Source organism: Aeromonas sp. HMWF017 (assembly GCF_003061465.1).
Classification (GTDB): Bacteria; Pseudomonadota; Gammaproteobacteria; order Enterobacterales; family Aeromonadaceae; genus Aeromonas; species Aeromonas veronii.
The window spans coordinates 55,377-104,723 of record NZ_QAJD01000136.1 but is presented as its reverse complement, the minus strand read 5'-3'; the positions used below and the strand labels follow the sequence as shown (position 1 = coordinate 104,723).

Below are 49,347 nucleotides of genomic sequence, written 5' to 3'. Positions count from 1 at the left end.
GTTCCACCCGACCTTGGCCGGTCAGGACAGCGAACACATGATCACCGCCGATGCGAGCGGCACCTATCGCCTCCATTTCGACAAGCCGCTGGTCGGCAAGTGGCACATTCGGGTCGATGCCTTTGATCATGAGTGGCGATTGCAAGAGACCGTCCAGCTGCCCACCCTGGCCCCTGTCGAACTCGACCCGAAAGGACGCTAAGCCATGACCGGCTGTTCTCACTGTGGCGAGCCGGTTCTCGCCAGCTCCTCTGCTGCTTGCATTCTGCATTCAGGGGGGCATCAATCATGACCCCCTGCTTTCACTGTGGCGAGCCGGTACCCACCAATAGTGGCTATTCCCTCGAGATAAAGGGGATTGTTCGCCCCATGTGCTGCCCCGGTTGTCAGGCTGTGGCAGAGACCATCATGGAGTGCGGCCTCGCCAGTTACTACGATCACCGCACCGCTCCCGGCACCAAGGGCGATCTGGTGCCCGAGGAGCTGGCCGCCCTCACCCACTACGATCTGGCAGAAGTGCAACAGGAGTTTGTCACCGACAGCGGTACCCTTCGCGAAATCCAGCTGACAGTAGAAGGGCTCACCTGCGCCGCCTGTGCCTGGCTTATCGAACGCCACCTGATGACACTGACGGGCCTGCGCTACATCAACGTCAACACCACCACCCACCGGGCTCGCATCAAGTGGGATCCGGACCAGCTATCCCTGAGTGACATTCTCAAGGGATTCGCCCAGATCGGCTATCGTGCCTACCCGTTCCAGACCCATCAACAGGAGGCGCTCTACGCCAAAGAGGTGCGCAGCTATATGTTCCGGCTGGCACTGGCAGGGCTGGGCTCAATGCAGGTGATGATGTGCGCCGTGGCCCTCTACATGGATCTCTTCATCAGCGTTGAAGATGAGTTCATGGTCTACTTCAAGTGGATAAGCCTGTTACTTTCCACCCCCATCATGATCTATTCGGCCCAGCCCTTTTACGTGGGCGCCTGGCGCAGCCTGAAACAGGGTCACCTGTCGATGGATGTGTCGGTGTCGCTGGCGCTGATCGGGGCTTTTATCGCCTCCATGTGGGCCACTGTGTTCAATACCGGTGAGGTCTATTACGACTCCATCACCATGTTCGTCTTCTTCCTGCTGCTGGGGCGCTTTCTCGAGTTGCGGGCCCGGCGCAAGGCGTCGGAATCAAGCTCCAATCTGGCGCGACTGGTGCCCATCATGGCGACCCGCATCGATGAGGAAGGGGAACATGAGGTAGCGGCCAAGACCTTGCAGGTCGGCGATCGGGTACGGGTGCTTGCTGGCGCCACCTTGCCGGCGGACGGCATCATTGTCGAAGGGCAAGCCAGCCTCAACGAATCCATGCTGACCGGTGAACAGCTGCCCCTGCTCAAACAGCTAGGCGATCAGGTCTATGCCGGCACCATCAACACGGATGCCCCGCTGCAGATCCGGGTCAGCCACCGTATCGAAGAGTCTCGGATCGCCCAGATCATGCGGCTGCAGGATCACGCCCTCGACGACAAACCGGCCATCGCCCAGATGGCGGATCAGCTGTCGCGCCACTTTATTCTGGTGCTGCTGATCATTGCCGCCGCGGTCTGGACCTTCTGGCACTTCCATCAACCGGATCAGGCGTTCTGGGTCACCCTCGCCGTGCTGGTTGCCACTTGCCCCTGTGCCCTGTCGCTGGCCACCCCGACGGCGCTAACCTCGGCCACCGCCAATCTGACCCGCAACGGCATTCTGCTGCGCCGTGGTCATGTGCTGGACGTGCTGACCAAGGCCAACCGGATCGTGATGGACAAGACTGGCACCCTGACCACAGGTGAGATCAGTCTGACCGGCACCACCACCTTGGCAGAGATGGACGAGACGCAATGCCTCGCCATCGCCCGGGCCATGGAGGCGCAATCCGAACACCCCATAGCTCGCGCCTTCCGGCTGCCCGCCGGCAGCATCGCCGTACTGCCATCCGCCCGCGAGATCACCCCGGTCATCGGTCACGGCATCACAGCTCTGGTGAATGGCGTACGCTACCGCATCGGCAGTGCCCGCTGGCTTGGGCTGGATCCGGCGCAAGAATGCGGCCGCGGTCTGGCTATCTATCTGGCCGACGAGCAGCAGGTCTTGGCCCGCTTCAATCTGGAAGATACCCTGCGCCCCGATGCCAGGGCGCTGATCGCGGCATTCAAGGCGGCCGGTCTGCAAACTACCGTGCTGACTGGCGACAGCTCTTTGCAGGCAGACGAGATTGCCCGCGAGCTGGGCGTGGATGAGCTGGTCAAGGGGGTCTCACCCGATGGCAAGCTGGCCTACCTCAAGGCACGGGAAGCCCAAGGAGATATCAGCATCATGGTGGGCGATGGCATCAACGACGCCCCGGTACTGGCCGGGGCGCACGCCTCGTTCGCCATGGCTGGTGGCACCGATCTGGCGAAAAACAGCGCCGATGCCATCCTGCTGGCCGATGACCTGAGCCGACTGCTCGAGGCCAGAGTGCTGGCAATGCGTACCCGCAAGATCATCATCGAGAACTTCGCCTGGTCCATCGGTTACAACCTGCTGGTGCTGCCGCTGGCGGCCTGCGGCTGGCTGCCCCCCTATCTGGCGGCGGCGGGCATGTCGCTCAGCTCACTCATCGTGGTAACCAACTCCATGCGCCTCAACCGATGAGGCTGGTGGCGGAAAATAGCTGAAAATGTGGCCTGCCTCCGATGCAGGCCACATTTCTCACTGATAGCGGCTGGCCCCCTGCCCGAACAGGGTTACCATAGGGGACGCTTGCCAAGGATGAACGCCAAGGTACCTCCCATGAACATAATTTTTGTCCTGATCCCCATCGCTATTCTGTTTGTGATCATCGCCGGGGTCGTCTTCTTCTGGGCCATTCGCTCCGAGCAGTTCGAGGATCTCGACCGGCAGGGTTCCAACATCCTGTTTGACGAAGAGCAACCTGCCCACAAACCCGTAAAGCCTGCTGACCATGACCCACAACCTTGATCTGGCCGGCGCCCTGCTGGTCGGACTGGCAGGCTCTGCCCACTGTATCGGCATGTGCGGGGGCGTCTCCGCCGCGCTCTCCATGGCGATCCCCGCCAACAAGCAGCATTTTTGGGGGCGACTCGCCTATCTGCTCAACTACAACCTCGGCCGGATCCTGGGCTATGTCATTGCAGGTGCACTGGTGGGCGGCCTGCTCGCCACCACCAGCGAGCTGGGCGCAGGCAAACACGCTATTGCCGGCTTACGCCTGGTGGCGGCATTATTGATGATTGCGCTTGGTCTCTATCTGGCGGGCTGGTGGCAAGGGATCTTGCTGCTGGAGCGGCTCGGCGCCAGACTTTGGCCCCGTATCAAACCGCTGGCGGGCAAATTTATCCCCTTCACTTCACCTGTGCAGGCACTGCCCTTTGGCATGGTGTGGGGCTGGCTCCCCTGCGGGCTGGTCTACTCCATGCTGACCTGGAGCGCAGCGGCCGGTTCGGCCAGTGGCGGGGCGCTCATCATGCTCTTTTTTGGTCTCGGCACCCTGCCCACCCTGTTTGCGTTGGGGGGGCTTGCCGATCGCCTGAGATACTGGCTAACCCTGCGCAGTTTGCGCCTTGGCGGTGCCCTGCTGCTCATTTTGTTCGGGGTGCATACCTTCTGGATTGGCATTGCTTCCTTTTGAAACCCTATCCAAAACGGATGAGTTGATGGTAAACTTGTTTGATATAAATCAATTATTCGTATGAGCCTATGATCCCGGAAAAGAAACCTGGCAGACGTATCCAGAGCGGTGGCTGTGCAATTCATTGCCAGGATTGCAGCATCAGTCAGCTCTGTATTCCCTTCACTCTGAACGACAACGAGCTTGATCAGCTGGACAGCATCATCGAGCGCAAGAAGCCGATCCAGAAGGGTGAAGAGCTGTTCAAGGCTGGCGATGAGTTCAAATCGCTCTATGCCATCCGTTCCGGGACCATTAAGTCTTACACCATCACCGAGCAAGGGGATGAGCAGATCACTGCATTCCACTTGGCTGGCGATCTGGTCGGTTTTGATGCCATCAACAAGCAGGCCCACCCCTCCTTCGCCCAGGCGCTGGAAACGGCCATGGTGTGCGAGATCCCCTTTGAAGTGCTGGATGATCTCTCCGGCAAGATGCCCAAACTGCGCCAGCAGATCATGCGTCTGATGAGCAGCGAAATCATGGGCGATCAGGAGATGATCCTGCTGCTCTCCAAGAAGAATGCCGAAGAGCGCCTCGCCGCCTTCCTGCACAATTTGTCGGTACGCTTCTCCGAGCGCGGTTTCTCCGCCAAGGAGTTCCGTCTCTCCATGACCCGTGGTGACATTGGCAACTATCTGGGACTGACCGTCGAGACCATCAGTCGTCTGCTTGGCCGCTTCCAGAAGTCCGGTCTCATCAGCGTCAAAGGCAAATACATTACCGTGCTGGATCAAGTCGCCCTTGGCATGATGGCCGGTGCCACTCGCCCACCCTGCGGCTGATTTTTCCGCTTACCCTCTCACTTTTCTCCTGCTTTCCCTGCCGGATCCTTTCCTCTGGAATGTGATCCGGTACGTTCCCCATACCCTCCTCCTGCGCTAAGCTGTAATGGCTAAGATTCTGCTGTCATTGGACTTTTCCAAGGAGGAGAAGATGGTCAAATATCAGAATATTCTGGTGGTTATCAATCCAGAAGAGGAGCGTCAAATCGCCCTCGAACGGGCAGTCAAAGTCGCCGAGCTGGACGAAAACGCCCATCTGACCCTGCTGCTCACCATCTATGACTTCTCGTATGAAATGACCGCCATGCTCTCGGTGGACGAGCGGCAAGAGATGCGCGACGGCGTCATTTCACAGCGACGTGAGTGGCTGGACGAGATCCTGACCCCCTATCGGGCACAGGGGATCGAATGCGAGGTGAAAGTAGTCTGGCACAATCGCCCCTTCGAGTGCGTCATTCAGGAAGTGCTGGAGCAGCGCCACGATCTGGTGGTCAAAGCCACTCATCATCACAGCTTCCTGCAAACCTTCATCTTTACCCCCACCGACTGGCACCTGCTGCGCAAATGCCCCTGTCCGGTGCTGCTGGTCAAAGAGGGTCACTGGCAACGGGGCGGCAACATCATCGCCGCCATCAACTGCTCAAGCGACGATCCGGATCAGAAACTGCTCAACGAACGGATCACCCAGGAGGGAAGCGACATCGCCGAGCTGCTGGGCTCCAACCTCTATCTGGTCAACACCTACCCGGGCACCCCGGTCAACGTGGCCATCGAGCTGCCGGAGTTTGATCCCAACGCCTACAACGAAGCTATCCGCAAACACCACGAAAGCCTGCTGCTGAGCCATGCCGACAAGTTCGGGATCGGTCATCTCTGGACCCGGGTTGCTGAAGGACTACCGGAAGAGGTGTTGCCGGATATGGCCGAAGAGCTCAAGGCGACCCTGATGATCATGGGCTGCGTCGGCCGTACCGGGCTTTCTGCTGCTCTGCTCGGCAATACTGCCGAACATGTGATTGACCGTCTCTCCTGCGACATCCTGATCCTCAAACCGGCCGACTACAGCTGCCCGGTCGACAGTCGTCGCAATCAATCATAAGGTGCCTGGCACCTTGCCCTCCCCCGGGACATGGCTATAATAACGCGCTTATTTGTGTCCCGGGTTTTACGAGCATGCTAGAAGAGCTGAACGCCAAAGAAAAATACAGTTTTAACAAACTGCAGAAGCGCCTGCGGCGCAACGTGGGTCAGGCCATTGCCGACTTCAACATGATTGAAGAGGGCGACAAGGTCATGGTCTGCCTCTCCGGCGGCAAGGACAGCTTCGGTATGCTCGACATACTGATGAGCCTCAAAGCCAGCGCCCCCATCCATTTCGATCTGGTTGCCGTCAACCTGGATCAGAAGCAGCCCGGTTTCCCCGAACATGTGCTGCCCGAGTATCTGGATTCCCTCGGCATCGAGTACAAGATTGTCGAAGAGGATACCTACTCCATCGTCAAGGAGAAGGTACCGGAAGGCAAAACTACCTGCTCTCTCTGCTCACGGCTGCGCCGCGGTATTCTCTACCGCACCGCCCAGGAGCTGGGTTGCACCAAGATTGCCCTTGGCCACCACCGCGATGACATCCTCGAGACCCTGTTCCTCAACATGTTCTACGGTGGCAAGCTCAAGTCCATGCCGCCCAAGCTGGTGAGCGACGATGGCAAGAACGTGGTGATCCGCCCGCTGGCCTACTGCAAAGAGAAGGATCTGATCCGCTACGCCGATGTCAAAGCCTTCCCCATCATTCCGTGCAACCTGTGCGGCTCACAGGAGAACCTGCAGCGTCAGGCCATCAAGCAGATGATGCAGGATTGGGATCGCCGCTTCCCCGGTCGTATCGAGACCATGTTCACCGCTATTCAGGACGTGATCCCGAGCCACCTGCTCGACCACAAGCTGTTTGACTTCAAGAGCATCAACCGCGACTCCGGCATCATAGATGGCGGCGACAAGGCGTTTGATCCGCCCGAGATGCCAAAGGCGCCGCTGCTGGATATCGACGAGATGGACATGCTGGATGTGATTGAAGTGCGCTAAGCCGCGCTCACAAGGCAAACGCCACGCAATAAAAAAGGAGCGATCATCGCTCCTTTTTGCTTTCTGGATTGGCCTGTCACTGCGGTGACAGCGCGACCGATCTCACCCTTTATGCAACCAGGGGGTCAGTCGCAGCACCTCACCCTGCAGGCGCAGTTGCCCGGTGGCGAACGCGGCCAGTTGCTCATTGCTCAGCAGCAGATGGCCTTCCTGCCAGGGCAGCGCCTCCTGACGGGCGCCATCAATCAGATAAGCTGTTCCGCTCTGCTGCACCAGGGTAATGCGTACCCCTTCCATCTTCGGCAGGAAGTGCTTGCCGACCATGCCCGCCATCTTGTCGAGCAGCAACTGCATCTGCTGCTGACGGGCCGCCAGCTCGGCCAGCGGCAGCTCGGGACCGTTCGGCGCATCGGCCATCACCTGTACCGTCATATCGCAAGTGGCGTGCTCTTCTTTCAGGCCGACGGTCACGATCCCCTTGTCGAGGTTGAGATCCTCATCAAAAGGCAGGCGCAGTTCGCTATCAACCGTTACCTCGCCCGCCAACTCCTTGCTGTCGGTTGCAACCCGGGCAAAGGTGAGGCCGCAGCGCTGACCATTTTGCGGATCGGTCAGATAAAAACCCAGTCTGGCGTGACCAAACTCCCCTTTGGCAAAGGTCTTCATCTGGCTGTAGAAGGTGCTGTATTGCAGATCCAGCACCGGCTCAGCCAGCGCCAGCCCAGGCAGCAAGAGCGTGGCCAGCAGGCTCTGGCGCACAGCCTTGGTCACTCCATATCGACGGGTCATTCAACGTCCTTTTGCATCATGCATTGAAATGGTTGGGGCCTTCTGTCACCTCGTTAACCTCTACCCCCACCCCACAGAGATCCCGATAGAGGATCCCCTTGCAGTTGAAATAGAGCGGTGCCACCCAGATAAGCCCCAACCCCATAGGGATCAGAGCCAGGAAGAAGAGCGCGGTCATCACGCCGTGAAACAGCACAATGCTGGGCCAGCCGCGCGCAAAGAGCTTGAGAGAGACCAGAATGGCCTGGGGCGGCGTCAGGCCGCGCTCCAGCACCAGAGGTACGGTAAAGAGCAGCCCCATGCCGATCAGGGCCGAGGGAATGAAAGAGAGCACGGCGGGCAAACCCAGCAGATCGAACAGCGGGCCAAACAGGCTGGTGAGCAGACTGCCAAGCAGGCTCAACATGCCGAGGCGTACAAAGTGGCGGAAGAAGTCGAACACCTGGTTGGCACGGGCACGCACCCCGACCGACTGTTGCAACCCCAGCATATCGAGGGAGCTGGTCATGGGGGCCATCACCACCGTCATCAGCAGGCTCAGCACCATGGCCACATTCATCTGGTTGTCATCCCCCAGATAGGGCAACAGCAGCACATTGCTAAGCAGAATCCAGATCGCCGTCACCCCGACAATCGCCAGCAGCAGGCCAAATCCGGTACGGCGGGTCTGTTGCCATCCCTCCTGGATGACCCCTTTCAGATCAAGGCGGTAGCCCTGGTTCAGAGACTGCTCAAGGGAGCCGCCAATACGCATTTTATTACTCAATTGACTATCCAATATCGAAAACGACCAAATCAGGTGGCACATTATAGCGATTTGGTCCGCTATTCGTAGCCGTTTTTCCTGCGCACTTGCGGCTAATTCGGGCCAAAAAACCTTTAATTTCATGTGTCGGCTGCATAGAATGCGGCCCTCTTTCAACACGATGGCCACTGGCTGGGGTGAGACTGGCGGATGATGAACAATCCACAGGTAATTGTCGCGCTGAACAAGATCAGCAAAAAATACGATGGCAAGGTGATCCTGAGTGACCTTGACCTTGAAATCTATGACGGTGAATTTCTTACCCTGCTGGGCCCCTCCGGCTGTGGCAAGACCACCCTGCTGCGCCTGCTGGCCGGGCTCGAATCGGTCGATGGTGGCACCATCCATCTGGCCGGTGACGAGATCACCCATATCCCCGCCGAACACAGGCACATCAACACCGTGTTCCAGAGCTATGCGCTCTTCCCCCATATGACGGTGTTTGAAAACGTCGCCTTTGGCCTCGAGATGCAGAAAGTACCGGCCAGCGAGATCCGCCAGCGGGTCGAGGAGACCCTCGCCATGGTGCAGCTCACCGAGCTGGCAAATCGCCGCCCGGATCAGCTCTCCGGCGGTCAGCAGCAACGGGTCGCCATCGCCCGCGCGGTAGTCAACAAGCCCCGCCTGCTGCTGCTCGACGAATCCCTCTCGGCACTCGACTACAAGCTGCGCAAGCAGATGCAGAGCGAGCTCAAGGCGCTGCAGCGTCGCCTGGGCATCACCTTTGTCTTCGTTACCCATGATCAGGAAGAGGCACTCACCATGTCTGATCGCATCCTGGTGATGGAGGGCGGCAAGATCATCCAGCGCGGCACCCCGCGCGATATCTACGAATCGCCAGCCAATCTGTTCGTGGCCCGCTTTATCGGCGAGATCAACGTGATGGATGGCAAGCTGATCAGTCAGCGCGAGCCCGGTATCTGGCAGGCCGAGGTAGAGGGGCGCGAATGCCTGCTTCATACCTCCTTGCCATTCCAGCCAGACGACAAAGTACTGGTGCTGCTGCGCCCGGAAGATCTGCGCATTCTCGATCAGGATGACGATCAGAGCGGCGCGCTGCGGGGCAATATCCGCGAGCGAAACTACAAGGGGGCGACGCTGGATTCGGTGATCGAGCTCGAAAGTGGCAAACAGCTGCTTATCTCCGAGTTCTTCGACGAGGATGACCCCGACTTTGACTACCGCCTGGGTCAGGAGGTGGCGATCCACTGGGTCGACAGCTGGGAGGTGGTGCTGCCCTATGAGCCTCACTAATCTGCGGGTACCGCACAGCTTTGCCCACAACGGCTTTCGCAACGGAGCCATTGCGCTGATCCTGGGCTGGCTGACGCTGTTTGTCTTCCTGCCCAACCTGATGATCATCGGCGTCAGCTTCCTGACCCGTGACGAGTCCGAGCTTATCGCGCCGTTCTTTACCCTGAGCAACTATGGCCGCCTGCTGGACCCCCTCTATTTCGAGGTGCTGCTCCACTCCCTCTGGCTGGCGCTGCTCGCCACCACCATCTGCCTGCTGGTGGGCTACCCCTTTGCCTGGCTGCTGGCCCATCTGCCAGCGCGTATCCGCCCGCTGCTGCTGTTTCTGGTGGTGGTGCCGTTCTGGACCAACTCTCTCATTCGCACCTATGCGCTGAAGGTGCTGCTCGGCACCCGGGGACTGATCAATGGCTGGCTGCTTGATCTGGGGCTTATCGAGCGGCCGCTGCAGATGATGTATACCGAGGTGGCTGTCATCATCGGGCTGGTCTACGTGCTGCTCCCCTTTATGGTGCTGCCGCTCTACTCCAGCATCGAAAAGCTGGATGGCCGTTTGCTGGAGGCGGCGCGAGATCTTGGCGCCAACGGCTGGCAGCGGCTGGTGCGGATCATTTTGCCCCTCACCCTGCCCGGCATCATCGCCGGTTGTCTGCTGGTGTTCCTGCCCGCCATGGGGATGTTCTACGTCTCCGACTTGCTGGGGGGCGCCAAGCACCTGCTGATCGGCAACCTGATCAAGACCCAGTTCCTCAACAGCCGTGACTGGCCCTTTGGCGCCGCCATCAGCGCGATGCTGACGGTGCTGATGGCGCTCTTGGTCTACTGCTACTGGCGGGCGGGCAAGCTGCTCAGCAAGAAGGGGGAGCTGGCATGATGCGCGCACTGAAGGCTCTGTTCCTGCTGCTGGTGTTTGGCTATCTCTATGTGCCCATCGGGGTGCTGATCGCCAACTCCTTCAACCTGTCGAAATATGGTATCGACTGGCGCGGCTTTACTCTGGGCTGGTATGAGAAGCTGTTTGCCAGCGCCAGCCTGATGCAGGCGGCCCAGCACTCCCTGACCATCGCCGCCCTCACCGCCACCGCCGCCACCCTGATCGGCACCCTCACCGCCGTGGCGCTGTTTCGCTACCGCTTTCGCGGCAAGCAGTACGTCAGCGGCATGCTGTTCGTGGTGATGATGTCCCCCGATATCGTGATGGCTATTTCGCTCCTGACCCTGTTTGTGGTGACCGGCATTGCGCTGGGCTTCTGGTCGCTGCTGATCGCCCACATCACCTTCTGCCTGCCGTTCGTGGTGATCACCGTCTACTCGCGGCTGTGCGGCTTCGATGTGCGGATGCTGGAGGCAGCGCGAGATCTGGGGGCTGGCGAGTGGATCATCCTGCGCCGCATCATACTGCCGCTGGCCCTGCCGGCGGTGATGGCGGGCTGGCTGCTCTCCTTTACCCTGTCGCTGGACGACGTGGTGGTGAGCTCCTTTGTGACCGGCCCGGCCTACGAGATCCTGCCGCTCAAGATCTACTCCATGGTCAAGGTGGGGGTCTCCCCCGAGGTCAACGCCCTGGCCACCCTGATGCTGGTCGCCTCCCTCGGGATGGTGCTGCTGGCGCAACTGTTACTGCGTAAACGGCAGGGTTGACCCTGCCCGTTTCGTCCCCGCCATCTTTGGCGAACTCTGTCACGGTGGGCCGCAAGGCCCCATAACCCCAAGGAGTTGTTGATGACAATCCAACACAAGGCCGGCGCCCTGCTGGCAGCCGCCCTCACCCTCACCACCCCGCTGCTGAGCCAGAGCGCTCACGCGGCCGACGACAAGGTGGTCTACTTCTACAACTGGTCGGAATATGTGCCGGACGGCCTGCTGGAGCAGTTCCAGCAAGAGACCGGCATCAAGGTGATCTACTCCACCTACGAATCCAACGAGACCCTCTACGCCAAGCTGAAAACCCATGGCGACGGCTATGACGTGGTGGTGCCCAGCACCTATTTCATCTCGAAAATGGCCAAAGAGGGGATGCTGCAGCCGCTGGATCGCGCCCAGCTGCCCAACTTCAAGCACCTCGACCCTACCCTGCTCAACCATGAGTACGACCCGGACAACCGCTACTCCATCCCCTATATCTGGGGCGCAACCGGCATCGGCACCAACACCGACATCATCGAGCAGCCGGTCACCAGCTGGAAACAGCTCTGGGCACCGGAGTGGAAAGAGAGCCTGCTGCTGATGGACGATGCCCGCGAGGTGTTCCATATCGCGCTGGTGCAGCTGGGTTACAGCCCCAACACTCAAGACAAGGCGCAAATTTCTGAAGCCTTCGAATACCTGAAAAAGCTGATGCCCAACGTCAAGGCGTTCAACTCCGACAACCCGGCCGACCCCTTTATCGCCGGTGAGGTCAATATCGGCATGCTGTGGAACGGCTCGGCCTACGGCGCCCAGCGCGAATATCCCTCCATCCAGATGACCTACCCCGAAGAAGGCGCCGTGCTCTGGATGGACAACCTCGCCATCCCGGCCAAAGCCAAACATGTGAAAGAGGCCCACGCCCTGATCAACTTCCTGATGCGCCCCGATGTGGCCGCCAAGGTGGCCGAGGCGATTGGCTACCCCACTCCGGTCAAGGATGCCATTCCCCTGCTCACCCCGGCGTTTCGCAATAACCCCATGGTCTTCCCGAGTGACGAGATCAAGCGCAAGGGGGAGTTCCAGTCCGATGTGGGGGATGCCTCCCGCCTCTACGAGCAGTACTTCCTGCAGTTGAAAGCCATGGTGGCCAAGGCCGGTTAAGTCGGCGGTTAATCGACCCTGACGGGCTTAATGGATTAAGGGAGCAATCGCTCCCTTTTTCATCTTCACCTCTTCGATGCCTAAACACGACAGCACACCGATCGACATATGGCGCGCCTAGTGTCTGGCCTCCATCAAGCTGGCCCATCGGCTCGAAAATCAACCCAATGTACCAGCCAGGACCACACCAGATAGTGGCTGACCACTGAGTGTTTTTTGCGTGACCTCAAGGAAGAAGATTAACGCCCAAGAATGAACATATATGTGCACATATGTATAAATGTGTACATGTGTGCGCATTTCTTCTACACTAAACTCAAGTTAACATTTCACGCGCCAGACAGCCGTCTGGCGCTGACTATAGTAAGGAGGACATATGGCCAACACTGCACAAAAAGCCCTGAAAAATGGCGCCATTGACCCCAGTAAGGCACTGCCTGTGGTATTCCGTATCCTGGATAAGTGGCACTGCAATACAGATGAACAGCTGAAACTTCTTGGCATTTCATCCCGTTCAACATTGAACAAATACAAAGAGTCAAACGGCGGGATCCGTCTGACCGTGGATATGCAAGAACGGATGAGCTACATCCTCAATATCCATAAGTGTCTGAGGATGCTGTTCAGTGCCGACGACAGCATCTACGGCTGGGTGCGCAAACCCAACAGCCATCCCTTCTTTGCCGGGCGCAGCGCGATGGACATTATGAACGCTGGCCGCGTGGCTGATTTGTATGAAGTGGCCACCCGTCTGCATGCCTGGCGCGGGGGGATGGCCTGATGCAAGAGCCGCCACTGATTGAACTCAAGGGGGAGCGAGCCTATCGGATCATTCCAAGCCGCTACCCCACCATCGATCTCTATGAAGACGTAGCTAATGCGGACGAACTGGAGGCCGTCTGGGCCATAGAGTCACTGACCAATGATCGGTTGAATGAAGCGGCGGGTGTTCTGTCGTTGGTACCGAAAGAGGATTGGTTGGTCGGGCTAAATGGCAGCAGCTATGTGATGGCAGCCTTCACCCATATCAACCCGGAAGGAGCCCGATTCACCACTGGCGATTTCGGCGGTTACTACTGCGCCCCCCTGCTCGATACTGCCATCAAAGAGACTGTGTATCACCAAGAGCGCATGTTCGGCTACACCAACGAACCCGCTCAGAAAGTACAGATGCGGGTGCTCTATACCGAGTTCAACGCCAATCTGGTCGATATCACCAGCGCGGAATTTCTCTCCACCCCGCTTTATCACGCAACCAACTATGGTCAATCCCAAGCTTTCGCCCAAGAACAGAAAACCAAGGGGATAGACGGTATCCACTACCGTTCTGTGCGCCACAGCGGTCATAACTGCCATGTGCTCTATCGCCCCCGTCTGGTCACCAAGATTCACCAAGCCCAGCATCTGGAATACCACTGGAATGGCAGTGCCATCGCCAATGTGTTGGAAATTAAGCTATATGGGGAATAAGGTTCTGTCTTATTGATAATAATTGCGGTGCTCCCCTTCAAGTCTGAAAGGATCATCGCAAAAAGGATCTGTATTCCCGCACACGGGCATCAGTCTTCCACCTGCATGATTTCTCACAGATAGAGTGCATCGCGAGGCGGGAGCGCTATTGCCCCCCCAGTCCTTTCAGTACCAACTTGCCACCCCTCAGTCGTCAGCGATGCCATCAAGCTCAGCAACATCTGGTTCGAGGTTTTGGCCAAGGGGTTTAGGGTGTGGGCAAACAGCAAAGCGGCCAAAGTCGATTAATTCTGCACTTTTTCATCACCCCTCAGGGGTGTAGATTGGTTGGGGGGCAAGCGTTGCCCCCTCTCTTTTTTCATGACCCTCCGTGGTGTTACGCGAAACAATCTTTCGCCGATATTGCGGGTGGCCTGAGCCAATCAGGAGTATTCATGTCCGATCTGACCCTCTATTTCGCTCCCGGCACCTGTGCCATGGCCGTGCAGATTGCCCTGCTGGAAGCGAATGCCCCGTTCCAACCCCGTCTCGTCAACCTCGCCGCAGGGGAGCAACGTGACCCAGCGTATCTTGCCATCAACCCCAAAGGGCGGGTGCCTGCCCTGATCACCGAGCAGGGCACCCTGACCGAGACCCCGGCCCTGCTGCTCTATGTGGCGCAGCGCTTCCCCGATGCCAAACTGGCGCCGCTGGACAACCCGTTCTTGCTGGCCCGCATGCAGGAGGTCAACAGCTTCTTCGCCTCCACTGTGCATGTCTCCCACGCCCATGGTCGCCGTGGCAGCCGCTGGGCCGATGACGAGCAGGCCATTGCCGCCATGCAGCAGAAAGTCGCCAGCAATATGCGCGATGGCTTTGCCCAGATTGAGCAGCACTATCTGGCAGGCCCCTGGGTACTTGGCGAGCAGTTCAGCGTGGCGGACATCTATCTGTTCGTGGTCGCGGGCTGGCTGAAAAGCGATGGGGTCGAGATCAGTGAATTCCCCAAAGTTGCCGAGCATTATCAGCGCATGCTGAGCCGTCCGGCGGTCGCCAAGGCACTGGCCAACTAACTATAAAATCAATAGCTCGATAAATAACAAGGGGGTCAGGGCTCTGCTGACACCCTTCCTGCCTCCTCCCTTGCACTTCTTCTCCCGCCTTTGAGATCGTTTTCACATTTCCGTGGTTTTGCCGTGGCCCTTCCACCCTAAAAAGCCTATCTTTGCGCCATAACGCAACCGGTTGCGTAACCGGTTGCCTGAGAAGAAACTGCGATGGCGAAAGCCTGATGAGGTGCTGTATGAAACGAGGCGTACTGCTCAATGCTCCCCTGAGTGCTCTGGTGGCACAGATGGGTCACACCGACGAGATCACCGTCTGCGATGCGGGCTTGCCCATTCCGGCAGGGCCGGAGCGGATCGATCTGGCGTTGATGGCGGGGACGCCCAGCCTCGAAACCGTGCTGAGCGCCCTGCTCACCGATCTGGTGGTGGAGAAAGTGATCATGGCAAGCGAGATCAAGCAGATCAGCCCCGCCGCCCATCAGGCGCTGGTCGATCAGCTTGAAGCGCACGCAGCTGCCCAGGGCAAGCCCATCGCCATCGAATACTGCCTGCATGAGGAGTTCAAAACCCGCTCCCGCCAGAGCAAGGCCATCGTGCGCAGCGGCGAGGTGACTCCCTACGCCAACCTGATCCTCTGCGCCGGTGTGGCGTTCTGACCTTCTTCAAAGAAGGCCTCTTCAAGGAAGCTGCAAATGAGCACAACCTCCCCCCTCTCACCCATTCTGGAGCTGACCGGGATCGTCAAGACCTTCCCCGGTGTGCGCGCCCTCGACGAAGCGGGTCTGCGGGTCTATCCGGGCCAGGTGATGGCCTTGCTCGGTGAAAATGGCGCCGGCAAATCCACCCTGATGAAGGTGCTGACCGGCATCTATCAGGCCGATGCGGGCAGTGTCAGCTACCGCGGTCAACCGGTTCACTTCAAGGGGCCGCGCGATTCTCAGGATCAGGGGATCAGCATCATCCACCAGGAGCTGAACCTGCTGCCGGAGTTGTCGATTGCCGCCAACATCTTCCTCGGGCGCGAACCGCGTACCCGTTTTGGCAGCATCGACCACAAACAGCTGCGCGAGCGGGCAAGCACCCTCCTGGCGCGACTTGGCGTCAAACACGGGCCGGATACCCGACTCGGGGATCTCTCCATCGGCGAACAGCAGATGGTGGAGATCGCCAAGGCGCTGTCGTTCGATGCCAGCGTCATCATCATGGATGAACCCACCGATGCGCTGACCGATACCGAGACTGAGCAACTGTTCAAGGTTATCCGCGAGCTGCGTGAGCAAGGTTGCGGCATCGTCTATATCTCCCACCGCCTCAAGGAGATCTTCGAGATCTGCGATCGGGTCACCGTGCTGCGCGATGGCAAGTGGATCGGCGAGAAGGCGGTGAGCGATCTGGATGAAGACAAGATCATCGAGATGATGGTGGGTCGGCGGCTGGAAGAGCAGTACCCGCGCCTTGAGCGCGAGCTCGGCCCCGTCAGCCTGCAGGTGAAGGATCTGGCTGGTCCCGGCGTGCGCGGGGTGAGCTTCTCCCTGCGTCAGGGGGAAATTCTGGGCTTTAGCGGCCTGATGGGCTCCGGCCGTACCGAGCTGATGAAGCTTATCTATGGCGCCAGCCCCATCAGCACCGGTGAAGTGCAAGTTGACGGTCATGCTCTGGTGCCCAAAAGCCCGGCGGATGGTCTGGCCGCAGGCATCGCCTATATCTCTGAAGATCGCAAGGGTGATGGGCTGGTATTGGAGCTATCGGTGCGCGAAAACATGAGTCTGTGCGCCCTCGACGAGTTCATCAGCAACGGCAAGATTGACGGCAAGGCCGAGCGGCAGGCGGTGAGCGACTATGTGCGCCTGTTCAACATCAAGACCCCGAGTCAGGATCAGCTGATCAAGCTGCTCTCCGGAGGCAACCAGCAGAAGGTGGCCATCGCCAAGGGGCTGCTGACCCGGCCCAAGGTGCTGATCCTCGACGAGCCGACCCGCGGCGTCGACGTGGGGGCGAAGAAGGAGATCTATCAGCTGATCAACCAGTTCAAGAAGGAGGGGATGAGCATCATTCTGGTCTCCTCCGAGATGCCGGAAGTGCTCGGCATGAGTGATCGCATCATGGTGATGCACGAAGGGCGCATCAGCGCAGAGTTCAACACCCGCGATGCCAATCAGGAGAAGCTGATGGCGGCGGCAGTCGGTAAACAGTGGCAAGCAGAGCAAGAGGCATCCCAATGACAACCCAAACCCTTTCCCGCCGTGGCGTTATGAGCAAGGCGTGGTGGATCGAGAATAAATCCCTGGTCGCGCTGCTGGTCCTGATTGGTGTGGTCTCCTTTCTGAGCCCCAACTTCTTCACCGCCGACAACCTGCTCAATATCCTGCGCCAAACCTCGGTCAACGCCATCATGGCGGTCGGTATGACGCTGGTTATCCTTACCGCCGGTATCGATCTGTCGGTCGGCTCTGTGCTTGCCCTGTGCGGCGCGCTGGCCGCCACCATGGTCGCCATGGAGCTGCCGATCTGGCTGGTGGTGCCCCTCACTCTGGGTGCCGGTGCCCTGCTGGGCGGCGTCAGCGGCCTCATCATTGCCAAGGGCAAGGTACAGGCATTTATCGCCACCCTGGTCACCATGACCGCTCTGCGCGGCATCACCATGGTCTATACCGAGGGTCGCCCCATCTCCACCGGTTTCAGTGACGGCGCCGATCACTTCGCCTGGCTCGGTACCGGTTACCTGTTCGGTCTGCCGGTGCCCATCTGGCTGATGGCCATCGTCTTCCTGCTCGCCTGGTTCATGCTCAACCACACCCGTCTCGGTCGCTACATCTACGCGCTGGGCGGTAACGAGTCTGCCACCCGCCTCTCCGGTATCAATGTGGATCGGGTGAAGCTGGCAGTGTATGGTCTGTGCGGCGCGCTCTCGGCACTGGCAGGGCTTATCGTTACCTCTCGCCTCTCCTCTGCCCAGCCGACGGCGGGCATGGGTTACGAGCTGGATGCCATCGCCGCCGTGGTGCTGGGTGGTACCAGCCTGATGGGCGGCAAGGGCCGCATCATGGGGACCCTGATCGGTGCCTTGATCATCGGCTTCCTGAACAACGCCCTCAACCTGCTCGACGTATCCTCCTATTACCAGATGATCGCCAAGGCCAGCGTGATCTTGCTTGCCGTGATGATCGATAACAAAAGCAATCGTTGATAAGACAAGCCACACACAAGGAATGAAATGATGAAAAAGCTCAATACCCTGCTCGCTGCCGCCATCATGTCCGTGCTGGGCACCGCCCATGCCGCCGATCAAACCCTGGCCATGGTGGTCTCCACCCTCAACAACCCCTTCTTTGTCACCATGAAAGAGGGTGCCGAAGCCAAAGCCAAAGAGCTTGGCTACGAGCTGGTGGTACTGGACTCCCAGAATGACCCGGCCAAAGAGCTCTCCAACATGGAAGATCTCACCGTACGCAAGGTCGGCGCCATCCTGATCAACCCCACCGACTCCGAAGCGGTGGGCAACGCCATCCGTCTGGCCAACCGCGCCAACATCCCGGTACTGACTCTGGACCGTGGTGCTGCGCAGGGTGAGGTCAAGGCCCATATCGCCTCCGACAACGTGGCAGGCGGCAAGCTGGCCGGTGACTTCATCACCGAAAAACTGGGTACCGGCGCCAAGGTCATTCAGCTGGAAGGGATTGCCGGTACATCCGCCGCCCGCGACCGTGGTGAAGGTTTTGCCCTGGCCGTAGCGGCCAACAAGCTGCAGGTGCTGGCTTCCCAGCCCGCCGACTTTGACCGCACCAAGGGTCTGAACGTCATGGAAAACCTGCTGGCTGCCCACCCGACCGTACAGGCGGTGTTCGCCCAGAACGACGAAATGGCGCTGGGTGCCATCCGCGCCGTGCAGGCTGCCGGTAAAGAGGTGATGATCGTTGGCTTCGACGGCACTGACGATGGCAAAGCCGCCGTAGCCAAGGGTAAACTGGCCGCCACCGTAGCCCAGCAGCCTGCCCTGATCGGTGCCATCGGCGTCGAGACTGCCGACAAGGTGCTGAAAGGTCAGCTGGTTGAGAAATCCATTCCGGTCCCGCTGCAAGTGGTCAGCAAGTAAGTGCTCGAGGGGAGGTTCGCCTCCCCTTTTCCCTCTCGTTCAGGTGCCTCCCGGCTTGGGCTCACTCCATCACAGTGTTCAAGCCAAGATGCATCAGGAGTAGTCAACATGAATCGTCTCGTCGTTCTGGGCAGTGTCAATGCAGACCACGTGCTGCGCGTTCCCCACTTTCCTCGCCCGGGTGAAACCCTGACCGGTCACAGCTATCAGGTGGTGCCCGGTGGCAAGGGGGCTAATCAGGCTGTCGCAGCTGCCCGCCTCGGCGCCCCCGTCTCCTTTATCGCCCGCATCGGTGATGACGCCATCGGCCACCAGATGAAAGCCGGCTTTGCCAAAGATGGCATCGACGTCAGTGCCGTCGAGCTCGATCCCAAGCTCCCGACCGGTATCGCCATCATCTATGTGAGCGATGAGGGGGAGAACAGTATCGGTATCTCCGCCGAAGCCAACGGGGCCATCACCCCTGCCGTGGTGAAAAACCACGAAGCCATGCTCGCCGACGCCCACACCTTGCTGTTGCAGCTGGAAGTGCCGCTGGAGAGCGTTCATGAAGCTGCACGCCTAGCCCGCGCCCACGGCACCCGGGTGGTGCTCAACCCCGCCCCTGCCCGTCCGCTCTCAAGCGAGCTGCTGGCACTGGTGGACCTTATCACCCCCAACCAGACCGAGGCCGAGCTGTTGACCGGCGTCAAAGTCACCGACGAAGCGAGCGCGCGCGAGGCGGCAGCCCGCTTCCACCAGATGGGTATTGCGGATGTGATGATCACCCTGGGGTCGCAGGGGGTCTATTGCAGCAACGCACAGCAGCAGCAGCTGATCCCGGGCTTTCGTGTCAAGGCGGTGGATACCACTGCCGCGGGCGATACCTTCAACGGCGCCCTGCTGGCGGCGGAACTGGCCGGAGCCGATTTCCACAGCGCGGTGCGCTTTGCCCACGGGGCGGCGGCGCTCTCCGTCACCCGGTTCGGTGCCCAGAGCTCCATCCCGAGCAAGCAGGAGGCCGACACCTTCCTGCTTGAGCAGACTGCGCAGGGGCACTGATGGCCAATATCAAGGAGGTGGCGGCGCTGGCGGGGGTCTCCACCACCACCGTATCCCACGTCATCAACGAGACCCGTTTCGTGGCCGAGGAGACCCGTGAGCGGGTCTTTGCGGCCATGCGCGAGCTCAACTATGCCCCGAGTCTGGTGGCTCGCAGCCTCAAGGTGAAGGAGACCAACAGTATCGGCATGCTGGTCACTACCTCCAGCAACCCCTTCTTTGCCGAAGTGGTGCGCGGGGTGGAGCGTTACTGCTTCGAGCAGGGCTACAACCTGATGCTGGGCAACACCGAGGGTCAGGCCGAGACCGCCCTCTCCTACCTCAAGATGATGCTGCGCAAGCGGGTCGATGGCCTGCTCATCATGTGTAGCGAAGGCCAACAAGAGGTGTTCAATCAGCTCGACTGGCTCAAGAGCCTGCCGGTGGTGGTGATGGATTGGGGGCTGGTCAGCGAGGATGTGGATCTTATCGCCGACAACTCCTTCCACGGTGGTTATCTCGCGACGCGCCATCTGATTGAGCTGGGCCATACCGCCATCGGCTGCATCACAGGCCCCCACAGCCGCGCCCCCGCCAACCAGCGCCAAGCTGGCTTTGAACAGGCGTTGCAGGAGGCGGGTCTCACGATCAATCAAGAGTGGATCCAGGAGGGTGATTTTGACTGCGCCAGCGGCCATCAGGCGATGACCCGTCTACTGGCATTGCCCGAGCGTCCCACCGCCCTCTTTGTCTGCAACGACATGATGGCGATGGGGGCCATCAGTGCCGCCCATCAGGCCGGGCTGGTGATCCCGCGGGATATCTCCATCGTTGGCTATGACAATGTGGCACTGGCAGAATTTATGTCGCCGCCGCTCACCACCGTCAACCAGCCCAAAGAGGAGCTGGGGCGCCTCGCCGTCACCCGCCTGCTGGCCCGCATCAACGGCGAAGCGGTGGAGAACCACCTGATCACCGTCGACCCGGACCTGGTGATCAGGCAATCCTGCGCCCCTCGCCCCTGATTTTCAGGGGCAATAAAAGAACAAGGCGACCCCGAGGTCGCCTTGTTTCATTTTGTCTCTTGCCGATGCAATACCGCTTTTTGCCCTAAGGCCAGCGACCTGGTCTCCCTGGCCGCCAGCACTTGCAGTGGCACCAGCCCCAATCGTCTGGCCAGAGGTTGCAGCAACTCGCCATCTTCATCACCCTGCGGCAGCCAGTAGCGGACAGGCCAGCCGGCTGCCAGCTGCGCCGCGGTTGTACTGCCAATCTCTCTGAGCGCCAGAGTGCAACCCTGTTGCCGCAATCCCGCCAGCAAGGCACTATCCTGCTGCAGCATCGGCACCAGCAACACCAGCGGCGTACGGGAAGCCTCCGGCAGATAGGCCAGTAGATGAGTCAGCTGGGCCTGGTTGTCGAGCGGGACCAGCAGTGCCCGACCATCGGCATACTGCGCCTCGTGCGCTTGCAGCACACGGGCCAACACGGGCCCCAGCACACCGCACTCCTGCAGCCAGCGCATATGGCAAGGCACTCCCTGCTCACGCCACTCAATCGCCAATTGCCACATGTCGTTGCCCTGCCCGTCCGTCAGCGCCTGCAATGCCACTCGCAGCGGTGCTGGCTCGCGTCCCGCCAACCACTCTCGCAGCTGATGAAGCTGCTGCTGACTCAACTGCAACTGCTGCAGCATGGCAGGCTCAAACCAGCTGATCGCCCCCTCCTGGCTACGCTTGGCCTGATTGAGGGCCAGGATGGCCTGATCCAGCAGCCGGGCGGCATCCTGTTGCTGCGCCTTGGCGACCCCGAGCCGACAGGCCAGATCGAAGCTGCACTCCCGGGTCACGAACTCGAAATGGAGCAGATCCACCAACTCATGAATGGCGGTTTCCAGCGCATCATCTGCCTTGGTCAGCACCACGGCAAATTCGTCACCACCGAGGCGGTAAGCGTGACTGCCATGAGCCTGTTGCAGCTTGTTGGCCACCATCTGCAACAACCGATCACCGACCTGATAACCCAGCAGATCATTGACCTGCTTGAAGCGCTTGAGATCGAGCACCACCAGGGCGCTCACATCATCGGCATGCAGAGCGCGAGAGAGCTGCTCCTGCAGGGCACGGCGGTTGCCAAGCTGGGTCAGGGGATCGAGCAGGGCAAGCCAACGGTTCGCCAGATTGGCGCGAATGAGGGCTGCGACCAGAGCGCCACCGGTCAGCAACAGGATCAGTTGCCAGATCTGCAGCCAGAACAGGCTGTTGCGGATCTGGCTGACCGAATGCTCCCGCTCCTGACCGGAGAGGATCTGATCCCCTATCTGTTCGATGAGACGGGTCTGACTGACGATCGCCTCCTGCAAGCGGGCAAGCTCAGCCCCCTCGCGCAGCGCACCGGCCTCCATCTGGGGTTCGAGCTGCTTGATTTGCTCGAACAGGGTGGCCAGCACTTTGCCGAGCCCGTGCCGCTGGCGCATCTCGGCGGTTTCACTGCTGATGAGGAAGATGTCGAGCCGGTTCCACAGCAGATCGTAATCGAGGCTCAGGGTCTCTATCGTCAGCCTGCCGGCCCGATAGAGCTGCAAGTCGTAGAGAAAACGCTGGGATTCGAGCATCACCTGGCTGATGTTCCAGTGGACATTGCGGTAGAAGGTATCGACCAGCTGCTCCTGCCGATACTGCAGATAGAGGCTGCTGCCCGACGAGAGCAGAAACAGCAGCGACACCGCAACCAACAGCAGATTTTGGCGGGATAGCCCCATCAATCGACGATCTCGATGCGGGTCACCTGCCACACCATGCAGTTATGGATGGCGGGCACGTCCAGCTTGGGATAGGTGGTGAACGGGATGAGCAGCCAAAGCGGCCCCTTGTTGCGCCGGGTCAGCGGTTTGCCGTCCTCCTGACGCACCAGGGTCAGCGGCACGCCGTCGAACAGGGCCAGATCCACCACCTGCTGATAGCCGTTGAGGGCCGAGACGGCGATCTTGCGGGCATCCGGGATCCCTTGCGCCGCCAGCACGGCTGACAGGGTCGGGCCGCGATAGTGGTGGGCGCCCTGAGTCCAGGGGGTCGTAGTGGTGAATTCGGTCTGTGGCAAGGCGGAGAGAGCCGCCTCATCGAGGGTCACCTGCTGGCCATCTGGCAGTACCAGGGTCATCAGGGGGATGGAGGCCGATGTGCTGGCACTGGCCAGCATCAGGAGAAAAAAAGCGATCCATTGCTTTACTGCGGTCATGGTAATTTGCGCCAACTGCGTCCCATTTTTTTAATGGTTGCCAGTGTGGCGATTTCACCGAACCATTGCAACTGTCCCGTCGCACAGTAGCTCAGGGACCGCGCATCTCCATCCAGTTGTGTCCCTCGACTTGCCTCGGTTGATGAATGCCGCACGCCTCCAGCAACTCATCGACATAGGCGGGCACCAGCAGGGAGGCTGGGCCATAACGTTTCTCGTCAAACTGGCTACCTACCTCGCTCGGCTCGAGATTGAGCTCGATGGTGTGCGCCCCGTTCAATCCTGCTTCATGCACAAAACCGGCCGCCGGATAGACAGCGCCAGAGGTGCCGATGGAGATAAAGAGATCGCACTGGGCCAGCGCACTGTAGATGCGATCCAGCCCGAGCGGCATCTCGCCAAACCAGACCACATGGGGACGCATCGGCTGAGGGAACTGGCAGCAGGAGCAGAGCTCGTCCTGATGGAGATCACCGCGCCACTCGATCACCTGACCGGACTCGGGGCAGCGAGCCTTGAGCAGCTCCCCGTGCATATGGATAAGGTTCTTGCTGCCAGCGCTCTCGTGCAGATTGTCGATGTTCTGGGTGACCAGCGTCACCGAACCGGGCAGCAGTCGCTCGAGGCGGGCCAGCGCATAGTGGGCCGGATTGGGGTGAACCTGGGGCTGTTGCAGCTGTTTGCGGCGGGAGTTGTAAAAGCGCAGCACCAGTTCGGGATCCCGGGCATACCCCTCGGGGGTCGCCACGTCCTCGACCTTGTGCTCTTCCCACAAACCGTCGCAGGCACGAAAAGTCTTGATGCCGGATTCGGCAGAGATCCCCGCGCCGGTCAGGATCACGATATGTTTATATGACTGGGCCATAAGCTACTCCGTCTATCCCCGCACAATAAATGTGACCTTAGCACAGGGAAAAAAGTGTCACTATTCGCCCTTGGTCTTAAGCAGTGCGGCTGGCGGTTCGAGTAACCAAGCATCCAGTACCGACAGATCCAGTCTGACAAAGACCATCTCCCGCCCGGTTACCAGGGTCAGCGGTAAGCCAAGGCGCTTGAGCAGGGTCAGCATGGGCCGGTTCTGGGCCAGTACTTCCGCCGTCCACTCCCGAATCCCGTTCGCCCTGGCCAGCAGTGCCAGCGCCAGCAGAATGCGCCGCCCCGCCCCCTTGTGCTGAAAGTGATCCGCCACGATGCAAGAAAACTCCGCCCGATCGGGATGAAGGCGACGGCGGATTGATTGCGCCTGAGCCAGCGGCTCACCGGCCAGATCGGTCAGTAGCAGCGAGATCTGTTGTTCGGGATGGTAATTGAGAAATTGGGCCACCTGTTCCGGTGGCGGCGTCCGTTTCGGGCGCATAAAGCGCAGATAGATGCTCTCTTCACTCAATGCATCGTAAGCGGCCAGCATGCGGGCAGGCGCCACCCCATGCAGCTCGCGCAGCAGGCAAGGCACCCCGGAGACCTGCATCGCCAGTGGCAGAGCGGCCCGGGAAACCGGATGGGGCCAGCCATCCAGCCCTTTGCCAAGGCGCTCCCGGTGCATGGGCCAGCAGAGGTAGCGCGGCATGGCTTACCAGCGCCCCGTCATACCGCGCTCTCGCCACACCTCGACGTCGAGCAGGTTGTAAGGATCATCCAGATAGACGGCGATCCCCAGCTCCCGAACCCGGGCCATAAAGCGTCCCAGCAGGGAGTCACCGGTCAAGGACTCCATCTCCGGCAAGATCCCCTGCCCCAGCAGCAAGGCTTGCAGCGGCAAACGCTCCAGCAGATCGAATGGCAGATGCTGGCTGTTATCGAGCAGCAGCGCAAGCTTGCTCCCCGCCAGACTGGCTTGCAGCACCAGCGCGAAGCGATCGGCATTGCCGAGCAGGTGGTCACGACGGTGGATCAGCAGGGTCAGTTCGGCTGGGGTACGCGACTGCTCCGTCAGCCAATCCTTGAGCGCCTCCCAGCGGCTGGGCAAACCCGTTACCGCCAGCCAGACCGGATGAGGGGTCGCGGGACTGGAGAGCAGCCCAAGCTGACCCTGCACCTCCCCCTGCCACCGGCGGATGGAGCGGCGCTGGCCGCTCAAGCGCTGCTGACGCAGCGGGCCCAGATAGAGTCGACGCAGCAACCTGAGCAGCTCGTCGCAATCAAGCGGCTTGGCCAGCGCCGCCAGAATATTGAAACCGGCATCGTGCAGCAGGCGGCGGGCACCGTCGATCAGCGTCTGCTCATGGGCCGAAAGCAGCACAATGGGCAGCCCGGCCTCCTGCAACTGGGGCTGGTTCATCAGCAGACTGATGGCATCTTGCTCCACCAGACTGAGATCGCACACCAGCAGGCTGATGTCGCCCGCCGACAATGCCGCAAGACAGGCCGATTCATCCTGTACCCACTGACAGGAGAGCCCCAACCCGGCGATGGTCTGTTGCAGTTGCATCCCCTGAAACGGGTGATCCTCGAGCAGCAGCACCTTGTTAGCGGCCAGCCAGTTGCACCAGTCACGATAACTGGCGGCAAGCCCCCCCAGCCAATCTTCGCCGATAGCGTAGATCCCCTCATGCTGCTGCAACTGGGAAAAGTAGTCCGCCTGCTGATGAGCTGCAGGGTCGTAAAGGGCAATGGCGCCGGCCGCAAACAGCCCTTCCCACTGCCAGCAGGCATCCGGTCGGGTACGGTGCAGCGTGACATAGGAGGGCAATGTCATGGTGCTGGCCAACGCATGGGCGGTGCTGTCGAGGGCATAGAGCACAATGGGGCAAAATCCTGCCGCCTCATGCTCTTCCGAATCGAGCAACGCCAGTAATTCTTCATCAGTGATGATCATCTTGAGCCCTCTTTGAAAACTGCTGGCTGAACTCATCCAGTGCCCGGTTCAATCTGGCTTGCAGCATCGGATGGGGCGCCTGTTGCCACTCTTCAATGACCGCCACCAACGCCGTCGCCCCTACCATTCTGGCGGCCCCCTTCAACTTGTGTAAAGCAGCATTCACGCCAACTTCATCTTCTTCTGTGCTGCAGCGCTCAAGTTCGGCCAAATCATCACGGGTAGCCTTCAGATAAAGGGCGGCCAGTTCATCGGTCAGCAGCGAGGCAACCGGTGTCGGGGCGACAGCATTGCTCCCCTCTTTGGCAATATGGCGCAGCAAGGTCGCCAGCTCCTTGAGGGCGACCGGCTTGTCCAGATGGCCATCGCAACCGCAGGATTGCAGCTCCCTTGCTGCCTGGTCACTGAGATCTGCGGTGATCACATAGACCGGCAGACGGGCCCAACGGGCGGATTGGCGCAATTGCCTGCACAGCTCGGCCCCGTTCATCACCGGCATCTGCAGATCGGTCAGCACAAAATCCACATCCTGCTGTGCCAGCATCTCCAGCGCCAGCTGCCCGTTGGCGGCAGTGATGACGCTGGCACCAAGTTGTCCCAGTTGCAGGCTGATCAGCTCGCGATTGACATCGTGATCTTCAACCAGCAGTACCCGCATACCAAGCCCGGGCTGGGTACCGGCGACCGGTTGATCCGGGGTCAGCCGTGGCTGCATCAGGGTGATGATGGTCCCGGGCACCCAGGACTCCCCTTGCCAGGCCCAATAGTAGAGCCCCTTCTCGTCCACCTCCGCTTGCAGCGTATCAACGGCGTTGCTGACGGTGGCGATCCCCAATCGACTGAGCCAGGGCGAGACCGCTTGCGCCTCATCGTGGGGTAAAGAGAGCGCCAGCTGTCGCACATTGGGCTGCCAGTCCGGCTCCTGCTGCACCCGCTTGAGGGGCAACTCGCAATAGAAGCGGCTACCACCACCGGCGCGCCCCTCGACATCGATAAGCCCACCCATCTGCTCGATCAGCTGCTTGCAGATGGCCAGACCAAGACCGGTGCCCGGCGCCCGCAGCTGCCCTTCAACAGCAAACTGCTCGAACGGCATAAAGAGCGTGGTGCGCATCTTGGCGGTGATCCCCGGCCCCTGATCATCCACACCGAAGCGCAAGGTTGATGCGACCACCTCGGCCCACAGCACCACTTCCCCACGCAGGCTGAACTTGATGGCATTGGAGAGCAGGTTGTGGAGCACTTGCCGTACCCGGTGAGGGTCGAGGGTCTGCAGGGCTGGCAGAGCCGGGTCCAACTTAAGGCGCAGTTGCAATCCCTTGGCCCGCGCCTTGGTCCAGTGCACTGCCGCCACGTGCTCGCACAGCTCGGCAAAATCGGTGGGCTGGGGCGAGAGGGAGAGTTTGCTGTTTTCGTTGCGGCTAAAGTCGAGCACATCGTTGAGCAGGCCGAGCAGCTCATCCCCCGCCTGACGCACCCGCGCCAGCGCAGAGTCTTGCTCTCTCGACAAAGGCGTACTGGCCAGCCACTCCAGCAAGCCGAGCATGGCGTTCATCGGCGTGCGGATCTCGTGGCTGATGGCGGCCAGAAAGCGCCCCTTGGCCAGAACTGCCTGTTGCGCCTGCTCATGGGAGTGCTGCAATGCCTGATCCTGCTCGACCCTGGTAGTGGCATCCTGCATCACCGCATAGATCCGCCAACCCTGCGGCTGACTGCGGCCACGGCCATAGAGCTGCAACCAGCGCAGACCCTTGGTCGGATGGTAATAGCGCATGGTGAACGCGAAGGGTTTGCCAGCCTGCAACATGGCGAACATCTCACGGCTTACCCGACGGAGATCCTCGCGCTCCAGCATAATGAGCACCCGTTTGGGCTCACGACGGATCTGCTGACTCGCCAGCCCCAGCAGCTCGTAACAGCCCCGGCTGATAAACTCGATCCCCCCTACCCGTCCCCGCTCGAACATAAACTGCAGCACCACGCCGGGCACGGTATTGGTCAGGGCGCGCAGGCGGCGCTCTGCCTGACGCAGAAAACGGGCCTGCTCACGCAGCACACTGATATCCGACAGGGCGATAAGGTCGGTGGCGGGTGCTTGCTTGTCCAGCCGCAGCGGATGCTGGGCATAGGCGAAGACCTGATCCCCCAGCACCAGCTCCCCTTCGCTCTTCTGGGGCTGCACCGGCGGCAGCATCAACTGTTGCGAATAGCGCAGGGCCAGACGTCGCCCCTGTTTATTGGATTTGATCACCTTGCCCTGGCTGTTGCGCAGATAGACGGGCACCGGCAACGCCTGAAACATGGTTTCCCGCAGCTCGCTCTCGATGGCCAGCGCCTTCTCGGCGGCGTGACGCTGGGCCACTTCCCGTGCCAGTTGCTGGCGGGAGCGCCAGATCCCGCCGATGACGATACCGCTCATCAGCAGTGCCATAGCGATGGAGCCAAACCAGGCGGCGTAGCTCACGCCGGGCTGCTGCACGACGAGCAAGCGGCGCCAGCGCTGGTTAAGTTCGTCGAGCTGGGTGCTGGTTAGCGCCATCAGGTTGCGATCCATCACCCCGGCCAGTTCGGTCTGACTCTTGTTGATGGCAAAGCCAAGGCTGAAACGATCTTCCAGCTCCTCGATATCGAGCCCTTCCAACAAGTTGGTACGCTGGGGATATTGCAGCTGATAAAGCTCGCTCAACATGGCGTCAGCCTTGCCCTGTTTGATCGCGGCAAGCCCCTGCTCGAGGCCGTCGGTGCGAACCCACTCCTGATCACCGAGCAGGGCGAGCAAGGAGGGATCGTAGAGGGATTCCGGCACCAGAATACGCTGGCGCTTGAGCTGGGTGATGCGATCGGCTGCCAGCTTACGCTTGCTGATCAAGGCAAACCGGTTGGTGGAGATCGTCCGGCTGAAAATGAACTGATCCGTCAATGCCGGGGATTCCGGCAAGCCGGCCATCATATCCGCCTCACCACGGCGCAGCTTTTCTACGGCCTCCGCCTTGCTGGCGGCAGGCACCAGCTTGTATTTCAGGCCTGTCTCCTGGGTGACCCAGCGCAGCACATCCGCGCTCCACCCTTTCGCCTCCCCCAGATCATTGACGCCGCTATAGGGCATTAACTCGGGATTGACCACCAGGCGAATGGTGCGACCGCGGCCGGATAACCAGGCCTGTTCGGTATCGCTGAAGTGGGGCTGGTTGACATATAGCGACCCCTGATCGAGATAGCGAGCAAGATCGGTATAGATAGTACCGGCGGGCATATGACGGATCAGGGTGTCCATCAGATTGGCCAACTCAGGCTGATCACGCATCATCAAGCGATAGCTGATGATCCGATCCTCACCAAACAGGCGGCGCAGGCGCAACCCATCGGCAGGAAACTCGCGCATCAGATAGCGCAGTTGCAGATAGTCCCCCAGATAGGCGTCACCCTTGCCACTCTGCAGCGCGTCGTAGACCTTCTCTCCGATTTTTAGGGAAATAACGCGTGCCTGGGGATAGAGCTCGTGCAGCAGGCGGGCTGAGTCTGCCACCGAGTAGACCAGAAAGCGGGCCTGTTTGAGATTTTCTCCCTTGTAGAGGATGGCGGCATCGGTCTCCATCATCGGACGACTTAACCGCATGCCCTCCACGGCCTTCTTGCGGGTTCCGACATAGGGAATGATATCGCATTCCCCCTCTGCGAGCCCGTTGCGCAATGTCTGCCAATCGGGCAGCTCTTTGAGTACCAGCGGAATCGGGAACAGCTCCTGCAACCGGGCGAGACGATCCTTGAGCAGTCCCCCCTCGGCCATCAGATATGGTGGAGGAAGCGTCGCAGGATAGCAGAGCGAAAGCTGGCTCAGTGAATTGACATAAGCTTGGGTCGCCGGTGCCAACGGCAGCACTGTGGTCTGCAAAGGCTTGGCGTGTAACGGCAGTGCCAGCACGGCACCCAGAAGAAAAACGGGGAATTTGGTCATCTGAAAACAAAAGCCAGGCATCTGCCTGGCTTTTTATCACTCGTTGGGTTCAACATTTTCTACCCTGGCCTTGAGCTTCTGGCCAGGCCGGAAGGTCACCACGCGGCGGGCGCTGATAGGAATATCCTCGCCCGTTTTGGGGTTGCGTCCGGGACGCTGATTCTTCTCACGAAGGTCAAAGTTACCGAAGCCTGAAATCTTGACTTGTTCACCACGCTCAAGCGCCTGTCGGATTTCCTCAAAGAAGGCTTCCACCATATCTTTGGCTTCACGCTTGCTCATCCCGAGCTGGGTGAACAGGTGCTCTGCAATGTCGGCTTTGGTAAGCGCCATAGATCAATCCCTCAAGGATGCATTCAACTCTTCACCAAGGGCCCGCACGACATTGTCTACGGTCTCGGCAATCTCTTTCTCCTCCAGGGTGCGCTGGGTGTCTTGCAATACAAGACTGATGGCCAGGCTCTTCTTGTCCTCTGCCATACCAGCACCCTGGTATACGTCAAACAAGTTTATTCCAACTACCTGATTTCCGCCAACTTTTTTAATTACCGCAAGCACATCACCTGCCAGAACCTGACGATCGACCACCACGGCGATGTCGCGACGGTTCGCCGGGAACTTGGAAACTTCGGCTGCTACCGGCACCTTGGCCGGGGTCAGCTTGTCCAGCTCCAGCTCAAACATCACCGCGCGGCTCTTGAGGCCCAGCTTCTTCTCGAGGCTCGGGTGGATCACGCCGATGTGGCCGATGATCTCGCCATTACGCAGAATGGCTGCGCTCTGGCCCGGGTGCAGGGCGCTGTGCTCGGTGCGCTCGAAGGTAAAGGTGGCCCCTTCGGCGGTCAAGTCCAGCACCGCTTCCAGATCCCCTTTCAAATCAAAGAAGTCGGCTGCGCGGGTTTTGATGTCCCAGTGCTCATCGCTCTGGTTGCCAGTGATGATACCGGCCAGCATCGGCTCCTGACGGATGCCGTTCTCGGCACTTTCATCCTTGATGAAACGCAGACCCTGTTCGAACAGACGCACGCGCGGCTGCTGACGGTTCTGGTTGTAAACCACCGCCTGCACCAGACCCGGGAACAGAGAGACACGCATAGCGGACATCTCGACCGAGATCGGGTTGGGCAGTACGATGGCATCGCTCTGCGGGAACAGGGTTTGCTGAGTCTTGGGATCGACGAAGCTGTAGGTGATCGCTTCCTGGAAGCCGCGGTCAACCAGCAGGTCGCGCACACGCTTCAGGGTCACCTGCCCTTCTGCCTGCTCAACCATCGCCAGAGAGGCGGCGGGTTTCAGGTTCGGGATATTGTTGTAGCCGTAGATGCGAGCCACTTCCTCGATGAGGTCTTCCTCGATGGCGATATCGAAACGCCAGGAGGGTGCCAGCGCAGTCCAACCGTCAGCATCCACGGTCACCTGCATGCCGAGGCGGGTCAGGATCTCGACCACTTGAGCATCAGCCACGCTGATACCGATCACCTTGTCGAGCTTGCTACGACGCAAGCGGATGGGTGCCGCTTTCGGCAGATGGGCATCGGATTTGACCTCGATGACCGGACCCGCTTCGCCGCCGCAGATGTCCAGCAGCAGACGGGTGGCTCTGTCCATCACCTTGGCTTGCAGCTCGGGATCCACCCCGCGCTCGAAGCGGTGGGAGGAGTCGGTGTGCAAACCGTAAGCACGGGCACGGCCGGTGATGGAGAGCGGCGCGAAGAAGGCGCACTCCAGCAGGATGTCGGTAGTGGTCTCGGAGACACCAGTGCGGTTGCCGCCGAAGATACCGGCCATGCAGGCAGGACCTTTGGCATCGGCAATCACCAAGGTGGTCTCTTTGAGCTTCACTTCGTTGCCGTCGAGCAGGGTCATCGGCTCATCGGCGTGGGCGCGGCGCACCACCAGCTCCCCTTCCAGGGTAGCCAGATCGAAGGCATGCATCGGCTGACCGTATTCCAGCAGCAGGTAGTTGGTGATGTCGACGATGGCGTCGATGGAGCGAATGCCGCCACGTCGCAGCTTCTCTTGCATCCAGAGCGGGCTCTTGGCCTGCAAGTTAAGCCCCTTGATGACGCGGCCCAGATAACGGGGGCAATCAGCTGGTGCTTCAACCCGGATCGGGAAAGTTGCATCAATGCTTGCAACAGCTGGTGCCCAGGTCGGCTCGACCACGTCCACGCTGTTGAGCACGCCAATTTCACGGGCCAGACCGGCGATACCGAGGCAATCGGCACGGTTAGGAGTCAGATCCACATCGATGGAGACGTCGTTCAGATTGAGGTAGTCGCGAATATCGGTACCAATGGGGGCATCGGCCGGCAGCTCGATGATGCCATCGGCTTCAACGTCGATACCCAACTCACTGAAAGAGCAGAGCATGCCGTGGGACGGCTGGCCACGCAGCTTGGCTTTCTTGATGGTGAAATCACCCGGCAGGGTCGCCCCTACTTTGGCCACACACACTTTCAGGCCCTGACGGCAGTTCGGCGCGCCGCAGACGATGTCCAGCAGCTCGGCTTCACCCACATTGACCTTGGTCACCCGCAGCTTGTCGGCGTCCGGATGCTGGGCGCACTCGACCACTTCACCAACGACCACATTGTTGAACTGGCCAGCCACCGCTTCCACGGCGTCCACTTCCAGACCGGCCATGGTGATCTGCTCGGCCAGTGCATTGTCACTCAACTCGGTGCGGACCCACTCCAGCACCCAGGATTTACTGAATTTCATGTTCTCTCGCCCTTACTTGAACTGCTTGAGGAAGCGCAGGTCGTTTTCGAAGAAGGCACGCAGGTCGTTGACCCCGTAACGCAGCATGGTCAGGCGCTCAACGCCCATGCCGAAGGCAAAGCCGGAGTATTTTTCCGGATCGATGCCGACCGAACGCAGTACGTTCGGGTGCACCATGCCGCAGCCCAGCACTTCCAGCCACTTGCCATTCTTGCCCATCACGTCGACTTCGGCGCTCGGCTCGGTGAACGGGAAGTAGGAAGGACGGAAGCGAATAGTCAGGTCTTCCTCGAAGTAGTTGCGCAGGAAGTCGTGCAGGATGCCCTTCAGCTCGGTAAAGCTGGCATGCTCGTCAACCAGCAGACCTTCAACCTGATGGAACATCGGGGTGTGGGTCATGTCGTAGTCGTTACGATAGACGCGGCCCGGTGCAATGATGCGGATCGGCGGCTGCTGATGCTCCATGGTGCGGATCTGCACACCGGAGGTGTGGGTACGCAGCATCAGATCAGGATTGAAGTAGAAGGTATCGTGATCGGTACGCGCCGGGTGGTGCGCCGGGATGTTCAGCGCATCGAAGTTGTGGAAGCCATCTTCAATCTCGGGACCACGGGCAACCTTGAAGCCCATCTCACCAAACAGGCGCTCGATGCGTTCGATGGTGCGGGTTACCGGGTGCAGACCGCCATTCTCGACGCGGCGGCCCGGCAGGCTGACGTCGATGGTCTCGGCAGCCAGCTTCTGGTTCAGCACGGCGACTTCGAGCGCTTCACGACGCTCGTTCAGCGCATCCTGAACCTGCTGTTTGGCCTGGTTGATCACGGCGCCCGCGGCAGGACGCTCTTCGGCAGACAAGGCACCCAGGCCCTTCATCTGCTCGGTAAAAAAGCCTTTTTTACCCAGATATTTGACCCGGATTTCGTCGAGGGTAGCGATATCGCTCACGCCCTCAATTTCGGCTCTGGCTTGGCCGACTACTTCTTCAAGCTGTTGCATGTCTTCCTCGTCACCACTCCCAGTACAGGAGCCTTTAGGCTAAATAAGGTCAAGAGGGGAATAATACAAAAAAAGCCCCTTCGCTGACCATAGCTAAGGTTGGCTTTTCTCCCTACAAATCATTTTGTTATATCAAGCGAGTCTTATCGGTTCACCGTAACTCCTGAAATAATGGAACAAACATCTAGTTTGTTGGCATATAAACTATTTGTAGAACAGGTCATCTCGCACATATCACCTTGTGTGGAGAAATATGCAGCTCGTGTAAAACAGTGGACAGAATATGGGCGGGAGAAAGGAAAAAGTAATGTAAAACAGAGAGTTATAGATACAAAAAAGGAGGCCTGAGCCTCCTTTTAGCGTTTATAACAGAACTGGATTAAACCAGAGCTGCTTTAGCTTTTTCAACCAGGGCGGTGAAAGCCATTTTGTCGTGAACGGCGATATCGGACAGGATCTTGCGATCGATCTCGATAGAAGCCTTCTTCAGACCGTTGATCAGACGGCTGTAGGACAGACCGTTCTGACGGGCTGCAGCGTTGATACGCGCAATCCACAGCTGACGGAACTGACGCTTTTTCTGGCGACGGTCACGGTAGGCATACTGACCAGCTTTGGTTACCGCTTGTACCGCTACGCGGTAAACACGGGAACGGGCGCCGTAGTAACCTTTGGCGGCTTTCATTACTTTCTTGTGACGAGCTCGAGCAGTCACACCACGTTTAACTCTTGGCATTTTTCACATCCCCCCTTATGCGTACGGCAGACAAGCGACAACACGTTTGTGGTCGGCAGCAGAAACCATGAATTTCGGCCCCAGCTGACGCTTACGCTTGCTGCTCTTCTTGGTCAGGATGTGACGCAGGTGGTTGTGCTTGCACTTGAAGCGACCCGAGCCAGTCTTTTTGAAGCGCTTTGCAGCACCCCGGTTGGTTTTCATCTTCGGCATTTCATACTCCGCATTGTGAGTGACAACAAAATCGCAAGGCGAACCAACTCATGGGGCGAGCCCCATGAGTCAATTTCTTGTGGGCCTTAAGATTTCTTCTTAGGTGCGAGGACCATCACAGCTTGACGGCCTTCGACTTTCGGGAACGACTCGACTACGGCCAACTCTTCCAGATCGTTCTTGACGCGCTCCAGAACCTTGATACCAAGATCCTGGTGGGCCATTTCACGACCACGGAAGCGCAGGGTGACCTTAGCCTTGTCCCCGTCTTCCAGAAAGCGAACCAGGTTGCGTAGTTTTACCTGATAGTCGCCTTCGTCAGTGCCAGGACGGAATTTGATTTCCTTGACCTGGACGACTTTCTGCTTTTTCTTCTGTTCTTTGGTTGTTTTGCTCTTTTCGTAGAGGAATTTGCCGTAATCCATGATCCGGCAAACGGGCGGCTCAGCATTTGGACTGATCTCTACCAGATCAACTCCGGCCTCTGCGGCCAAGTTCAGAGCATCCTGAATGGATGTGATGCCAATGGCTTCACCATCCAGACCAGTCAGACGAACTTCTTTCAGACGGATCTCTTCATTGATCCGGTGAGCGCGGGCTTGCGGTTGCTTGCCCAGTTTTTTTCCGCCTTTTATAGCTTATTCCTCCACTTTCTTTTGTCCGCGGGTCTGAACTTCCTGGGTCAACAGAGCGATGAACTCTTCAACAGGATAAGTGCCCAGGTCAGCCCCTTTACGAGTCCGTACTGCAATCTTACCGGCTTCAACTTCTTTATCGCCGCAGACCAGCATGAAAGGTACTCGCTTCAAAGTATGCTCGCGGATTTTAAAGCCAATCTTCTCATTTCTCAAGTCCGCTTTTGCGCGAAGGCCCGCATCATTCAATGCTTTGGCTACTTTCACCGCATAATCGGCCTGATTGTCCGTGATATTCATGACCACAGCCTGAGTCGGTGCCAACCAGGTCGGGAACAGACCGGCGTACTCTTCAGTCAGAATACCGATGAAGCGTTCAATAGAACCCAGGATGGCCCGGTGGATCATCACAGGTACATGGCGATCGTTGTTTTCGCCCACATAAGTGGCACCCAGACGACCAGGCAGGGCAAAGTCGAGCTGCACGGTACCACATTGCCACGCACGATCAAGGCAATCGTGCAGGGTAAATTCAATCTTGGGACCGTAGAACGCCCCTTCACCCGGCTGCAGATCGTACTTCAGACCGTTGAGCTCCAGCGCTTCGGCCAGCGCTTTCTCGGCGCGATCCCACATCTCGTCGGAGCCGATACGCTGCTCGGGACGAGTGGAGAGCTTGACCACGATGTTCTCGAAGCCAAAGGTACCGTAGACGTCATAGACCATACGAATACAGCCGGAGACCTCTTCCATGATCTGCTCTTCGGTACAGAAGATGTGAGCGTCATCCTGAGTGAAGCCGCGCACCCGCATCAGACCGTGCAGGGAACCGGACGGCTCGTTGCGGTGGCAGGAACCAAACTCGGCCATACGCAGCGGCAGATCGCGGTAGGACTTCAGACCCTGGTTGAAGATCTGGACGTGACCCGGGCAGTTCATCGGCTTGATGGCGTACTCGCGGTTTTCGGACTGGGTAGTGAACATGGCCTGGGCGTATTTCTCCCAGTGACCTGAACGCTCCCACAGAACGCGGTCCATCATGAACGGACCTTTCACTTCCTGATAGTCGTACTCTTTGAGCTTGCCGCGGATAAAGGTTTCCAGCTCACGGAAGATGGTCCAGCCATCGTTGTGCCAGAACACCATACCGGGTGCTTCTTCCTGCATGTGATACAGGTCGAGCTGCTTGCCGATCTTGCGGTGGTCGCGCTTGGCGGCCTCTTCCAGACGCTGCAGATAGGCCTTGAGCTGCTTCTTGTCAGCCCAGGCGGTACCGTAGATACGCTGCAACATCTTGTTGTTGGAGTCGCCGCGCCAGTAGGCGCCGGACATCTTCAGCAACTTGAAGTGGTGGCAGTGACGCATGTTGGGCACGTGCGGGCCGCGACACATGTCGATGTACTCTTCGTGATGATAGAGACCTGGCTGGTCATCACGGGCAATGTTCTGATCCAGGATTTCGACTTTGTAAGACTCGCCGCGCGCCTCGAATACATCACGCGCTTCTTGCCAGGAGACTTTCTTCTTGATGACGTCGTAATCCTTGGCTACCAGCGCCAGCATGCGCTCTTCCAGGGCAGCCAGATCTTCATCGGTCAGGGTACGGTCAAGATCAACGTCATAGTAGAAGCCGTTGTCGATGACAGGACCGATGGCCATCTTGGTCTGGGGCCAGAGTTGCTTGATGGCATGACCCAGCAAGTGGGCGCAGGAGTGGCGCAGAATGTCCAGACCTTCTTCGTCTTTGGCGGTGATGATGGCCAGCGCAGCATCGGCTTCGATCAGCTCGCACGCATCCACCAGTTCACCGTTTACCCGACCGGCAATGCACGCCTTGGCGAGACCGGGACCGATGTCCGCAGCCACATCCATGACGGAAACAGAGTGGGTAAATTGACGTTGGCTGCCGTCAGGCAGAGTAATGATTGGCATTATGTGTTTCCTTATACAGTGGTGACCCCTACCAAAGGTCACATGCGGGATGGAAAAGAGATTCTAATAAGGTGGTGTTCTGGTTCTCCACAGCACTTTGCGAAGACGGCCTGACACGTAAACCACATGTCTAACGTGACAAACCAAGCCAAAACGGCCCCATGCTACCAGAAGTCGGGCGTGCTGTATCGGATTTGCAGATATTTTCTACAGTCAAATGAGTCGCCTGCCGACTATTCGCCAAGCAGGGATTGCCAGTTGAAGTCAAAGTCACTGCTCCCCTCCTCTGCCAGCGCCAGCTCTTGCAGCACCTGAAGCGCCAGTTTGTTGCCCTTTTGTGCCGCCTGATAGAGCCACTGTTTCGCCTGAGGCAGATCGACCCTGCCGCTGACCCCCATCAGATGAAGGACGCCGACTTTCAGCATGGCCGGCACATCGCCATTGCGGGCGGCAAGATCCATCCAGTGAAAGGCTTGGCGCAGATCTCGCTTGACCCCGACACCGCGCAGATAGAGTTCTGCCAGCCGGTATTGGCCGAAGGGATCCCCTGCCTGCGCTGACTGGCGATAGAGGCTGATGGCCTGATGGATATCCTGCTCGCTCCCCTGCCCCACCTCATGGCTCCAGCCCATGAGTGCCTGTGCCCTAGGTTGCCCTTGCTCGGCCAGTGGCGACCAGATCCGGGTCGCCTCATCGAAGTGACCGGTACGCCAGGCACGGTTGGCAGCAGCCATCTCCTGCTCGGTGGAGAGCGGAAGCAGACGCAAGATAACAAGGGCAAGCAGACCGATAAACAGCCAGCGGGAAGTGGTGGGTCTCATGATGATTTCCGTGATCCAGTTCTCATTTCGTCTATGTAAACGAAATGTAGCGCCGCGATCAAGCTAGAGATCCCTGCGACAACCCTTTTTGCACCAGCTCGCTCAGCAGTTGTTGTCATTTATCCAGGGTACCTGCAAAATAACTGTATGTATAGACAGTGTTGGTGCGCACCATGGCAGGACGAGGCAGCCCCCACAATATCGATCACCGTTTTAGCGCCCCCCTTGTCGAAGCGGTCGATGACGGCTGGCAATCGTCCGATTGGGATGCCGCCTTCACCCCCTCTGTGCCTAGCACCGAGGTGCGGGAGATCGATGCACGCAGCATTATCAGCTACAACAACTCGCCGGATGTGCCTTTTGGTCGCTCCATCAACCCCTATCAGGGGTGCGAACACGGCTGCATCTACTGCTATGCCAGACCCAGCCATGCCTATCTGGAGCTCTCCCCCGGTCTCGATTTCGAGAGCAAGCTGTTTGCCAAACGCAATGCAGCCGACCTGCTGCGCCGAGAGTTTGCCAAACCTGCCTATCAGCCACAGACCATCTTCATTGGCGCCAATACCGACCCCTATCAACCCATCGAGCAGCGCTATCGCCTCACCCGGCAGTTGCTGGAAGTGATGCTGGCTCACCGCCATCCGGTCGGACTCATTACCAAGAGCGCCATGATCTTGCGCGACCTCGATCTGTTGACCGAGCTGGCCAGAGAGGGACTGTGTCAGGTGATGGTATCGGTGACGACCTTGAATGAAACCCTGCGCCGACAGCTGGAGCCCCGCGCCAGCACGGGCGCAGGCCGCTTGAAAGTGATCGAGAAGCTGGCAAACGCTGGCGTGCAGGTGGGGGTACTGGCCGCCCCCATGATCCCGCGGCTCAATGAACCGGAGCTGGAGCAGATCATCAAATCGGCCGCCGAGGCTGGCGCCAGTTGCGCCGATTACATCCTGCTGCGCCTGCCCCACGAGCTGGCGCCGCTATTTGGTGACTGGCTCGATACCCACTATCCGGGCCAGAAGGAGGCTATTTTGAATCAGTTGCGAGCCAGCCGCGGTGGCGGGCTCAACAGTACCGCCTTCGGTACCCGCATGCGCGGTGAGGGGCACTTTGCCGATCTGCTGGCCCAGCGCTTTCGCCTCATCAGCAAGCGCCTCGATCTGGGCAAACGCCATATTCAGCTCAGGCTGGATGGGTTTATCCGCCCCGGGGAGCAGCTGTCGCTCTTCTAATCCCCCTGCTCACGCCCTTCACACATCAGGCGTGCCAATAGGTTGAGAGGAAAGCCTGTCACGACACATCCTGTGGAAACCCCGCTTTCCTAATTTTCCAAATTGGCCAATGAAGTAGCCATGTTGCGACAAGATCGCGATATCCGGTAAAGAGAGGGCTAACGCCTTAGCCTGCGCGCTGATCCCGCCCCTGCTGCACCATTTCAACCGGCAGTCGCGAGGGTTCATGAGCCACTTCGTGCTCATCCTCTTCATACTGCGGCACCTCTGATTCGCCCCATACCCGGCTCCACCAAATTTCCCACGTGATCCAACTGGTCATATGCAGCTCCTGACGGTGAAGGTGATAGCAACAACGCACCACTCGCCCGGCAGGATAGCGGCTGGGAATGACAGGGAAATGACAAAAAAATCAGTTGTAAAAAGGCAACTGGCGGTGGCGAGGAAAAGCCGAAACAGTTCACATATTCGGCGAAATCCCTCTGAAAGCGGTCACAAATCTGCAGGTTGTGGATTGCAGCTCACTCTGTTCCCACCAAAGCTGGGTTGCCCATTCAGGCATCTATAAAAACAGGGACACAATAATGAAACACACAGCGGGAATATGGGCGATCGCAGGCATGCTGATCGCCCCCTTGGCGCACGCCGACGTCATACTGCACGCCTTCAACTGGAAGTACAGTGAAGTGACCGCCAAAGCCGACCTTATCAAGTCGGCCGGCTACAAACAGGTACTCATCTCGCCGCCTCTCAAGTCATCAGGCAACGAATGGTGGGCCCGTTACCAGCCGCAGGATCTGCGCCTTGTCGACTCCCCTCTTGGCAACAAACAGGATCTCGAGCAGCTGATCGCCGCCATGAAGGCGCGTGGCATCGCCGTCTATGCCGATGTGGTGCTCAACCACATGGCCAACGAAAGCTGGAAACGCCAGGACCTCAACTATCCCGGCAACGAGCTGCTGCAAAGCTACGCCAGCAACCCCAGCTACTTCGAGCGCCAGAAACTGTTTGGCGATCTGGGGCAAAACTTCCTCTCCGGTCAGGATTTTCATCCCGAAGGGTGCATCGGCGACTGGAGCGATCCGGGTCATGTCCAGTATTGGCGACTCTGTGGCGATGCCGGTGACAAGGGGCTGCCGGATCTGGATCCCAACAACTGGGTGGTGAGCCAGCAGCAGGCCTATCTCAAGGCGCTGAAGGGGATGGGGATCAAGGGTTTTCGGGTCGATGCGGTCAAACACATGAGCGATTACCAGATCAATGCCGTATTCACCCCCGAGATCAAACAGGGGATGCACGTGTTTGGCGAGGTGATCACCACGGGGGGCGCAGGCAGCACCGATTACGAGCGTTTCCTCAAACCCTACCTCGACAGCAGCGGCCAGGGAGCCTATGACTTTCCGCTGTTTGCCTCCCTGCGCGGCGCGCTGGGGTATGGCGGCAGCATGAACCTGCTGGCGGATCCGGGCGCCTATGGTCAGGCGCTACCGGGCAGTCGAGCCGTCACCTTTGCCGTGACCCACGACATCCCCACCAACGACGGCTTCCGCTATCAGATCCTGAGCCAGACTGACGAGAAGCTGGCCTATGCCTACCTGCTCGGCCGCGATGGTGGCTCGCCGCTGGTCTACTCCGATCACGGCGAGACCCAGGCCAAGGATGGACTGCGCTGGCAGGATTACTACCAGCGCGCCGATCTCAAGGGGATGATCCGCTTCCACAATGCGGTGCAAGGCCAACCGATGCAGCTGGTCGGCAGTAGCGACTGCTTCGTACTGTTCAAACGGGGCAAACAGGGCCTGGTCGGCATCAACAAGTGCGACTATGAGCAGGAGTACTGGCTCGATACCGCCAGGTTCGAGATGAACTGGTATCGCAACTATCGTGACGTGCTCGACCAAGGCGCCGTGGTCAACGTGCAGAGCCAGTGGGTACGGATCGCCATTCCCGCCCGCAGCGCCAGAATGTGGCTGCAGGAGTGATCCAGCCGTAAGAGCAGCGTAGAGTCATAAAAAGCAGACAAATAAAAAGAGCGACCACCAGGGTCGCTCTTTTTGATCAGAGACGTTGCTCGGGTAACAGGTGACGATTACTCGTCGCCCGCTTCCCCTGCATCGACTGCATCAGTGCCGGTCGCGGTATCGGTACCTTCAGATACCTCACCGTCAACGGCCAGTGCGTCGTTCTCGTCTTCGTCGCTCTCGGCGATGCGCTGCAGGCCAACCACGGTCTCGTCTTCACCGGTACGGATCAGACGTACACCGCCGGTGTTACGGCCAATGACGCTCACCTCGGCAACACGGGTACGCACCAGGGTACCGCCGTTGGTGATCAGCATGATCTGGTCGGTATCTTCGACCTGGATCGCATCGATCACCTTGCCATTACGCTCATCCACCTTGATGGAGATAACGCCCTGGGTACCACGGCTCTTGGTCGGGTATTCGGCCAACGCAGTCCGCTTGCCGTAACCGTTCTCGGTGGCGGTGAGGATGGCACCTTCGCCGCGCGGAACGATGAGGGAAACCACCTTGTCACCGGCGCCCAGCTTGATGCCACGGACACCGGCGGCGGTACGGCCCATGGGACGCACGCCCTTGAAGGTGCCCTTGCTTTCGGTGCCTTCGCCGTTGTCGCTGCCATCATCGTCGTTGCCGGCATCGTCGTCGGTTTCAACGTCATCGCTGACATCGGCATCAGCGCGACCGCTGCCTTCCGCGAAGCGAACGACTTTACCCGCATCGGAGAAGAGCATGATCTCGTTGCTGCCATCGGTGATATCCACCCCGATCAGCTCATCACCCTCTTTGAGGTTGATGGCGCGGATACCGGAGGAGAGCGGACGGCTGAAGTCAGAGAGGCTGGTCTTCTTCACGGTACCGTTGGCGGTGGCGAAGAACACATACTTCTCGGCGTCATATTCCTTCACTGGCAGGATGGCGGTGATACGCTCACCCTCTTCCAGCGGCAGCAGGTTGATGATCGGACGGCCACGTGCGCCACGGGACGCCTCCGGCAGCTGGTAAACCTTGAGCCAGTAGACCTTGCCACGGGTGGAGAAGCACAGAATGGTGTCGTGGGTGTTGGCCACCAACAGACGCTCCACAAAGTCCTCTTCCTTGATCCGGGTGGCCGACTTGCCACGACCACCGCGGCGCTGGGCCTCATAGTCGGAGAGCGGCTGATACTTCACATAACCCTGGTGAGACAAGGTAACCACCACATCTTCCGGGGTGATCAGATCTTCGATGTTGATCTCGGCACTGGACATGCTGATCTCGGTGCGACGCTCGTCGCCATACTGCTCACGCACGGCCAGCAGTTCATCGCGGATCACTTCCATCAGACGAGCCGGGCTCGCCAGGATGTGCAGCAGCTCGGCGATCAGATCCAGCAGAGATTGGTACTCTTCCAGGATCTTCTCGTGCTCGAGGCCGGTCAACTTGTGCAGACGCAGGTCAAGGATGGCCTGGGCTTGCTGTTCGGTCAGGAAGTATTGACCTTCACGGATACCGAACTGTGGCTCCAGCCACTCTGGCCGCGCCGCGTCATCGCCCGCTTTCTCCAGCATGGACGCCACGTTACCGAGTTCCCAGCCCTTGGCAACCAGGCCCGCTTTCGCGTCGGCCGGGGTCGCGCTGTGGCGGATCAGCTCGATGATGGGATCGATGTTGGCCAGCGCAACCGCCAGACCTTCCAAAATGTGCGCCCGATCCCGCGCCTTGCGCAGTTCGAACACGGTCCGGCGAGTCACCACTTCACGGCGGTGCAGCAGGAACGCATCCAGGATCTCTTTAAGGTTCATCACCTTGGGCTGGTTGTTATCGAGCGCCACCATGTTGATGCCGAACGTGGTCTGCATCTGGGTGTGCTTGTAGAGATTGTTCAGCACAATCTCGCCGGACTCGCCGCGCTTGATCTCGATAACGATGCGCATGCCGTCTTTGTCAGACTCATCGCGCAGGGCACTGATGCCCTCGATCTTTTTCTCTTTGACCAGCTCGGCGATCTTCTCGATCAGTCGAGCCTTGTTCACCTGATAGGGGATTTCGTGAACGATGATGGTCTCGCGACTGGTCTTCTCGTCCACTTCCACTTCAGCTTTGGCGCGCACATAGATGGAGCCACGACCGGTACGGTACGCCTGCACGATGCCGGAACGACCGTTGATAATGCCGCCGGTGGGGAAATCCGGGCCGGTGATGTAGGTCATCAGCTCGTCAATGGTGAGGTCGCCGTTTTCGATCAGCGCCAGGCAGCCATTGACAATCTCGGTGAGGTTGTGAGGCGGAATGTTGGTCGCCATGCCCACCGCGATACCGGAGGAGCCGTTGACCAGCAGGTTGGGAACCTTGGTAGGCATGACCGCCGGGATCATCTCGGTGCCATCATAGTTCGGCACCCAGTCCACGGTCTCTTTGTCCAGGTCAGCCAGCAGCTCGTGGGAGATGCGGGCCATCCGCACTTCGGTATAACGCATCGCCGCGGCGCTGTCGCCGTCGACTGAACCGAAGTTGCCCTGACCATCGACCAGCATGTAACGCATGGAGAAATCCTGCGCCATCCGGACAATGGTGTCATACACAGCGCTATCGCCGTGCGGGTGATATTTACCGATTACGTCACCGACCACACGGGCCGATTTTTTATAGGGCTTGTTCCAGTCGTTCCCCAACTCGTTCATAGCAAACAGAACGCGGCGGTGAACCGGTTTCAAGCCATCACGCACATCCGGCAGAGCTCGTCCTACGATCACGCTCATGGCGTAATCAAGATAGGAACTCTTGAGCTCTTCTTCGATGTTGACCGGCGTGATCTCTCTGGCCAGATCGCTCATAGAAAGCCTTAATCCCTAATTAGTTGTTCTTTGGCTTAAACAGCGCGACATGGTAACACACCAAGGCGGATTCCTTAAGCCACAAATCGGGCTGGTTTGACAAAGTCCGTCCGTTATAATGCCCGCCAGGACAATAGATTGCGTGCGAGTCACCCGCTCTGCGCGCCCTGCCACAGGATCTTCGATAAATGAACAGTGACGCCAATGTCGACCTTACCGAAATCGCCAAATTTGAAGCCATCGCCTCTCGCTGGTGGGACATGGAGGGCGAGTTCAAGCCTCTGCACCAGATCAATCCGGTGCGCCTTGACTGGATCACCAACAAGAGCGGCGGCCTGTTTGGCAAGCGCGTGCTCGACATCGGCTGCGGCGGCGGCATTCTCGCCGAGAGCATGGCCCGCCGTGGCGCCAAAGTGACCGGCATCGACATGGGTAAGGAGCCCCTTGGCGTCGCTCGCCTGCACGCTCTGGAGCAGGGTGTCGAGCTCGAGTACCGCCAGATCACTGCCGAAGCACACGCAGAAGAAGCACCCGGCCAGTATGACGTGGTCACCTGCATGGAGATGCTGGAGCACGTGCCGGATCCGGCCTCGGTGCTGCGCGCCATCGCGACCCTGGTGCGCCCGGGTGGCCGGGTGTTCGTCTCCACCATCAACCGCAACCCCAAATCCTATCTGATGATGATCCTCGGCGCCGAGTACCTGATGAAGATGGTGCCCAAGGGGACTCACGATCATAAAAAATTCATCATGCCCGCCGAACTCTGTCGCATGGGTGAAGCCGCGGGCCTGTTGGTGCGCGACATGAGCGGCGTCCACTATGCGCCGCTCTCCAACAGCTTCCGGCTCGGTCGCAACGTCGACGTCAACTATATGGTGGAGTTCATCCGCCCGGAGCACGGCTGATGAGCGCCTCTCACCCGCAGCCCCTTGGCTGTGTGCTGTTCGATCTGGACGGCACCCTGCTCGACACAGCCCCGGATCTGGGGGCCGCCGTCAACCATGTACTGATCAGCGAAGGCTTTGCGCCGCTCTCTGACGATATTATTCGTCAGACCACCTCCCACGGAGCGCTCGGGCTGCTGAAAGCGGGCCTCGGCGACGAACTGCTTGAGGAGCTGGGGGCCACCCGCCTGCGCAATGCCCTGCTCGACTACTACGCGGCCAATCTCTGCGTCGGTACCCGCCCCTATGAGGGAATGGTGGATCTTATCGAGTGGCTGGATGAAAAACAGCTCCCCTGGGGCATCGTCACCAACAAGCCGGGCTTTCTCACCGAGCCGCTGCTGGCAGCCCTGCCACAGCTCGCCAGTTGCGGCGTCACCGTCAGCGCTGACACCCTGCCGGTACGCAAGCCCGACCCCGCCCCCATGTTCTTCGCTTGTGAGAAGCTGGGGGTCGAGGCGGCTCACTGCCTCTATGTGGGGGATCATGTGCGGGATATCGAAGCAGGCCGCAATGCTGGCATGCGCACCGCGGTCGCTGGCTGGGGCTATCTCAATGATGAGGAAGATCCCGCACAGTGGGGCGCCGATCTGCACTTTGATACCGTGCAAGCCCTGCACCACTGGCTGCGCTATGAGTTGACGGCCAAAGCGTAACGCGCAGCCTTACCGGCTGATATGCGATAACGGGGCGAAGAGACTCTCCGCCCCTTGCATCTCTTCCTTTACGCTCCCGCGTCCTGCGCCACCATCACGCCTCTTATTCATGGATAATAAAGGCAGCTTTCTGCCTATTGGATACCCATTTGACAAGCTCGCAGCCGTCACAAAGCGGCCACAAACTACCGTCATCTGATGCAAAGCCCTTGCCACGCTGAGCCCGCGGCTGCGACAACTGGACAGCTTTTGACCCTTGTTGCATAAGGGATAATCAGCCGCCGTTTGCTAGTAAAAAGCCCCCCGTTTCGCAAGCAAAAAAAGTTATTTAAATTTTCCATCTTCGATCGGGAGACTTGCATTTAGCGGAGCGGACGAATGAAAACCCGCTCACTGTGAGCGGTCACTAACTGATGGGGCAAGACTCACAATTTATCCACAGCTCGTCACTTATCCACACATTGCAATGGCGGGCTGACCTCACTATCTTGTAGCTCGAACTTAAAATAACACTACATCTTGTGATTCATCGCACAATCTCTACCCAACTCCCGCACACCGCCGGAGCTTGGGTGGCGCCATTGTGCGATGGTTTTTCGGGAATCAACTGAAGGTCATCAGCCAATGAACTTGTTTGTGACGAAGCGTAACGGACACAAAGAACCCATCGATCTGGATAAAATTCACCGCGTGCTGGACTGGGCCGCCGAAGGGCTCGACAACGTGTCGGTCTCCCAGGTAGAGCTCAAATCCCACATCCAGTTCTATGACGGTATCCGTACCGCCGACATTCACGAAACCATCATCAAGGCGACGGCTGACCTCATCTCCGAGCAGACCCCGGACTACCAGTACATGGCAGCCCGTCTGGCCATCTTCCATCTGCGCAAGAAGGCTTACGGCCAGTTCGAACCGCCACACCTCTACCAGCACGTGGCTCGTCTGGTGGACATGGGCAAATACGACAAGCACCTGCTGGAAGACTACACCCAGGCCGAATTCGAAGAGCTGAACACCCATCTGGATCACTGGCGCGACATGGATTTCTCCTACGCGGCAGTCAAACAGCTGGAAGGCAAATATCTGGTCCAGAACCGCGTCACCGGCGAGATCTACGAGAGTCCGCAGTTCCTCTACATCCTGGTAGCGGCCTGCCTCTTCTCCAAGTATCCGAAAGATACCCGTCTGGACTACATCAAGCGCTTCTATGATGCGGTCTCGACCTTCAAGATCTCCCTGCCGACCCCAATCATGAGCGGCGTGCGCACCCCGACCCGTCAGTTCAGCTCCTGCGTACTGATCGAGTGCGATGACAGCCTGGACTCCATCAACGCCACCGCCAGCTCCATCGTGCGTTACGTTTCTCAGCGCGCCGGTATCGGCATCAACGCTGGGCGCATCCGCGGTCTGGGCAGCCCCATCCGTGGCGGCGAAGCGTTCCACACCGGTTGCATTCCTTTCTACAAATACTTCCAGACTGCCGTGAAGTGCTGCTCCCAAGGCGGCGTGCGCGGCGGTGCGGCTACCCTGTTTTACCCGCTGTGGCACACCGAAGTGGAAAGCCTGCTGGTGCTGAAGAACAACCGCGGCGTCGAAGAGAACCGTGTTCGTCACATGGACTACGGCGTGCAGATCAACAAGCTGATGTACCAGCGCCTCATCAAGGGTGGTGACATCACCCTGTTCTCCCCGTCCGATGCGCCGGGTCTGTACGATGCCTTCTTCGCCGATCAGGACAAGTTCGAAGAGCTCTACGTCAAGTACGAGCAGGATCCGGCCATTCGCAAGAAGACTCTGAAAGCGGTAGACCTCTTCTCCCTGATGATGCAGGAGCGTGCCGGTACAGGTCGCATCTACATCCAGAACGTCGATCACTGCAACACCCACAGCCCGTTCGACCCGAGCGTGGCGCCGGTACGCCAGTCCAACCTCTGCCTCGAAATTGCGCTGCCGACCAAGCCGCTCAACAATATCGACGACGAGAGTGGCGAAATCGCCCTGTGCACCCTCTCCGCCTTCAACCTCGGTGCCATCGAGAAGCTGGAAGATCTGGAAGAGATGGCCGATCTGGCCGTGCGTGCCCTCGACGCCCTGCTCGACTATCAGGACTACCCGATTGCCGCCGCCAAGAAGGGCAGCATGGGTCGTCGCACCCTGGGGATCGGCGTTATCAACTACGCCTACTACCTGGCCAAAAATGGTGCCCGTTACTCCGACGGCTCCGGTCTGGCCCTGACTCACCGTACCTTCGAGGCCATTCAGTACTATCTGCTGAAAGCCTCCGTGCAGCTTGCCCGCGAGTTCGGCCCCTGCCCGCTGTTTGGCGAGACCACCTATGCCCAGGGCATCCTGCCCATCGACACCTATAAGAAGGATCTGGATGCGCTGTGCAACGAGCCGCTGCATCTGGATTGGGAAAGTCTGCGTGAAGAGATCAAGTCCGTGGGCTTGCGCAACTCCACCCTGACCGCCCTGATGCCGAGCGAGACCTCCAGCCAGATCTCCAACGCCACCAACGGCATCGAGCCGCCGCGTGGTCTGGTGTCGGTCAAGGCCTCCAAAGACGGCATTCTCAAACAGGTGGTGCCCGAGTATGATCGCCTGAAAGATCAATACGAATTGCTCTGGAAGCAACCGAGCGTTGACGGCTACCTGCAGCTGGTCGGTATCATGCAGAAGTTTGTGGATCAGGCGATCTCCGCCAACACCAACTACGACCCTGCTCGTTTCGAAGGCAACAAGGTCCCGATGAAACAGCTGCTCAAGGACTTGCTGACCGCCTACAAATACGGCCTCAAGACCCTGTACTATCACAACACCCGTGATGGTGCAGACGATGCCCAGACCGATCTGCAAGATGACGGTTGCGCTGGCGGGGCTTGCAAAATCTAAGTCACGGCAAGAACTGATAACCGGGCGGGAGCATGAAGCTCCCGCTCTCCTGTTTTCTCTATTCACATATTCTGGTAACCATGGCCTATTCAACTTTCTGCCAAACCCAAAACGACCAGCTCAAAGAGCCGATGTTTTTTGGCCAATCGGTCAACGTAGCCCGTTATGATCAACAAAAGCACGAAGTGTTCGAGCGGCTGATCGAGAAACAGCTCTCCTTCTTCTGGCGCCCGGAAGAGGTGGATGTCTCCCGTGATCGCATCGACTATCAGGCCCTGCCGCCCCACGAGCAGCACATCTTCATCTCCAACCTGAAGTACCAGACCCTGCTGGACTCCATTCAGGGTCGCAGCCCCAACGTGGCCCTGCTGCCGCTGGTCTCCATTCCGGAGCTGGAAACCTGGATTGAGACCTGGGCCTTCTCGGAGACCATCCACTCTCGCTCCTACACCCATATCATCCGCAATATCGTCAACACCCCCGCCCAAGTGTTCGACGACATCGTGACCAACGAGCAGATCTTGAAGCGCGCCGGCTCCATCAGCCACTTCTACGACGACCTGATCGAAGCGACCGCCCTCTACAACCTGCATGGTGAAGGGACCCACACCGTCGCTGGCCGCGAGGTGACCATCACCTTGCGCGAGCTCAAGAAGAAGCTCTATCTCTGCCTGATGAGCGTCAACGCGCTGGAAGCAATTCGCTTCTACGTCAGCTTCGCCTGCTCCTTTGCCTTCGCCGAGCGCGAACTGATGGAAGGCAACGCCAAGATCATCAAGATGATCGCCCGCGACGAAGCGCTGCACCTCACCGGCACCCAACACATGCTGAACCTGATGCGCACCGGCCAGGATGACCCGGAGATGGCCGAGATCGCCGCCG

Annotated in this window: 44 protein-coding genes; 26 read left to right on the top strand and 18 right to left on the bottom strand. The window is 59.1% G+C overall.

What is annotated here, in order from left to right; all coding sequences use genetic code 11:
- The 7 genes from DBR30_RS14015 to ttcA form a co-directional block, all read left to right on the top strand.
- Positions 1-202: FixH family protein (locus tag DBR30_RS14015; protein WP_181363585.1), on the top strand; the 202-nt coding region annotated here is incomplete at its 5' end.
- An 86-nt stretch (positions 203-288) separates the two neighbouring features.
- Complete coding sequence (locus DBR30_RS14010; RefSeq protein ID WP_108542131.1) at positions 289-2,673, top strand: heavy metal translocating P-type ATPase; 2,385 nt, start codon at positions 289-291, stop codon at positions 2,671-2,673.
- 138 nt (positions 2,674-2,811) lie between these two features.
- Positions 2,812-3,000 carry a cbb3-type cytochrome oxidase assembly protein CcoS gene (gene ccoS / locus DBR30_RS14005; protein ID WP_005336630.1) on the top strand — a complete coding sequence of 63 codons (189 nt, stop codon included), beginning with the start codon at positions 2,812-2,814 and terminating at the stop codon, positions 2,998-3,000.
- Positions 2,984-3,670, top strand: coding sequence for a sulfite exporter TauE/SafE family protein (locus tag DBR30_RS14000; protein ID WP_108542130.1), 687 nt, complete (start codon positions 2,984-2,986; stop codon positions 3,668-3,670). Before ccoS ends, DBR30_RS14000 begins: the two co-directional genes overlap by 17 nt.
- Positions 3,671-3,738: 68 nt before the next feature.
- Entirely contained in the window at positions 3,739-4,494 is a 756-nt protein-coding gene (locus DBR30_RS13995) for an FNR family transcription factor (RefSeq protein WP_005351934.1), read from the top strand.
- 151 nt (positions 4,495-4,645) lie between these two features.
- Positions 4,646-5,593 (top strand): universal stress protein UspE, encoded by a 948-nt coding sequence (uspE, locus tag DBR30_RS13990; RefSeq protein WP_005345417.1) that lies wholly within the window; start codon positions 4,646-4,648, stop codon positions 5,591-5,593.
- A gap of 74 nt (positions 5,594-5,667) precedes the next feature.
- Complete coding sequence (gene ttcA / locus DBR30_RS13985) at positions 5,668-6,576, top strand: tRNA 2-thiocytidine(32) synthetase TtcA (RefSeq protein ID WP_005336634.1); 909 nt, start codon at positions 5,668-5,670, stop codon at positions 6,574-6,576.
- 102 nt (positions 6,577-6,678) lie between these two features.
- Here ttcA and DBR30_RS13980 read toward each other — a convergent pair whose 3' ends face one another.
- The gene (locus DBR30_RS13980) at positions 6,679-7,365 is read right to left on the bottom strand and encodes a DUF2987 domain-containing protein (protein ID WP_108542129.1); all 687 of its coding nucleotides are present in this window, start codon (positions 7,363-7,365) and stop codon (positions 6,679-6,681) included.
- Between the two features lie 16 nt (positions 7,366-7,381).
- Positions 7,382-8,119 (bottom strand): hypothetical protein, encoded by a 738-nt coding sequence (locus DBR30_RS13975; RefSeq protein WP_181363584.1) that lies wholly within the window; start codon positions 8,117-8,119, stop codon positions 7,382-7,384.
- A 201-nt stretch (positions 8,120-8,320) separates the two neighbouring features.
- Here DBR30_RS13975 and potA point away from each other — a divergent pair, with 201 nt between their 5' ends.
- The 13 genes from potA to DBR30_RS13905 all read left to right on the top strand — a co-directional run bounded on the left by potA (position 8,321) and on the right by DBR30_RS13905 (position 20,868).
- A complete protein-coding gene (potA, locus tag DBR30_RS13970; protein ID WP_108542128.1) occupies positions 8,321-9,424 on the top strand; it encodes a spermidine/putrescine ABC transporter ATP-binding protein PotA in 1,104 nt (367 codons plus the stop codon).
- A complete protein-coding gene (gene potB / locus DBR30_RS13965) occupies positions 9,411-10,298 on the top strand; it encodes a spermidine/putrescine ABC transporter permease PotB (protein ID WP_108542127.1) in 888 nt (295 codons plus the stop codon). The genes potA and potB overlap by 14 nt, the downstream gene beginning before the upstream one ends.
- Positions 10,295-11,065: a spermidine/putrescine ABC transporter permease PotC gene (potC, locus tag DBR30_RS13960; protein WP_005336644.1), complete on the top strand. Its 771-nt coding sequence runs from the start codon at positions 10,295-10,297 to the stop codon at positions 11,063-11,065. The genes potB and potC overlap by 4 nt, the downstream gene beginning before the upstream one ends.
- Before the next feature lie 81 nt (positions 11,066-11,146).
- The gene (locus DBR30_RS13955) at positions 11,147-12,214 is read left to right on the top strand and encodes an extracellular solute-binding protein (RefSeq protein WP_108542126.1); all 1,068 of its coding nucleotides are present in this window, start codon (positions 11,147-11,149) and stop codon (positions 12,212-12,214) included.
- Between the two features lie 376 nt (positions 12,215-12,590).
- Positions 12,591-12,995 (top strand): MbcA/ParS/Xre antitoxin family protein, encoded by a 405-nt coding sequence (locus DBR30_RS13950; RefSeq protein ID WP_005336648.1) that lies wholly within the window; start codon positions 12,591-12,593, stop codon positions 12,993-12,995.
- On the top strand, positions 12,995-13,684 hold the full coding sequence (locus DBR30_RS13945; protein ID WP_108542125.1) for an RES family NAD+ phosphorylase: 690 nt from the start codon (positions 12,995-12,997) through the stop codon (positions 13,682-13,684). The genes DBR30_RS13950 and DBR30_RS13945 overlap by 1 nt, the downstream gene beginning before the upstream one ends.
- Before the next feature lie 434 nt (positions 13,685-14,118).
- Positions 14,119-14,736, top strand: coding sequence for a glutathione S-transferase family protein (locus DBR30_RS13935; protein ID WP_108542124.1), 618 nt, complete (start codon positions 14,119-14,121; stop codon positions 14,734-14,736).
- Positions 14,737-14,966: 230 nt separating this feature from the next.
- Positions 14,967-15,386 carry a D-ribose pyranase gene (rbsD, locus tag DBR30_RS13930; RefSeq protein WP_108542123.1) on the top strand — a complete coding sequence of 140 codons (420 nt, stop codon included), beginning with the start codon at positions 14,967-14,969 and terminating at the stop codon, positions 15,384-15,386.
- 36 nt (positions 15,387-15,422) lie between these two features.
- Positions 15,423-16,952: a ribose ABC transporter ATP-binding protein RbsA gene (rbsA, locus tag DBR30_RS13925; RefSeq protein ID WP_108542122.1), complete on the top strand. Its 1,530-nt coding sequence runs from the start codon at positions 15,423-15,425 to the stop codon at positions 16,950-16,952.
- Complete coding sequence (rbsC, locus tag DBR30_RS13920) at positions 16,949-17,917, top strand: ribose ABC transporter permease (RefSeq protein WP_005336670.1); 969 nt, start codon at positions 16,949-16,951, stop codon at positions 17,915-17,917. The genes rbsA and rbsC overlap by 4 nt, the downstream gene beginning before the upstream one ends.
- A gap of 30 nt (positions 17,918-17,947) precedes the next feature.
- Positions 17,948-18,823 (top strand): ribose ABC transporter substrate-binding protein RbsB, encoded by an 876-nt coding sequence (rbsB, locus tag DBR30_RS13915; protein WP_108542121.1) that lies wholly within the window; start codon positions 17,948-17,950, stop codon positions 18,821-18,823.
- A gap of 108 nt (positions 18,824-18,931) precedes the next feature.
- A complete protein-coding gene (gene rbsK / locus DBR30_RS13910) occupies positions 18,932-19,864 on the top strand; it encodes a ribokinase (RefSeq protein WP_108542120.1) in 933 nt (310 codons plus the stop codon).
- The gene (locus tag DBR30_RS13905) at positions 19,864-20,868 is read left to right on the top strand and encodes a substrate-binding domain-containing protein (RefSeq protein WP_042053688.1); all 1,005 of its coding nucleotides are present in this window, start codon (positions 19,864-19,866) and stop codon (positions 20,866-20,868) included. The genes rbsK and DBR30_RS13905 overlap by 1 nt, the downstream gene beginning before the upstream one ends.
- 47 nt (positions 20,869-20,915) lie before the next feature.
- Here DBR30_RS13905 and DBR30_RS13900 read toward each other — a convergent pair whose 3' ends face one another.
- The 14 genes from DBR30_RS13900 to DBR30_RS13835 all read right to left on the bottom strand — a co-directional run bounded on the left by DBR30_RS13900 (position 20,916) and on the right by DBR30_RS13835 (position 37,907).
- A complete protein-coding gene (locus tag DBR30_RS13900; protein ID WP_181363583.1) occupies positions 20,916-22,604 on the bottom strand; it encodes a GGDEF domain-containing protein in 1,689 nt (562 codons plus the stop codon).
- A complete protein-coding gene (locus DBR30_RS13895) occupies positions 22,604-23,080 on the bottom strand; it encodes a hypothetical protein (protein ID WP_108542133.1) in 477 nt (158 codons plus the stop codon). Before DBR30_RS13895 ends, DBR30_RS13900 begins: the two co-directional genes overlap by 1 nt.
- A gap of 91 nt (positions 23,081-23,171) precedes the next feature.
- On the bottom strand, positions 23,172-23,945 hold the full coding sequence (gene cobB, locus DBR30_RS13890; RefSeq protein ID WP_005336680.1) for a Sir2 family NAD+-dependent deacetylase: 774 nt from the start codon (positions 23,943-23,945) through the stop codon (positions 23,172-23,174).
- A gap of 60 nt (positions 23,946-24,005) precedes the next feature.
- On the bottom strand, positions 24,006-24,647 hold the full coding sequence (locus DBR30_RS13885; RefSeq protein WP_108542118.1) for a GNAT family N-acetyltransferase: 642 nt from the start codon (positions 24,645-24,647) through the stop codon (positions 24,006-24,008).
- A 3-nt stretch (positions 24,648-24,650) separates the two neighbouring features.
- The gene (locus DBR30_RS13880; RefSeq protein WP_108542117.1) at positions 24,651-25,895 is read right to left on the bottom strand and encodes a response regulator; all 1,245 of its coding nucleotides are present in this window, start codon (positions 25,893-25,895) and stop codon (positions 24,651-24,653) included.
- A complete protein-coding gene (locus tag DBR30_RS13875) occupies positions 25,882-29,871 on the bottom strand; it encodes a response regulator (protein ID WP_108542116.1) in 3,990 nt (1,329 codons plus the stop codon). Before DBR30_RS13875 ends, DBR30_RS13880 begins: the two co-directional genes overlap by 14 nt.
- A 15-nt stretch (positions 29,872-29,886) precedes the next feature.
- Positions 29,887-30,183, bottom strand: coding sequence for an integration host factor subunit alpha (ihfA, locus tag DBR30_RS13870; RefSeq protein WP_005300715.1), 297 nt, complete (start codon positions 30,181-30,183; stop codon positions 29,887-29,889).
- Positions 30,184-30,186: 3 nt separating this feature from the next.
- The gene (gene pheT / locus DBR30_RS13865) at positions 30,187-32,574 is read right to left on the bottom strand and encodes a phenylalanine--tRNA ligase subunit beta (protein ID WP_108542115.1); all 2,388 of its coding nucleotides are present in this window, start codon (positions 32,572-32,574) and stop codon (positions 30,187-30,189) included.
- Positions 32,575-32,586: 12 nt separating this feature from the next.
- Positions 32,587-33,570, bottom strand: coding sequence for a phenylalanine--tRNA ligase subunit alpha (gene pheS / locus DBR30_RS13860; RefSeq protein ID WP_108542114.1), 984 nt, complete (start codon positions 33,568-33,570; stop codon positions 32,587-32,589).
- A 379-nt stretch (positions 33,571-33,949) separates the two neighbouring features.
- Positions 33,950-34,306, bottom strand: a complete 357-nt coding sequence (rplT, locus tag DBR30_RS13855) for a 50S ribosomal protein L20 (protein WP_005336687.1) — start codon at positions 34,304-34,306, stop codon at positions 33,950-33,952.
- Between the two features lie 15 nt (positions 34,307-34,321).
- Positions 34,322-34,519 carry a 50S ribosomal protein L35 gene (gene rpmI, locus DBR30_RS13850; RefSeq protein WP_005336688.1) on the bottom strand — a complete coding sequence of 66 codons (198 nt, stop codon included), beginning with the start codon at positions 34,517-34,519 and terminating at the stop codon, positions 34,322-34,324.
- A gap of 86 nt (positions 34,520-34,605) precedes the next feature.
- The gene (gene infC / locus DBR30_RS13845) at positions 34,606-35,136 is read right to left on the bottom strand and encodes a translation initiation factor IF-3 (RefSeq protein ID WP_196783562.1); all 531 of its coding nucleotides are present in this window, start codon (positions 35,134-35,136) and stop codon (positions 34,606-34,608) included.
- 21 nt (positions 35,137-35,157) lie between these two features.
- Complete coding sequence (gene thrS / locus DBR30_RS13840) at positions 35,158-37,086, bottom strand: threonine--tRNA ligase (protein ID WP_108542113.1); 1,929 nt, start codon at positions 37,084-37,086, stop codon at positions 35,158-35,160.
- Positions 37,087-37,319: 233 nt separating this feature from the next.
- Complete coding sequence (locus DBR30_RS13835) at positions 37,320-37,907, bottom strand: tetratricopeptide repeat protein (protein WP_181363582.1); 588 nt, start codon at positions 37,905-37,907, stop codon at positions 37,320-37,322.
- 173 nt (positions 37,908-38,080) lie between these two features.
- On the opposite strand from DBR30_RS13835, the gene DBR30_RS13830 reads away from it, so the two are divergent.
- On the top strand, positions 38,081-39,136 hold the full coding sequence (locus DBR30_RS13830) for a PA0069 family radical SAM protein (RefSeq protein WP_108542111.1): 1,056 nt from the start codon (positions 38,081-38,083) through the stop codon (positions 39,134-39,136).
- Between the two features lie 166 nt (positions 39,137-39,302).
- Here DBR30_RS13830 and DBR30_RS21265 read toward each other — a convergent pair whose 3' ends face one another.
- Positions 39,303-39,458 (bottom strand): hypothetical protein, encoded by a 156-nt coding sequence (locus DBR30_RS21265; RefSeq protein ID WP_005336695.1) that lies wholly within the window; start codon positions 39,456-39,458, stop codon positions 39,303-39,305.
- A 262-nt stretch (positions 39,459-39,720) separates the two neighbouring features.
- On the opposite strand from DBR30_RS21265, the gene DBR30_RS13825 reads away from it, so the two are divergent.
- Positions 39,721-41,118: an alpha-amylase family protein gene (locus tag DBR30_RS13825; RefSeq protein ID WP_181363581.1), complete on the top strand. Its 1,398-nt coding sequence runs from the start codon at positions 39,721-39,723 to the stop codon at positions 41,116-41,118.
- 107 nt (positions 41,119-41,225) lie between these two features.
- Here the strand turns inward: DBR30_RS13825 and gyrA are convergent, their stop codons facing one another.
- A complete protein-coding gene (gene gyrA, locus DBR30_RS13820) occupies positions 41,226-43,973 on the bottom strand; it encodes a DNA topoisomerase (ATP-hydrolyzing) subunit A (protein WP_108542109.1) in 2,748 nt (915 codons plus the stop codon).
- A gap of 188 nt (positions 43,974-44,161) precedes the next feature.
- On the opposite strand from gyrA, the gene ubiG reads away from it, so the two are divergent.
- The 4 genes from ubiG to nrdB form a co-directional block, all read left to right on the top strand.
- Positions 44,162-44,878 carry a bifunctional 2-polyprenyl-6-hydroxyphenol methylase/3-demethylubiquinol 3-O-methyltransferase UbiG gene (gene ubiG / locus DBR30_RS13815; protein ID WP_108542108.1) on the top strand — a complete coding sequence of 239 codons (717 nt, stop codon included), beginning with the start codon at positions 44,162-44,164 and terminating at the stop codon, positions 44,876-44,878.
- Positions 44,878-45,573, top strand: coding sequence for an HAD family hydrolase (locus DBR30_RS13810; protein ID WP_108542107.1), 696 nt, complete (start codon positions 44,878-44,880; stop codon positions 45,571-45,573). Before ubiG ends, DBR30_RS13810 begins: the two co-directional genes overlap by 1 nt.
- A 624-nt stretch (positions 45,574-46,197) precedes the next feature.
- Positions 46,198-48,465 carry a class 1a ribonucleoside-diphosphate reductase subunit alpha gene (nrdA, locus tag DBR30_RS13805; RefSeq protein ID WP_005352124.1) on the top strand — a complete coding sequence of 756 codons (2,268 nt, stop codon included), beginning with the start codon at positions 46,198-46,200 and terminating at the stop codon, positions 48,463-48,465.
- An 80-nt stretch (positions 48,466-48,545) separates the two neighbouring features.
- The coding region (gene nrdB, locus DBR30_RS13800; protein ID WP_258224431.1) for a class Ia ribonucleoside-diphosphate reductase subunit beta at positions 48,546-49,347 on the top strand (802 nt) is incomplete at its 3' end.

Coding starts and splice junctions, on each gene's coding strand:
- DBR30_RS14010 (WP_108542131.1), top strand. CDS start 289: ATGACCCCCTGCTTTCACTGTGGCGAGCCGGTACCCACCAATAGTGGC.
- ccoS (WP_005336630.1), top strand. CDS start 2,812: ATGAACATAATTTTTGTCCTGATCCCCATCGCTATTCTGTTTGTGATC.
- DBR30_RS14000 (WP_108542130.1), top strand. CDS start 2,984: ATGACCCACAACCTTGATCTGGCCGGCGCCCTGCTGGTCGGACTGGCA.
- DBR30_RS13995 (WP_005351934.1), top strand. CDS start 3,739: ATGATCCCGGAAAAGAAACCTGGCAGACGTATCCAGAGCGGTGGCTGT.
- uspE (WP_005345417.1), top strand. CDS start 4,646: ATGGTCAAATATCAGAATATTCTGGTGGTTATCAATCCAGAAGAGGAG.
- ttcA (WP_005336634.1), top strand. CDS start 5,668: ATGCTAGAAGAGCTGAACGCCAAAGAAAAATACAGTTTTAACAAACTG.
- DBR30_RS13980 (WP_108542129.1), bottom strand. CDS start 7,365: ATGACCCGTCGATATGGAGTGACCAAGGCTGTGCGCCAGAGCCTGCTG.
- DBR30_RS13975 (WP_181363584.1), bottom strand. CDS start 8,119: ATGCGTATTGGCGGCTCCCTTGAGCAGTCTCTGAACCAGGGCTACCGC.
- potA (WP_108542128.1), top strand. CDS start 8,321: ATGATGAACAATCCACAGGTAATTGTCGCGCTGAACAAGATCAGCAAA.
- potB (WP_108542127.1), top strand. CDS start 9,411: ATGAGCCTCACTAATCTGCGGGTACCGCACAGCTTTGCCCACAACGGC.
- potC (WP_005336644.1), top strand. CDS start 10,295: ATGATGCGCGCACTGAAGGCTCTGTTCCTGCTGCTGGTGTTTGGCTAT.
- DBR30_RS13955 (WP_108542126.1), top strand. CDS start 11,147: ATGACAATCCAACACAAGGCCGGCGCCCTGCTGGCAGCCGCCCTCACC.
- DBR30_RS13950 (WP_005336648.1), top strand. CDS start 12,591: ATGGCCAACACTGCACAAAAAGCCCTGAAAAATGGCGCCATTGACCCC.
- DBR30_RS13945 (WP_108542125.1), top strand. CDS start 12,995: ATGCAAGAGCCGCCACTGATTGAACTCAAGGGGGAGCGAGCCTATCGG.
- DBR30_RS13935 (WP_108542124.1), top strand. CDS start 14,119: ATGTCCGATCTGACCCTCTATTTCGCTCCCGGCACCTGTGCCATGGCC.
- rbsD (WP_108542123.1), top strand. CDS start 14,967: ATGAAACGAGGCGTACTGCTCAATGCTCCCCTGAGTGCTCTGGTGGCA.
- rbsA (WP_108542122.1), top strand. CDS start 15,423: ATGAGCACAACCTCCCCCCTCTCACCCATTCTGGAGCTGACCGGGATC.
- rbsC (WP_005336670.1), top strand. CDS start 16,949: ATGACAACCCAAACCCTTTCCCGCCGTGGCGTTATGAGCAAGGCGTGG.
- rbsB (WP_108542121.1), top strand. CDS start 17,948: ATGAAAAAGCTCAATACCCTGCTCGCTGCCGCCATCATGTCCGTGCTG.
- rbsK (WP_108542120.1), top strand. CDS start 18,932: ATGAATCGTCTCGTCGTTCTGGGCAGTGTCAATGCAGACCACGTGCTG.
- DBR30_RS13905 (WP_042053688.1), top strand. CDS start 19,864: ATGGCCAATATCAAGGAGGTGGCGGCGCTGGCGGGGGTCTCCACCACC.
- DBR30_RS13900 (WP_181363583.1), bottom strand. CDS start 22,604: ATGGGGCTATCCCGCCAAAATCTGCTGTTGGTTGCGGTGTCGCTGCTG.
- DBR30_RS13895 (WP_108542133.1), bottom strand. CDS start 23,080: ATGACCGCAGTAAAGCAATGGATCGCTTTTTTTCTCCTGATGCTGGCC.
- cobB (WP_005336680.1), bottom strand. CDS start 23,945: ATGGCCCAGTCATATAAACATATCGTGATCCTGACCGGCGCGGGGATC.
- DBR30_RS13885 (WP_108542118.1), bottom strand. CDS start 24,647: ATGCCGCGCTACCTCTGCTGGCCCATGCACCGGGAGCGCCTTGGCAAA.
- DBR30_RS13880 (WP_108542117.1), bottom strand. CDS start 25,895: ATGATCATCACTGATGAAGAATTACTGGCGTTGCTCGATTCGGAAGAG.
- DBR30_RS13875 (WP_108542116.1), bottom strand. CDS start 29,871: ATGCCTGGCTTTTGTTTTCAGATGACCAAATTCCCCGTTTTTCTTCTG.
- ihfA (WP_005300715.1), bottom strand. CDS start 30,183: ATGGCGCTTACCAAAGCCGACATTGCAGAGCACCTGTTCACCCAGCTC.
- pheT (WP_108542115.1), bottom strand. CDS start 32,574: ATGAAATTCAGTAAATCCTGGGTGCTGGAGTGGGTCCGCACCGAGTTG.
- pheS (WP_108542114.1), bottom strand. CDS start 33,570: ATGCAACAGCTTGAAGAAGTAGTCGGCCAAGCCAGAGCCGAAATTGAG.
- rplT (WP_005336687.1), bottom strand. CDS start 34,306: ATGCCAAGAGTTAAACGTGGTGTGACTGCTCGAGCTCGTCACAAGAAA.
- rpmI (WP_005336688.1), bottom strand. CDS start 34,519: ATGCCGAAGATGAAAACCAACCGGGGTGCTGCAAAGCGCTTCAAAAAG.
- thrS (WP_108542113.1), bottom strand. CDS start 37,086: ATGCCAATCATTACTCTGCCTGACGGCAGCCAACGTCAATTTACCCAC.
- DBR30_RS13835 (WP_181363582.1), bottom strand. CDS start 37,907: ATGAGACCCACCACTTCCCGCTGGCTGTTTATCGGTCTGCTTGCCCTT.
- DBR30_RS13830 (WP_108542111.1), top strand. CDS start 38,081: ATGGCAGGACGAGGCAGCCCCCACAATATCGATCACCGTTTTAGCGCC.
- DBR30_RS21265 (WP_005336695.1), bottom strand. CDS start 39,458: ATGACCAGTTGGATCACGTGGGAAATTTGGTGGAGCCGGGTATGGGGC.
- DBR30_RS13825 (WP_181363581.1), top strand. CDS start 39,721: ATGAAACACACAGCGGGAATATGGGCGATCGCAGGCATGCTGATCGCC.
- gyrA (WP_108542109.1), bottom strand. CDS start 43,973: ATGAGCGATCTGGCCAGAGAGATCACGCCGGTCAACATCGAAGAAGAG.
- ubiG (WP_108542108.1), top strand. CDS start 44,162: ATGAACAGTGACGCCAATGTCGACCTTACCGAAATCGCCAAATTTGAA.
- DBR30_RS13810 (WP_108542107.1), top strand. CDS start 44,878: ATGAGCGCCTCTCACCCGCAGCCCCTTGGCTGTGTGCTGTTCGATCTG.
- nrdA (WP_005352124.1), top strand. CDS start 46,198: ATGAACTTGTTTGTGACGAAGCGTAACGGACACAAAGAACCCATCGAT.